Raw genomic sequence first — 55019 nt, 5'->3', positions numbered from 1 at the left:
GAAATGAATCTCGTCCAATCGATGTCCCGCAGAGGCAACTGCTGGGACAATGCATGCATCGAAAGCTTCTTCGGCAAGTTGAAGACAGAGATGCCGGGTTTCTCTACTCCAGAGACCCAGGACGAGATGATCCAAGCCGTCACAGATTACATTGCCTATTATAACGGAATTCGGCCCCAATTGAAATTCAAGATGAGTCCGATTGCATATCGGCTGGCGCAAGCTGCCTGAGCGGATGAACGGGTGGTACTAGCTGGCGACTTTACTTGGAGAGGCAGGCATGATAGCCTTGGCGGGCCGAACCAGCCTCCGGAGCTGGTTTCCTGGTTCGGGAAGCATGCCTGTAGAGGCTCCGAGTCAAGTCGCAAATAGATGTATTAAGAAACGGAAAAGGTCTGGCAACAAAATGAATTGAGCGGTTTATAGAGTGTCTCCTTGACAGGGTGTAAGTCAGGACATACGAGCGGTTGCCGGGCTTTTACGAGTGGTAGCCCAGGACATACGAGCGGTTGCCGGACTTTTACGAGTAGTTCCCCGGTATATACGAGCTCTCTTGCCAATCAATTGAGCACACCGGCAACAGATACAAGCAGCCATCCGGTAAAAACGGGCATCTTCTAAGCAGGCGTTGAATCAATAGTTTTGATAAAATAGGTATATCGTATAAATGAAAACATTGGGGGTTGTATCGTGAGCGAAGAAGTGATGACTACAGGCTGGGATGCGATTGATCACGCGGTAGCAGCGATTTATGGAGATCAGGAACCGAAGCATTATGGGACGCTTATTTCGTATGCGCTTGGCGGATCGGATCCGCTTGATGGAATTAGTGTGTATAAGGCGGTTGAACCGGTGCCGCATTGGCATTTTGTGACGTATGGCTTTTCGGAACTCTATGAGAAAGAAACGGAAAATCCGGACGAAAGCGGGTATGGTTTTGAATTGACGTTTCGTCTTGTCCGGGAAGAGGAGGAGGAAGAGCCGCCGGCATGGGCGTTAAATTTACTGCAAAATATGGGGCGGTATGTCTTTAACAGTGGCAATGTGTTTCAGGCGGGAGACTATATGGATGCGAACGGTCCAATATGCCTGGGGGCAGACACCCAATTAACTGCCTTGGCATTTGTGAAGGATCCGGAGCTGGAGTCAATGGATACGCCGAATGGACACGTTGAATTTCTTCAAATGGTTGGCATTACGCATGATGAATTGGAAGCGATGCAAACGTGGAACACATTAGGTGTCCTCGCTGCCGGTCTGCCCCGTATCCCTAGTTATGTAACGGATTTAGAGCGTGACACGCTGCTGGCGGATCATTCGGTTGCAGAAATTGTGCACGAAGGGATGGAGAAAGAGGGTTCCAATACGGGCTTTTTATTTGTGGATCAACTCGATTGGAGTGCTGGAAAGAAAGGGTGGCTCCGTCAAACGCCGTCCGTACTGACAATTGGTGCAAAACAGGCAGAGATTATTGGAAAGCTGCTCCGCGGCCGGTTGCTCAAAGGAAAAGAATTGACGCTATCAGGTGCGGGCATCCGCGTTGCGTTTAAATCAGGACAGCAGAACGCATATGAACATTCGGAAGACTTTATTCAAATTACGCTGAATGATGAAACTGTTGAGGATATGAGCCACAAGCTGCTGCCAAAACAGAGCGAGTTTGAAGTCTCGATGAAAGAAAAAATGAACATTCATATTGCGAAGACCACCATTACAGATCAGGAAGGCAATATTGTCAGAACGATCGGCTGAAAAATCTAAGAAGCATCTCGATGGACGAGGCATGAACTGGTGTATATCATGGAGTTATGCTTATCCGAGGAGGAACCAAAGTGAAAGAGATTACAACAAATGATCTGCAAGAACAAATGGAACAAGGAGAGTCCTTCCATCTGATCGATGTTCGGGAAGATGATGAAGTGGCACAAGGCATGATTCCAACGGCTATTCATATTCCGCTTGGTGAAATTCCGGAGCGTCTGGAGGAAATGGATAAAGACAAGTCGTATATCATCATTTGCCGGTCAGGCGGCCGCAGTGGACGTGCTTGTGAATTTCTTGAAGCCCGAGGCTATGATGTAACGAATATGGTCGGCGGCATGCTGGCTTGGCAAGGCGAAGTTGAATAAAGATCATACCGTCTCATTCTTCATTTCCATGAAGGATGAGATTTTTTTATTGTCGATCTGAAGTGTAAAAAGAGCCCGCCCGGTTTATGCCGAAGGGCTCTTTTCGCGAATAAAAGCAAAAATGTTGCTGCCTCATTCAGTATTCATATTTATTCGGCTTGTGCAGGATTTACTTCCAAGTCGATTGTGATCTTAATATCTTTTCCTACCAAAACTCCGCCTGTTTCGAGGGCGGCATTCCAAGTCAAACCAAATTCTTCCCGGTTTAATTTGGTTTCAGCTTCAAATCCATAAACTTCAACGCCCCACGGGTTCGTTCCTTTTCCGTTGTATTCGACTTCAAACGTAACAGGTTTTGTTACGTCTTTAATTGTCAGATCACCTGTCACTTTGTACTCGTCATCGTCCTCTTTCACGATGTTTGTCGATTGAAATGAAATAGCAGGGTATTCTTCGACGTTGAAAAAGTCAGCGGAACGAAGATGATTATCACGGTCCTCCGATTTTGTATTGATCGAAGCAGTTTGAATATCAAAAGTGATGGAAGCTGTCGTCAAGTCCGTCAGGTCATCGGCTGTTACCGTGGCGGAATAATCTTCAAATACACCTTTCACCTTTGATACCATCATATGTTTTACGGAAAAACCGATACTGGAATGCGAGTTGTCTACTGTCCAATTTGCCATGCAAAATCTCTCCTGTCATTTAAAATTTATCTCGAATTCGAGATATCTTGAATTAAGGATAGTTGATTTTGAGAAAACCGTCAATGGGAAAGACTTCAAAAATTTTGGAGGTGAAATGAAAAGAGGATCCTGCCGGGCTATAGAGCTCATTATGGATAGAGGTTTGTCTTACGAGAGAAATTAGCCAGGGAGTGGGATGGACCAATATTGCCTCTCAGAGAAATACAAGCTATGCATATCCCACTCGTTCGCCGCGTATAGTGTGGAAAAAGGCGGTGTCGAGATGAAGCGATGGCTCATTATCGGATTATTATTTGTCTGTTCATTAGGTGTGGTGCTGTATGGCGTGAAGGCGTCCGACCGTGGCTTTTTTTTGCCGGAAAAATTAGCCGGTGTGAAAATCGTGGTGGATCCGGGTCATGGAGGGATGGATGGAGGTGCTTCGGTGGATGAAGTAATTGAAAGTAACATCACGTTATCCATTTCTCATGAGTTAAAGAAGAAGCTTGAAAAAAAGGGTGCCATTGTTGTGATGACGCGTGAAAAAAATGGGGACGCTATTGCGGAGCATGCACCGAGTGAGAAGTTTGGGACGAATCGGGAACGGAAATTTGCCGATTTAAAGCTTCGGGAGAGCATTGTGATTGAGGAAGATCCGGATTTATTTGTCAGCGTTCATGTCAACGCAATCCCGGACTCCAAATGGAGGGGCGCCCAAGTGTTTTACCATCCAGACGGTAACCCATCCGGAGAAGTGTTGGCCAATTCCATTCAAATGTCGATCCGAAATACGTTGAAAAACACAGATCGGGAGGCTCTCTCGATTAAAGGGGTCTATTTATTGAAAAAAGTCCCTATGCCTTCTGTGCTGGTTGAAACAGGCTTCATCTCCAATCCGGAAGAGCGCGGATTGCTCGTCGACCCGGCATACCAAGCTAAAGTGGCCGACTCCATTGTAGAAGGAATCATTCAATATTATGATTTAGAAGAGAGATAAAGCAGATACCCGCTTTGAATGAGTTGCACTATGGTATACTTAGAGGAGAAAATTAGCCTCTAAGGAGTGTTTTATCGTGTTGACTGAACAGAACGTCCGTGACATTGTCGGCGAATTACAAGATCCGTTTCTACATAGACCGTTATCCGAGACTGGCGGAATTGTAAATGTGTCCGTAAAAGAGGAAAAAGCGCACGTTAGTGTGAAGCTTGCCATAGCCAAAATTAATACGGCGGAACAAATGGCTTTGCAAATGAAAGTAGTTGAAGTATTAAAAGCGGCAGGAGCCGATTCAGTTGGAATTCGCTTTGAAGAACTGCCAGCCGAAACACTTGAGAAATTCAGAGGAACCGCAACGGAAGCAGAGACGCAAGACCTGCTCTCTCCTTTAAATGATATTACCTTCATTTCGATTGCTTCGGGCAAAGGCGGTGTTGGTAAGTCTACGGTATCTGTCAACCTGGCAGTCGCCCTTGCCAGACTGGGCAAAAAGGTCGGTTTAATTGATGCGGATATTTATGGATTCAGCATTCCAGATATGATGGGGATCACTGATTTGCCGATCGTTCGCGGCGACCGGATCATCCCGGTCGACCGATTTGGCGTCAAGGTCATTTCCATGGGATTCTTCGTTGAAGATAATGCGCCTGTCGTTTGGCGCGGGCCGATGCTAGGCAAGGTGCTGGACCAATTCTTCCGAGATGTAGAATGGGGTCCTCTTGATTATCTTATCTTGGACTTGCCGCCGGGCACAGGGGATGTGGCGCTTGATATCCACCAGATGATTCCGTCATCCAAGGAGATAGTTGTAACCACTCCGCATCCTACTGCTGCATTCGTCGCTGCGCGAGCAGGTGCTATGGCGCTTCAGACAGAGCATGAGATTTTAGGTGTTATTGAAAACATGGCTTGGTTCGAATCGAAGGTAACGGGAGAGAAAGAGTACGTCTTCGGTTCAGGAGGCGGCCCGAAACTTGCTGAAGAGCTGCGCACAGAATTGTTAGGGCAGATTCCATTGGGACAGCCCGATTGGAATGAAAGTGACTTCGCTCCATCCGTCTATGCGGAAGATCATCCAATTGGCTCGATTTACAAGCAGATCGCTTCAGAAGTAATTGAAAAGACGAAATAAAAAAAGGCGGGGAAGGCTCATTGGCCTCCTCCGCCTTTTCCTCCTCCTCCGCCACCTTGGCCGCCCCCGCCTTTTTCCTCGCCTTTAGTTGGTGTAACTTCTCCGGCTTTTAAAATCAATTCCTGCCACTTGGCTTGCATGAGTGGATTGTTGATCGTATCCTCAACGGATTTTTCCATTTGTTTTTTCAACTCGGATGACTTTAAAATCGTTTCCATTTGCTTCTGCATATCCGGTTGAGCAAAGAAATCCTGCATTTCCTTCTGGAATGATGAATCATTCATGAGTTGTGTCATAATGTCTTGTTGTTGTTTTTTCATACTTTTGGCAATAGCTTCTGTGAATTTCGGATCTTCAAACGCATGTTTCCAGAAATCCTCGCCCTTTTTTGACAGCAGTGTATCTTCAATGGACTTTTTCACTTCCGGCTGCTCCAACACAATCAGTTCCCGAAATTCAGGGTCACTTAATGTTTTCCGGAGTGCTTTTTTCCCATCTTCAGTTTGCAGTGCATCGGTCATCATCTTTTTCATTTCGTCATAATTCGGATTCTGCTGCTGCTGAGTACAGCCCATCAGCAGAAACGCGCAAGCGACGATAAAGATCCACTTCTTTCTCATGGATATCAAATTCCCTTCCAGCTGCTTTTTCAATTATTGTTCACAATATGGTGCGTAATATGCATAGATCGCACAATGAAATAGATTTTTTGCAAAAACGTTGATACACTTATGGAAGCAATTGAAAAGGGGAACGATGTAGTGACAATACGAAATTGGGTAAAGTTCTTTTTTAATGCATTGTTGATTGGAGGAGGGATCACGGCAATCGTAGGGTTGATTGTCCGGTGGGAATTCTTCTCGCAATATGTGGCGTCCGGAGAATATCTGGAATTTATCGGCGCTTTTTTATGGATGATCTTTCTCGGTTTTACGATGAGTGTTGTGGCACAAATGGGCTTTTTTGCTTATTTGACAGTGCACCAATTCGGTGTAAACATGTTCCGCTCGTTAACATTATGGAATTGGGTCCAGCTGCTAATCATCGCGGTTGTCCTGTTTGATCTTATCTTCTTCAGATTTGAACTGACGTCTGGAAATACGGGACGCACGGTATTATATTTAGTGTTGCTGTTCACACTATTGGCTACTTCCATTGTCACAGCTTATTACAAAGCGAAGTGGACAAAAAAACATGCCCTTATCTCCGCCTTGTTTTTCATGATTGTCATTACGACACTTGAATGGCTGCCTGCGTTGATGGTTCGCTCCGGCAATATTGATTCATGGGTGACGATCTTATTATTCCCATTGCTTGCGGTTAATGCATATCAATTATTAATGCTGCCGAAGTATAATCGGAAATCTGACGAGGACAAAGCCAAATTGGAGGAGCGCCGAAAAGCGCGGAAATTGGCGAAATCATAATAACATGAAAAAGGCGGTTGGATCTTTAGATTCCAAGCCGCCTTTTGTATAGAGGTTCTTTCCGAGGTGCAAGGAGCATCTACGCTATTTCGGTATTTTCTTCAATTTTACTGACATGGCAAACAGTACATCTTCCAATGGGTGAAATTCCCTGCTATCCATTAAATTCTTCAAATCTCCGAACGATACTCGGACATCACGATGCAGCGGCACAGATAGAATTTCCCCCTCGATGACAGGTGGAACTTCTCCGCCAGTGTAAATGGCAGAAGAGCCAAGTGCATTGACTTCCGCTTCCCATAATGCAGTGCGAAGTGGATAAGGAAAGTCCTCATCCGCCGTTCGGAACCAGAGCGGTTGTGCACCGAAAACTTTTTCAAACCGTTCCAATTGGCCGATCAGTAATTCAGTATTTTGGTGATACGCTTCCCCGGGATGTCCTAATAGAGCCACCGGAATGTTTTTCTCTTTGATCAACTCCACAGTCTCCGGAAAGCGATCGACCCAGTCCATATCGAGAAACAAGAGCGGATAGGGGGCCTTTAAATTTGCGATCCAATTTTCGACATCCACGTCTCCAAATGAAATATTGACAGTTAAAGCCGAACCGGATGATCCGCGCACGATAATATGTTCCGGCTCCTCCGTCAGCTTGAAGACGGACAGTAATGCGGGTTTGTTTGTGAACGGGACAAGCAATACAATCCCGCATATGAGGATAGTTAGAATAATGATTTTCTTCATAGTAGAACCCCTTTGAAGTACGATATTAAAATACTTTATGAAATAGGCTTGACCAATATGAATCCCCGTGATAATATAAAAAAGTCGTTAAGGCAACCACATAAAAAGTGTTGAAAAAAGCAAGAAATGTGGTATACTACATTTTGTGGTAAATACATAATATTCCGCAGTAGCTCAGTGGTAGAGCAATCGGCTGTTAACCGATCGGTCGTAGGTTCGAGTCCTACCTGCGGAGCCATTTTTATTTTACAGGCTGCCACTTGCTGAAGTGGTTTTTTATTGCCAAATTAAATAAAAAATATTTCAATAACTATTGACTTTTAAAATGACCGACCTTACAATAGGTTTTGTGCCTAGGAGAGAAGAATACTCTCAATGGACAACTCTGCTTCCATAGCTCAGCAGGTAGAGTGCTTCCATGGTAAGGAAGAGGTCGCCGGTTCGAGCCCGGCTGGAAGCTCCATTCTTAAAAAAAGCTCGTTATTTATGCGAAAGCAGATGGAGCGATAATGCGAAGCTTATCGCAATTTTAAAAACGGTGGGGTAGCGAAGTGGCTAAACGCGGCGGACTGTAAATCCGCTCCCTCCGGGTTCGGCGGTTCGAATCCGTCCCCCACCACCATTTTATTTGTACGGCCCCTTGGTCAAGCGGTTAAGACACCGCCCTTTCACGGCGGTAACACGGGTTCGAATCCCGTAGGGGTCACCATTTTTTATTTTGATGTATGAAATTTGTCAAATGGTCCATAGTAAGAAAGTGGATGAACAAGATTTCATTATTGGGGTATAGCCAAGCGGTAAGGCAACGGACTTTGACTCCGTCATTCGTTGGTTCGAATCCAGCTACCCCAGCCAACCTTTACATTTCTAATACTGAGATAAATGAAGGTCCTTCCTTATTAGGAAGGGCTTTTTTGCGTCTTTAGGCTATTCTATCGGCGCTCTGTAGCATTTCTTATGAAAAATGCACGAATCATGATCTGATTACACGAATTCGACACAAATTGATTAAATTTATCAAGATGTTTAAAGCCTTTCCGTCATTTATGTAGTATATTGTAGGTATTAAGTCCTCGTCTTAGCATATGAAAAGACGTGAATAGCTCTTGTAGGAAGAGGTAGTTGTATGCAGGATTATGTGAAGATGTTGCAAAGCATTATTGGCGAAGAAAGTTTACAATGTCCAGTGGAAATGCTGGCGGATATCGCATATGCACTCGATCAATCTGCGATTGTTGCGATTACCGATCGTGCTGGCAAGATTACATATGTCAATGACTTGTTCTGTGAAATCTCTCAGTATACAGCAGAGGAATTAATCGGCTCCACTCACCGTAAGGTTAATTCCGGATACCATTCCCCTTCTTTTTTCCGGGATATGTGGTCGACCATTACGCGCGGAGACATATGGCAAGGGGAAATTCGCAATCGCGCAAAAGATGGCACGCATTACTGGGTGGATACAAAAATAATTCCAATTACTAGAGAAACTGGCTCCTCGCCAGTACAATATATTGCTTTTCGTTATGATATTACGGAGAGAAAGACAATGGAACAGAGCATGTTGGATAATGCAGAACTATACCGTTTAATTACTGAGAATGCATCCGATTTTATTGCTGTTATCGATCAGCATGGCCGCTTTCAATATGTGTCGCCATCATTCGATAAGTTGCTGGGGTATCCGCTTTCCCTCCATGAAGATACATTGTATTCGTTTGTGCAGAAAAAGGATCATGGTCTCATCGAGCGTCTTCTTGAAATGTTGGCAGAGGATACCCAGCCGGATGAGACGGAATTGCAGATTTCAGGGCGTGGTGATTGCTCTCTCGTCATGAAAGTGTCGGTTAACCCGATCCGAGAACCAGGCCGCTATTTCCAGCACTGGGTTGTCGCTATGCAAGATGTGACAAAGCGAAAAGAAACCGAGAATCTTATTCAGAGTCTGGAGCATACGGACCAATTGACTTCGTTATACAACCGAATTTCTTTCCGGCAACAGTTATTGAATAAGGTAGAGACTTGCAAAAAAACGGGATCGACTTTCAGTTTGGTCCATTTGAATATTGACCGTCTACGGTATGTCAATGAATCCTTCGGCCATGAAAAAGGGGACTATGTATTGTCCGTCATAGCTAAAAGGCTGCAGCAGCACGTAGGAGCAGAGAATCTGCTGGGACGGATCTCTGGTGACGAGTTTGCTTTTACCCTGACAGGTTCTGTTAACCAAGCGGAAGAGATGACTCATCGGATTAAAGAAGTTGTGGAGGCGCCAATTCATATTGACAATCGTACCTATTCCCTTTCGACGAGCTACGGGATTGCCTCTTTTCCAGAACACGCTGGAAATGCGTCTGAGCTCGTAAAAAACGCTGAAAAAGCCCTTCACTTTGTTAAGGAGATGGGGGGAAGCGCTTTAAAAGTATATGAATCTGGCACGGAAACAAAAACGCTGGAACGTATTTTGTTGGAGAGTGAACTTCGTAAGAGTGTGCAGCGTGGCTACTTCACATTGGAATATCAGCCAAAGATGAATTTGGAAAGAGGTGAATTGATAGGAGTGGAGGCGCTTGTCCGCTGGGATCATCCGGAGCTCGGACGAATTTCTCCCGATCGTTTTATCCCTCTTGCTGAAGAGAGCCGGTTAATCATCCCGCTTGGCGAATGGATTTTACAGGAGGCATGCAAGCAAGCGAAAGCCTGGCAGGAAGCGGGCTATCCACCCGTGCGTGTTGCCATTAATATGTCGACTGTTCAGCTGGAAGATCCGGAAACGGTGGATCGGATTAAAAAAGTGCTTCGCGAAACCGGGGTTGAACCGGAATTAATTGAAATTGAAGTGACGGAGAGTTCATTTGCCGACAAAATATTCATGAAAGAGACATTGCAAGCGATACGGTCTCTTGGTATTACTGTGGCAATCGATGATTTCGGAACGGGGTACAGTAACTTCAGCTATATACAGGAATTGCCGGCTGACACAATTAAGATTGACATGTCTTTCATTCGGGATATCGATGTGAATGAAAATAACCGTGCCATCGTGAAAGCGATTGTGACGATTGCTGAAACAGCGGGTCTGCGTGTAATTGCGGAAGGAATTGAAACGGAAGAACAGGCAAGAATCCTATTGGAGCTGGGGTGCCAAGAAGGGCAAGGCTATTTTTACAGCCGGCCGCTTCCTGCAGAAGATTGTTCATTAATGATGAGTCTGTAACGCATAAATATTCGAGAAAATGTCGAGTTGAGCCATTATTCAGAAGGTCTTACAATGTTGTTATGTAGAAAGGGAGGATTTTAGATGAAGCACCTTAACATATCAATCATTGGAGTACCGTTAGATTTAGGGCAAAATAGACGAGGAGTCGACATGGGGCCGAGTGCTATGCGTTATGCTAACGCGGTTGGCAGGCTGGAGGCCATTGGGCATGAAGTGAAAGACGAAGGCGATGTGCAAGTGAGCGCTGTCGAAAAAAAGGAACCAGTGGACGAGCGTTTAAAAAACTTGGATGAAGTAATCCAAGCGAATTCAGAACTTGCTTCCCGAGTGTCGCAAGTATTGAAAAATGGCCGTTTCCCCCTTGTATTTGGCGGAGATCACAGTATTGCCATCGGCACCATCGCAGGCTTGGCAGATGCATATAAGAACCTTGGCGTAATTTGGTACGATGCCCATGCGGATATGAATACAGCCGAAACTTCTCCGTCCGGCAATATTCATGGCATGCCGCTCGCTGTCAATATGGGACTTGGGCATGAACGTCTCATCAATCTTCATCGGGAAGGCCAAAAAGTGAAGCCGGAAAATATCGTGATCATCGGGGCTCGCTCTGTTGACCCCGGCGAACGGAAACTCATCAAAGAGTTAGGCATTAAGGTGTTCACTATGCATGAGATTGATAAATTCGGCATGACAGCCGTCATGGAGGAAGCTATCGCATACTTGCAATCCCGTGAAGTGGATGGTGTCCATCTATCATTAGATTTGGACGGTTTGGATCCACTTTACACACCAGGCGTAGGTACTCCGGTGCCAGGTGGCATCAGCTATCGAGAAAGCCATCTTGCTATGGAGATGCTGGAGGATTCTGGAATGATCACTTCCGCTGAATTTGTGGAAGTCAATCCAATCCTCGACGAAAAGAACAAAACAGCTGAAGTGGCTGTTGCCTTAATGGGATCCCTTTTCGGAGAAAAATTGATTTAATTACTGAACCCGCCTCTTTTGGCGGGTTTTTTGCATAGCTGGTTTACAATGTGATAAAATGCGTGGGAATAGGATTGGTACATATTGTCTATAGTGGCGGGATAACAAGGGTTATGCGTCGAATTAGCCATGCGTCAAAAGTTTTTCTGTTAGGTCCTGCTAGAAAAGTAGAATATATTCGATAAAAGGAAGAAAAATTCCTTCCTCTTTGCTAAAATAAAAGTATCGAAAAAAATGAAACCTGTTGATACCTTCATTCGTATAGAAGGCACAGCCGCATGGAGCGGAGGATGAAAGTCATTGGATGAATTGGTCAATAAACGAATAAATGAAGTGTTAAAAGGCAACCATGAAGCATTCGAAGAGATCGTCACCATGTTTCAGCATCGGCTTTACCAGGTTTGCTATCGGATGCTCGGCAATCGCCAGGAAGCGGAGGATATTGCCCAGGAAGCCTTTGTACGCGCATACGTGAACATCCATACGTATGATCAAAAGAGAAAGTTCTCTACTTGGCTGTTTCGTATCGCAACTAACTTGTGCATCGATCGGATCCGGAAAAAAAAGCCGGATTATTATCTGGATGCGGAAGTACCTGGAACGGAAGGGCTCAATATGTACTCACAAATTGCGGCCGCCGGTGATTTGCCGGAAGAAGAAGTGGAGAAGATGGAGACACAGGAACGGATCCAATACGAAATTGGCAGACTTCCTGATAAATATCGTTCTGTCATCATACTTCGTTATATGGAAGAGCTGCCGTTGCAAGAGATCAGTGATATTTTAGAATTGCCGCTAGGGACCGTTAAGACCCGCGTACATCGCGGAAGGGAAGCACTTCGGAAACAGATGGGTAATATGTAGGAGGGAAAAAAGGATGAATACGTGTCGTGAGTCAATGATCCACTATATGCACGCGTATTTAGACGGAGATATCAGTCGGGATGAAGAGCGTGAACTGAAAGAGCATTTAGCGGTGTGTCCATCTTGTAAAGAGATGATGGATGAACTGCAGTCCGCTGTTTCTTTTCTGCAATTTGCCGAGCCTGTTAAAGCGCCTGAGGGTTTCGTTTCAGGTGTTATGGACCGTCTGCCGAAAGAGAAGCCAAAGGCCGGTATTCATCGTTTGCTCCGCAGGCACCCGTTAATTGCGGCGGCAGCCATGTTTATCATACTAATGAGCGCCACACTCTTTTCGAGCTATAACAATCAGCAATTCTCGGTAACGAAACAACCGAACCTTGTCATTGAAGGCGAGACCGTTGTCGTTCCAGCAGGGGAAACCGTCAAAGGGGATATCGTCGTGAAGAACGGCAATATCCGGATTGAAGGTGAGGTTGACGGAAATGTGACTGTTATCAATGGATCTAAATATATGGCTTCCACAGCCATTGTCACAGGGAAGAGTGAAGAAATTGACAAAGCTTTCGATTGGCTCTGGTATAAAATCAAATCGACGGTGAAAGGTCTACTTCCAACTTCCGATAATGGCAAGGATGGAGATTCACATACCGATAATGAATAAACGACCGGGGAGGCTCTTGGGCCCCTCCGATCGTTTTTTTATTGCGGCTGTGGGAGCATGCTTAGTGGCAAAGCAGTTAAACTAGAAGGAATAGATGCAGAAATATATCCTTATCCTTTTACTGCCTGATGAGTGAATCTTACGCAACTGTAATCAATCTGTAAGGGGCGGCGTAACTATCTGTATGCTATAATTAAAAAATAAGAAATTGGAAATGAAGGTAGGGGAGCACATGCCTATTTGGGAATCATTAACGAATTCAAGTCCGGCTGAAATACTGAAAAACATTGTGGATGTGCTTCTTGTATGGTTCGTCTTCTATAAATTGTTCACTATCATTCGAGGAACAAAGGCGGTCCAACTGCTGAAAGGAATTTTTGTCATCCTCATTGTCCGCATCCTAACGGAATTTCTAGGACTGGATACGTTAAGGTGGATGATGGAGCAAGTACTCCGATTTGGATTTCTCGCTATTATCATTTTGTTCCAGCCTGAATTGCGTCGTGCACTTGAACAATTGGGAAGAGGCCGTCTGTTCTCACGTTCAGCCTTGCAAGAGGCGGAAGAGCGTGACCGCCTGATTGAAGCCTTCAGCAAGTCGGTGAGCTATATGGCGAAACGTAGAATTGGTGCGCTCATTTCGATTGAAAGGGAAACGGGATTAAGTGATTATATCGAGACAGGCATCCCGATGAATTCGAATGTATCGTCCGAGTTGCTCATCAATATTTTTATACCGAATACTCCGTTGCATGATGGCGCTGTCATTATCCAGAGAAATCGGATTGCTGCGGCTGCCTGCTATTTGCCGTTGTCTGAAAACCCGTTCATATCCAAGGAATTAGGAACCCGTCATCGGGCCGCGTTAGGTATCAGTGAAGTGACAGACGCGATAACTATTGTAGTTTCGGAGGAAACGGGAGCTGTCAGTATAACTGTCAACGGGGACATTAACCGGAACCTATCCATGGAGGAATTTGAGAACCAATTGCGGACTGTCTGGTTCGGACCGGAAATAGAACAGGCAACTACTTCTTTCTGGAAATGGGGGAAGCGAAAAAATGGATAACTTGTTTGATCGCCCGTGGTTTCTTCGCTTCACAGCATTGGCTTTGGCTGTTTTCTTCTTTTTCACCGTTCAGGCAGAAGAGGAAAATAAATCGAGTATGATGATCGGTGATACCCTGGACATCCTTCGCGATGTCCCCGTGGAAGTGTATTATGATACCGAAAACCTAGTTGTTACTGGGGTGCCGGAAACGGTAAATATGAAGATAGAAGGCCCGGCCAATATCGTTCAGTCGACAAAATTGCTGAGGGACTTTTCATTGAAAGTAGATTTGAGAGATCGGACAATTGGTGAGCATAAGGTTCAAATTCAAACAGAAAACCTTTCAGACAAGCTGAAAGTAACACTTGATCCTGCAACGGTTGATGTGAAAATTGAAGAAAAGATTACACAATCATTCCGGGTCGATCCAGAATTGAACGAGCGATTGCTTGCAGAGGATTATAATGTTGTTAAAATGGAAGTGGAGCCTTCGAGCATTGAAGTGACAGGTGCGAAAAGTGTCATTGAATCGATCAGTTTCGTTAAGGTTTCAGCTACAAAAGAAAAGGGAATTGATAAATCGTTTGAGCAAAAAGCAAGAGTGCGAGTGCTTGATCGAGAGCTTAATAAGTTAAATGTGACCATGTCCCCTGAGGAAGTGACCGTGAAAGTTCAAATAGAACAAAACCATAAAGAAGTCCCAATCGTATTGAAGCAGAAAGGGACCCCTGCGGATGGTATCACCATTAATTCCATAACGAGCGATGCCAAAGAAGTGAAGCTATACGGCCCTCGTGCTGCCCTGGAACCGATTAAGGAGCTGGCAGTCAATGTGGATGTGGCGGATATTAAAGAGTCGGGAACTTATGAGGTCACCTTGCCAAAGCCGAAAGGGGTCAAAAACGTTTCATCTGAAAAGATAAAAGTAACGATTAACGTGACGAAAGACGCAAATTCGGATGAATCGCCTCCGGAAGCTTCAGTTGAACCGGAAGCTGAACCAGAAACAGAAACGACCGTGCAAATGAAAGTAACCAAAAAATTTTCAAATGTACCTATAGAAATAAGAGGGCTTCAACAACAATATAAAAGCACATTCAGCAAACCCCTAAATGGGCTTGTCGATGTGACGGTAACTGCTGATCAGGATGTCATCAATTCACTAAAGACGTCCGATTTCAACCTCTTCATCGATACATCGAAAGTGAATGCGGAAGGGGAGCAGACGTTTCCCATACAGGCAGAAATGCCGGATGCCATCGCATGGAAGCTTTCTGATGAAGAAGTGACATTGGAAATCGTGTTAGCTTGATAAAAGACAGAATGCATAGCGTTGAAAGGGAGAATCATTATGACAAAGTATTTCGGAACCGATGGTGTTCGTGGGATTGCAAATAAAGAATTGACACCTGAACTGGCATTTAAATTAGGCAGACTGGGCGGATATGTACTGACCAAAGACTTGACAGATAAAGCGCAAGTATTAGTCGGAAGAGATACCCGGATATCGGGCGAAATGCTGGAGAGTGCACTGATTGCAGGTCTCATGTCGACTGGAATCGAAGTCATGCGTCTTGGCGTCGTCAGCACACCCGGAGTTGCGTATTTAACCCGAGCGATGAACGCACAGGCGGGTGTCATGATATCAGCTTCCCATAACCCGGTTGCCGACAATGGCATTAAGTTTTTTGGGGCGGATGGCTTCAAATTAACGGACGAGCAGGAAGAAGAAATTGAAAAGCTCCTGAACGAGGAGCAAGACCAGCTCCCACGGCCAATCGGGGCAGATGTCGGGACGGTAACGGATTACTTCGAAGGCGGCCACAAATATATTCAATACTTGAAGCAGACGGTGGACGAGGATTTCACGGATATTCATGTTGCGCTTGATTGTGCACATGGAGCAACCTCGACTTTGGCTACTCATCTGTTTGCAGATCTGGACGCAGATTTATCCACAATGGGTGCATCACCAAATGGGTTGAATATTAATGACGGCGTCGGTTCCACTCATCCGGAAGGGTTAAGCAAGCTTGTCGTGGAAAAAAGCGCGGACATTGGCTTGGCGTTTGACGGGGACGGGGATCGCCTCATTGCGGTCGATGAATTAGGACGTATTGTCGATGGCGACCAGATCATGTTCATCCTCGGCAGACACCTTCAATCAAAAGGGCGTCTGAAGTCGGATACGATTGTTTCCACAATCATGAGCAACCTAGGATTCTACAAGGCGTTAGACCTTCATGGTATGAAGAGTGTTAAAACGGCAGTAGGTGACCGTTACGTTGTAGAAGAGATGAAAAAAGGCAACTACAATTTGGGTGGAGAGCAATCCGGCCATATTATTATGCTTGATTACAATACAACAGGTGATGGATTGCTGACTGCACTCCAGCTTGTCAATGTCATGAAGCGCACAGGCCGGAAACTATCGGAATTGGCTAGTGAGATGACAGTCTATCCACAGGAACTGATTAATGTTCGCGTGACAGATAAAAATGCCGTCACAGAAAATGAAACTGTGAAAAAGACAATTCAAGACGTGGAAGCTGAAATGGCAGGAAACGGACGCGTGCTCGTAAGACCTTCAGGAACCGAACCGCTCGTTCGTGTCATGGTAGAAGCGCCGGATCAGCACGACTGCTCTCGTTATGTACAACGAATTGCAGACGTAGTACGATCTGAAATGGGAACGGAAGAATAAGAGAAAAGCTGGAAGGACTCCGAGAGTTCTTGCCAGCTTTTTTTCTTGGAATAGAAAGCAAAAAAACCGTCGTTTGACGGTTTTTTAGTAGCTTTTCTGGAATTTATTCCTAATGATGATCGCGGATGAATTAAGCACGAACAAGGTAATGAGCAAGACGATAATCGTGGCCGATGCCAAGTTTGCATATTCCGCTACGAGAGACGAGTCGAGTGTCCAGTAGTAGATTTGCATCGGTAGCACTGTGAATCGATCAAGAATGCCGCCCGGGAAAGGAATGAGCAAGGCGGGTATTCCAATGACGACAAGAGGAGCAGTTTCCCCGATTGCTCTTGATAGGGAAAGAATCGCGCCTGTCAAAATACCAGGAAGGGCGGCTGGCAAGATGATCCGCTGAATCGTCTGCCACTTGGTGGCGCCGAGACCGTAGGAACCTTCGCTCATTTGGCTTGGAATGGCACGAATTGCTTCTTGGCTTGCCACAATGACGATTGGCAGGATGAGTAATGCCATCGTAAGTCCGCCTGCGAGTACGACATTTCCTAAATCGAGCATCCGCACGAAAACGGTCAGTCCTAAAATACCATACACAATAGAGGGAACCCCTGCCAGATTAGCAATGTTCGTTTGAATCAAACCGACTAGGCGGCCTTTCTTCGCATACATTTCCAAGAAGATGGCTGTGCCGACCCCGAGAAACATTGTAACAGGGGCAACGACAAGCATGAGCCAAAACGTTCCGAGAATGGCACCCATAATACCGGCGCGTTCCGGTTGAGTTGAAAGTTTACCGGTAAGGAATTGCCAATTGATAAATTGAATTCCTTGAGAGAACACTTGATAAAACAAAACGGCGAGTACGCCTAATCCGAAAAAAGCGGATAGCATGAAGAGAAGCTTGGCGAATTTATTCGCTCCAATACGGTATTTCATCTTTTTCATCATCACTGTTTGATTGCTAAGTTGCATATTAGTATTCCTCCCTGAATTTCCTTGAGACATAGCGAGCTAACAAGTTCATAAGAAGGGTGAATGCGAACAGTGTCATGGCAACAGCATACAGACTGTAGTACACAGTCGATCCGGCAGGCGCATCGCCGCCTGTCACTTCAACGATATAAGCAGTCATTGTCTGCATGGATTGAGTCACGTCAAATGTGAAGTTCTTTGTGCTGCCGCTTGCGATTGTCACGATCATCGTTTCCCCGATAGCGCGCGAAATTCCTAAAACAAAAGAGGCGATAATACCGGATAGAGCTGCTGGAATAACAACTTTCCTTGTCACTTCAAGCTTAGTGGAGCCTAACCCTAAGGCACCTTCCCGCATGCTTTGCGGTACGGAACTCATGGCATCCTCTGAAAGGGAAGCGATCATCGGGATGATCATGACACCCATCACAATGCCGGGACTTAGTATATTTGTCGATTCTAATGAAGGAATTAAGTTCTTTAATGCAGGCGTGACAAATGTGAAAGCAAAGAAACCGTAAACGATGGTTGGAATGCCTGCGAGTAGTTCCAGCATTGGTTTAAGAACTTTCCGTACACGGGCTGATGCATATTCGCTTAAATAAATGGCCGCCATTAATCCGATTGGCGCCGCCACCAGCATGGCGATAAGAGATGAAATAACCGTACCCGTTAAAAGAGGGAGCACGCCGAACTCAGGATTTTGGCTGAGTGGTTTTAAGACGGTTCCTGTAAAAAAGTCCGCAATCGGAACCCGTTTGAAAAATTCAACGGTCTCAGATAATAAGGTGAACACAATGCCGATTGTCGTAATGACGGAGACCGATGCGATTAAAAAGAGAACGACGGGAATCCCCTTTTCGACCTTGCGTTTGATGTGCTGGGTTTTGCGGTTATGATCAATAACTTCACGGATGCTAACATCTTTTTTAGAGAAACCGCCATTTACCATAATGATAGTACTCCTTCCAAATTGCTATTTTGATAAGAAATGAGAGCTGATAGCAGCTCTCATTCTTGAATCGATTATTTTAGGCCTTCAAGGAAACTTACATTATCTTTCACTTCAGCTTCCGGAATCGGTGCAAATCCGGTTTCTCCGGCAAACTGGTTGATGTTGTTCATAACATAGATGGCATAATCCAAGACTTGTGGCTTTTCTTTCGCATGGTTCACGTTCAAGTATGTGAATACAGGACGTGTGAAGTCTGCGTAATCGCCATCTTCTGCAATCGTTTCAAGAGCCGGCTCGACAGGTCCGTTGCCAAAGTCAACGTTCACTGCTTGCAATTTATCCTTGTTATTGACGTAGTAGCCAAAACCGAAGAACGCAATTCCGTTTTTATCTTCCGAAACTAGTTTTACAAGCGTCGAATACTCTTGTTGCAAGTTTACAGAGCTGTTCATATCTTGTTTGTCCAAAATCTTTTCATAGAAGAACTCATAGGTTCCGTGGTTTTCATTTGGTCCCATTGCATTAATTTTCTCATCCGGCCATTCCGGATTAATATCCGACCATTTCTCTACGCCGCCATCAGCAAGGAAAATGCTGATCAGCTGCTCAGGCGTCATTTCCTTCGCCCAGTCATTGTCTTTATTAATAACGAATGTTAAACCGTCTAATGCCACTTTCAATTCTTTCACTTCAATGCCAAGCTTCTCTGCTTCTGCCGCTTCTTCGTCTTTAATTTGGCGAGATGCGTCATTGAAGTCCGTTCCATTATCCACTAGGAATTTCTTGAAGCCTGCGCTCGTTCCCGCGCGGCTGACTTCGACAGAAACGCCTTCTTGTTCGTTTGTCATATATTCTTCAGCAATGCGTGCCATCAGCGGATATACAGTACCCGACCCGTCAATCACGACACTTCCTTCAAGTGTTGCCGCTTTTTCCTGATCCTCTTTACCTGTGGCCTCTGCCGAGGAGTTGTTGTCTGATGAGGAGCTCTCTTCCTCTTTTTCTTTGTCTGTTCCGCATGCCGCCATGATGACAGCAAATGCAGCAATGATCATGAATAAAAGAACTTTGTTGAACTTCATTCGAATTGTCCTCCCTAAATGGCTTTTGTCTTAAAGGCATCGCCTTCAATTCATAGTATAGGGGCCGTTTGTAAAGCGAGTATGGGAAACTTGTAAAGGTTTCGTAAAGGGTTTCTAGTAGTGATAAATTCGAAAACACCAGATAGAAGTATCACAGCGGCAACAGTTTTTACTAAGGTAAACTTTCTAGAAACAATAAAAAACATCCGCTGATTCGCGGATGCTGTGGTTTAGCCAAATCGGCCGTTAATATAGTCATCAGTTAGCTTGTCTGATGGGTTTGTAAAAATGGTGGATGTTCGATCACACTCAATGATTTCTCCGTTTAGGAAGAACGCAGTGCGATCAGAAATGCGGGCAGCTTGCTGCATATTGTGCGTAACAATTGCGATAGTTACATCATTCTTAATAGATTTGATCAGTTCTTCAATCTTATGAGTCGAGACCGGATCCAAAGCGGACGTCGGTTCGTCCATGAGAATCACTTCTGGATCGACGGCAAGGCATCGTGCAATACAAAGCCGCTGCTGCTGGCCGCCCGATAATCCGTATGCACTTTTGTGAAGACGATCCTTCACTTCATCCCACAAAGCAGCCTTTTTCAAGCTGTCTTCTACAATCATATCGAGCATTGCTTTGTTTCGGATGCCGTGAACGCGAGGGCCAAATGCGACATTTTCATAGATGGATTTAGGAAAAGGATTAGGCTTCTGGAACACCATGCCCACTTTCGCGCGAAGCAGCTCAACAGGCATCGCATTGCCCAGAATATTATTCCCTTTGAATGTGACACTGCCGGAAATATTCACATCTGCCACGATTTCCACCATACGATTCAACGTCTTTAAATACGTGGACTTTCCGCAACCGGACGGCCCGATAATGGCTGTCACTTCTTTTTCATTTATATTCATCTCTATATTTTTCAAGGCGTGTGATGTGCCATACCATAAATTCAAACCATGCGTTTCATAAATCGGTTTCTTCCATGTCTCGTTGTTCACGACACTGAATGGCGCTTCTTTAATCCGTTCTTTAACTACCATTTTTGAATGGCCTCCCATATTATTGAGGTTTGTTTACTCATTGTACCCGCGGATTGTTGAGCTTGTATGAAGGCATTGTTAAGAGTTTGTAAATGGTGCTCTTTTTTGATGTTGAGATAGGTGGGGCGGTGGTAAGAGGGGGAGAGTCGGTGGTAAAGAGTTGAGAAACGGTGGTAAAGGGTTGAGAGTCGGTGGTAAAGTGGCGCAGGTCGGTGGTAAAAGGTTGAGAGCCGGTGGTAAAGGAGCGTAGGTCGGTGGTAAAAGGGAGAGTCGGTGGTAAAGTGGCGCAGGTCGGTGGTAAAGGGTTGAGAGTCGGTGGTAAAGTGGTGCAGGTCGGTGGTAAAAGGGAGAATCGGTGGTAAAGTGGCGCAGGTCGGTGGTAAAAGGTTGAGAGCCGGTGGTAATGGAGTGCAAGTCGGTGGTAAAGGGTTGAGAGTCGGTGGTAAAGTGGCGCAGGTCGGTGGTAAAAGGTTGAGAGCCGGTGGTAATGGAGTGCAAGTCGGTGGTAAAAGGGAGAATCGGTGGTAAAGTTGCTCAAGTTGGTGGTAAAAGGTTGAGAGCCGGTGGTAAAGTGGCGCAGGTCGGTGGTAAAAGGTTGAGAGTTGGTGGTAAAGGAGTGCAGGTCGGTGGTAAAAGGAGACTTGGTGGTAAAGGTGTCCAAGCCGGTGTAAAGGAATTTCAATTAACCTCTCGCCCGATCTAAATAGAAGGAGGCCAGGCAACTCGATGCCAGGCCTCCAATAACAACATCAATCAAAAATATAATGCAATGCTTTCACGGCTTGATCGACAGTTTCCACTGTCACGTGGGCTTTGCGGGAAAGCTCTTTCAACGGATGGTGCAATTGTTCTGGACGGACTAAAATGAGCGGCTTGCCTAGAACGATGGCGCTGCTGGCGTCCATGGCGGTGTTCCATTGTTTGTATTGTTCGCCGAATAGGGCGATGACGAGGTCGGCCTTTTTCAAGAGAATTTCAGTCCGCAGGTTGTTGAAGCTGGATGCGGCGGCGTCCTTGAAGACAGCGTCAGGCTGTTTGCCGAGAATTTCTTCACCGATGTTGTCCGAGCGGTCGTGATCTTCCATCGGGCCGACGAAGTCGATGGGGAGCTGGAGTGCCATTACTTTTTGTTTGATTTCCTCCCGCCAGGATGTGTGGATTTCTCCTGCCAAGTACACGGTAATTCGCATGATACGATCCCTCCCAAGTATGATGCTTTCATTATAGCACTGGTCTAAAAGGATTGCCGGATGTTGCATGAAAGTTTAGAATAAAGGGAGAAGAGGGGGATCCAAAATGAAGACAATTTGGCATAATGGAACGCTGTACACAATGAATCGAGAAGGCGAAACCGTGGAAGCATTGCTGACGGAAAATGGGAAGATTACAGCAGTCGGCACGTATGACGAACTGGCGCCGCAAGCGGATGCCGAAGTGGATCTCCAAGGAGCCGTGCTCTATCCAGGCTTTATTGACAATCATATGCACATGATCGGACACGGGGAGAGGCTGCTCCGGCTTGATTTATCGAAAGCTACATCCGCAGATGACATGCTGGATCTATTGAACAATGCCTACCCTGATATACAAGAGGATGAATGGTTCATTGGTGAGGGTTGGAATGAAAACAATTTTGCTGACCGCCGGATTTTAACGCGGCAGGAATTGGATGAAGTGACAAGCTCGCCGATGGTCTTGAAAAGAACGTGCAGACACGCGGCGCTTGCCAATTCCAAAGCGCTGGCGTTAGCTGGAATCACGAAAGATACGCCAGACCCGGTGGATGGAGTAATTGAGCGTGATGCAAATGGGGAGCCGACTGGTTTCTTGAAGGAAGGACCGATGGACCGGCTGCTCCGTTTAGTGCCGGAGCCGACAGAGCAGTCTTTGACAAAGGCGCTTGAGAAGTCGGTGGATGACCTCCATTCCTTAGGGATTACGGGAGCGGTTACGGATGACTTAGGGTATTACGGAGACTATCGAAATCCGCTCAACGCATTCAAAAATGTCATCGGGAATGACAAGAAGAAATTTAGAGCGCATTTGTTGCGCCGTTCTACTGTGTTTGAGCAATTAATGAAGGATGAAGCGGCATATGATGAGCCATGGATCCACCCGGGTGAAATGAAGTTCTTCGTCGATGGCGCATTGGGAGGCAGTACGGCTTTGCTCAGTCAACCTTACGCGGATGATCCTTCGAATTCCGGAACGGCTGTACTGACAGATGAAGAAATTGATGCTCATGTGGCATTGGCCAGGAAGTACGGGGAAGCAGTCGCCATTCATTTAATTGGGGACGCGGCTGTAGATAAAGCGCTTGATGCGATAGAGAAGCATCCGGTTCCAGAAGGGAAACGCGACCGCCTTATTCATGTCAATGTATTGCGCGATGACTTGGTAGAGCGTATGAAAAAGCTGCCTGTCGTTCTCGATATCCAGCCGGTATTCGTTTCTTCTGATTTTCCATGGGTAATGGAACGACTTGGCGAAGACCGTTTGGACTGGGCCTACGCTTGGAAAAGGCTGCTTGAGGAAGGCTTTATTTGTGGAGCGGGATCAGATGCACCGATAGAAGAAGTCGATCCATTGCTCGGCATTTACGCGGCTATCGCTCGCAAGAAACCGGGCGCTGCGCATGAAGGTTACTTGATGAAGGAAGCATTAACTCCTTTTGAAGCGGTTGGTTTATTCACAACAGGCAGTGCGGCAACGATTGGGAAGTCTGAATCTCGCGGCAAGCTTGCACCAAAATTTGATGCGGACTTTACAGTATTGAATGCAGACCTGTTCTCTATTCCGACAGAAGACATCCCGAATACGGATGTTGTCATGACGGTCGTGGCAGGCGACATCGTATATAAAAAATGAAAGAAGCACCCGATCGCATTAGGATCGGGTGCTATTTAAGGTGTTTATTATCCTCGGTACGGCCACCAGACGCCGCGTCCGAACGACACCGTAATGGCTGGAATGAGCAACGGCAAGATAATCAAACCATACAGCAATAATCCGGTGATGACGATTGTTGCAATCTGGACAAGGCTGAGTACGCCGGACGGCATCATGGCACCGAATGTGCCCGCCAAAATGACGGCGGCCGTAATGATGACCGTTCCCATTTTCGCCATGGAGGTTACCAGGGCATCCCGGACGTTCTTTCCGTTAATGCTCTCTTCGCGGAACCGATCGAGCAGGAAGATCGAATAGTCCACGCCGAGCGCGATCAACATGATGAACCCGAAGAATGGCACGGCCCAGCTGATACCGTCATAGCCAAGGCCGTTCACGAAGATCAGCTCCGTAATCGATACGGACGTGTAATACGTCAGCAGGAGCGAGCCGATCATATAGGCCGGCATGATCGCGGAACGGAAGAGAATGAACAAGACGACAAACAAACCAACGAGCATAATGGTTACGGTACGGGTAAAGTCTTTCGTCGAGATATCGTTCAAGTCTGCGTTCATGACTGAGATTCCGCTTAACGCGACATCCGCATTTTCAAAAGGTGTTCCGATGACAGAACGCTCCATCGTTTCTTTTATATCATGAACAGTCGAAATAGCTTCCCTTGAATACGGATCCTGCTCCAGAATGACTTCAAGAATTATCCCGGTTTTATTATCAATCGTATAGCGGTCTAATACTTGTTTGAAGTCATTATTATCGAGCGTACCTTCAGGAATGAACAATCCGGTATCCCGGACACTCTTGGAATCACCCATGTCATGGAGCATGGCAGATAAATCCGAAAGGCCTGAATGGATTTCACCAAGACCTCCATTTGCAGCTTCCACCCCTTTAGCCAGCTCCGTCAATCCGCCGGAAAGGGCGCCAATCTGTCCAGTTGAGCCATCCAGCTGGTTGGCGGCGCCATACAAACTGTTGCTTACTTTTTTCAGTTCACCGCTCAATGCTTTCAATCCGCCGGCTGCTTGATCAGCCGGCATTCCTTGTTCCAGCCCGCCTGCAATTTGACCAAGCTGTTCATTTATTTTCCCGATGCCGCCCGCGGCTTGACGCAATCCGGCACCACCTGAAGAGGCAGCTGATCCGGCAGGCAATTGACCTGTTACTTCATTCAAACCACCTTGTACTTGCTTGAGTCCTTTTTGTACCTCCGCTAGACCAGCAACGGCATCATCCAACCCATCTGCCATCAATGTAAGTTGATGATCTACATACAGGTCCTCGAGCAATTCGCCAGTCGGCCGCGTGATCGTCCGTACGCTCTTAACCCCATCCACTTTCTCGAGATCTTTACTGATGGATTCGAGATACGTAACATCTTTTTCAATCACAATCGGTTCATTCTTTTTCAGAATGACCTGGACAGGCAATGAATCGCCCTCTCCGAAAGCTTCCGATATCCGGTTCAATCCCATGACCGACTCCTTGCTGTCATCGATTTCATCAACTGTGTTGAATGAAAGATCGTTATCATACGTCAGCAATAGTGGAATCGAGATAATCGCCACAATGAGCATCGACAGAAGGGGACGGGAGACCGACACTTTACTAAATGCAATCCAGATTTTACTGTCTTTATGGGAGGCGGCCCCTTTGGATGGCCAGAACAACTTATCCTTCAATAAAACCATGAACAACGGAACGACCGTGTACAAGATGACAAGCAATACGGCGATACCGACGGCTACCGCGACAGCCGATTTGAATATCGGGAAATCAGCAAAACCGATTGCCGCAAAGCCAATAAATACGGCTGTCGCGCTAATGAATAATGTCCGGCCGGCTGTTTTATACGTGTTAAGAATGGACTCTTCCACTTCATGGCCCGCGAGCAACTCTTCCTTATAGCGACTGAGCAAGAGGATGCAGTAGTCAGTGCCAAGGCCAAATAAAATGGCCACTAAGAAAATTTGGGTATAGTTCGACACAGGAAAGCCGAACCAATCAATGAAGAAGGCCACGAGTGATTGGCTTAGCAAGTAGGAAATCCCGACCGCCAGCAATGGAACGAATGGTGTCACGATCGAGCGGAAAACAATGAGCAACAGGCCGAAAATGAGGATGACTGTAATCAATTCCGTCTTTTTTAAGCCTTCTTGTGCACTGACATTCACGTCATTGTTTATAATGGCTTCGCCCGTTAGATAGACAGTTTCGTCTTTCGGCAAGATGTCAGCATGGATTTTATCCGCCAGTTCAATGATTTCTTCATGGGAACCATCTACTGTGACGGGGACGAGAATAGTCTTCTTGTCTTCAGACACAAGCTGTGCTTCTAGTTCTTCATTTTCGAAAGGATTTAGAACAGCCTTGACTGGTTTGCCGAGTGATTCGATTTTCTTGGCAACAGCAGAGACATCTTGCCTGCGTGCGTCATCGACTGGTGTATCAAGAGCATAAACGAGAGATATCGTTTCTTCAGAAGCGCCAGCCTTCTCCAGAATATCAGCTGCTTTTTGTGAATCTGCTGTATCCGGCAACTGAAATGAGCCTGCATTTTCCGCTTGCTTGGCAAGATCGGGAGATAGAATGAAAAGCGCTGCTGTTAGGGCGAGTAAACCGATAAAAATCGGCCACTTGAATTTTAAAACGAGTTTCATAGTTACATTCCTTTCATCTGTAAAATATCTTTTAGTTTACGGAACGTTTTTACGAACGTATCAATTTCTTCTTCAATGATTTGGTCTTTAAATAACTTCTCAATACTCTCGTAAACAGCTTCATCCGATTGCTTGAGAATTTCAGCTCCAGAGGAAGTCAGTTCAATCACTTTTGTACGCTGGTCATTGAGATCCTTGGATGAAGAGACCAATCCTTTTTCCTCTAGCTTCCTTAAACGGGTCGAGACGGCGCTTTTATGGACCCCTTGGATTTCAGCTAATTTTCCATTTGAAAGCGGTCCTTGTGTCGAAAGTATTTTAAGCACCTGAATCTGCTCAGGCGAATACTCATTCCAAATATCAACATCGACAGATTTGATAACATGCTCCGTGCCGTAAATCATAACTTCTTCAAATAATTCAATGGCTTCTTTTAATTTCTCTTTCAAACTAGTAGACCCCCTCAACTAATAAATATAGTTTAGGGGGTCTACTACTATTCGTCAATCTTTCAACATGGCGGTTCTTATAATAAAAGTGAACGGGTTGCGGCCGAGTGGGGTTTTTATTGATTGTGGCAATTTAGTGACAGCCGTTCGTCCAATAGAAGCAAATAGAAAAGACTGCTGCAAAGCCATCTGGCAAGCAGCAGTCTTCCGCGTATTACTCTTTTTCAGTCAACGGAACTTTCCATTGTTTTTCAACTGGGTAATAGCTTCGTTTTGTGACGAGATAAAGCGTCAATTCCTCCGGTACTTCGTGTAAACCTTCCAACACCAAATCTAGTTTTGCCTTATGGCGTCCGTTTTTATCTTTCTCATCCAAAATGGAACCATTGAAGTTGCCTGGATAGCTATTTCCTTGATCGTCTACAGCAATCCAGCTGCCGAAATCATCATCAAGCGAGTCCATGCCGCCTTCCATTTTGATGACAACGGAGTTATCTTCGCTAAAAAGAGGCTTTTTCACGCTTTTGATCGTTAAATGGCTTCCTTTATAGCTGAATGAAACAGGATCTTTTTTAATGTCTTTCGGTTTAAATGCAAGAGAAAGGTCAGTAGGCTCCGTTTTATAGACTCCATCCAATACAAAGGTCAGTTGTTCTTCACCTTTAGGGACGAATGAATCAATCCAAGCGGTGCCTCCTGTGATGTCGATATCCTCTCCGTTTCCTTGCCGCATGCCGGTTTCCTCACCGGTGGAACGACCGGCGGAGTAGATGACGTCACCTTTTGCATTTTCAATATGATAGGCAATCGAGGTGTTGTTTCCGAAGACAAGCGAATCTAAGCTATCTTTACCGAACATGTCCTCAAACTTCCGTTTAGCCTCTTCGGAGTTCTTGCGTTCCTCTTTCGTGAAAACAGTCTCGTACGATAAATCTATTGAGGAAGGTGCGATTTGCAGCTTTTTCAGATCGATTTGGACCCCATGATGGACACCAGTGGCATTCTTCAAATCCATCCTCTTTGTCAGTTTGCGGTTCTCATGCAAATCGACAGGGACTTCCAGCTGCCAGTTGCCTTTTATTCCATTAAGTTCATCGAGATTAAAACGAACCGTTATGCGCTCCACATCGCCATGACTACGCAAGGAGAATTCGATGTTGCCGTAATCGCTTCCTTCTTGCCAGCCGGTACCCCATTCTTCCAGCGGCTGGCCGTTTTGATCTGTTGCTGTGACCGTATTGCCCGATTCGTAAAATCGTAGATCGGTATCCAAAGCCTTGCCGTCTTTATTCAACACTTTGTATGAAAGCGAGACTCTGGACGAATCGGCAATGATGTCTTCTACAACAAACGTCAGCCCCTGATCCTCGGTTTGTAAATTCACTCGCTGAGCCAAACCTGCATCCGCTGCTATTTTTAATCCGTTGTCGACTTGGTCAGTGGAGAACAAGCCACCAATGAATTGCGCAAAGCTAGGGTTAAGACTGGCACCGATGCCGACAGCCAATAGAATTCCGGCAGCTGCCGCGGAAACCTGTTTCCAAGCGCTGAATCGCCGCTTTGTTACAGGTTGTTCGTAAGGCTCTACTTGATCCAATACCATGTCTGCGAAGTTATCAGGCAACATCGGTGTCTTCAAAGTCTCTTCCAGGAAGGCCTGTTCTTCTTGGTAAGCAGAAACAACAGTTTGACAGGATCTGCATGTCTCTACATGTCTCTTGATTTCTGCATGCTCCTCGCTTGGCAGCAATGAATCAACATATTGTGAAAGTTTATCCCCCGTTGGACAATTCATGAAAATAACCTCCTTCACGTTTCACGGTGTCTCTCATCTTTTTCTTCGCCCGATGCAGTTTATTCCGAACGGTAGACAAAGGCACGCCCAGTAGTTCAGAAATCTCTTCATAACTGATTTCGTTTACATAGCGGAGAAGAATGATGAGTCGTTCGTCTTCCGGCAAAGTGGAGATCAGTCGCTCCAATTGACGGCTTTTCTCTCTTTTTAAAAATACGATTTCAGGATGATTTGGGTTGATGATCGCTTCTTCTTCCAATTGCACCTGCACAGTGGAATACCGCTTTTTTCGAAACTCATCCATGCAATGATTGATGGCCACCCGGTAGAGCCATCCGGAAAAAGCGCCGCCTCCATCATATTTGTGCAGATTGCGGTACACTTTAATAAAAGCATCTTGTACAAGATCTTGAGCGTCCTGCGGATTTTTAGTCATCCGCAAAATGGTCGCATACAATGGGTTTTTATATTTATTAATAATGTTAGCGAACGCTTGCTTATCGCCTGCCAATACTTGGCGTATCCAAAGCTGCTCTTCTTCCATGGTGACCTCCTTGCTTGAAACGGACATGCGCATGTCTTTCTTTGTTTCATTCAGTATAACGGGTCGAGTGGTGAAAAAATTTCATTTAGATGAAAATTAGTTTGAACGGCAGAAGCCAGGGCTGAATAACAGAAACTAGAGATAAAAGTAAGAATCCGGATGCCAATGCCAGAAAAACTGGGACGCCAGATAATCAAGTCGAACGCCAGAAACCGTAGCCGAACGCCAGATAATCAAGTTGAACGCCAGAAACCGTGACCGAACGCCAGATAATCAAATCGAACGCCAGAAACCGTAGGTGAACGCCAGATAATCGAGTTGAACGCCAGAAACCACGGCTGAACCCCAGATAATCGAGTTGAACGCCAGAACCCGTGGCCGAACGCCAGATAATCAAATTGAACGCCAGAACCCGTGGCCGAACGCCAGAACATCAAGTTGAACGCCAATAACTCGAAACGAACGCCAATAACTCGAGCTGAACGCCAATAACTCGAGCTGAACGCCAATAACTCGAGCTGAACGCCAATAACTCAAGCTGAACGCCAATAACTCCGGCTGAATGCCAATAACCCAAGCTGAACGCCAATAACTGGAGTTGAACGCCAATAACTCAAAATGAACGCCAATATCTCCAGTCGAACGCCCCAAAAAACCTTACTAATCGTAGGAGTAAGGAAACCATAAACAGTGGGCTTCCGTGCTACACTAAAAGAAATGCAGATGGAAGGGACGAATGTTCGATGAATCCATGGCACGAACGTTTCGATACAGAGGAATATGTTTATGGAAAAGAGCCGAATCAGTTCGTCATCGAGGCGGCGAAGCAGTTACAGAGAGGCAAAGTGCTATGCATCGCGGAAGGGGAGGGGCGGAATGCCGTTTATTTGGCGACGCTTGGCTTTGATGTGACGGCATGGGATTATGCCCAGTCGGGTCTGGACAAGACACAGAGATTGGCAAGGGAAAAAGGAGTGGCTGTCAAGACGGAGCTGCATGATTTGGCAGATGTGGAGTGGGGATTCGAACAGTGGGATGCCATTGTTCACATCTTTGGCCATTTTCCCGAAAAGGTGATGAAACGAACAATAGAGGGAATTGAGCAGTCACTGCGACCGGGTGGCTCTTACATCAGTGAGCTCTACACGAAAGATCAACTGCGCTATGGAACAGGCGGGCCGCGTGACGAGGCATTGTTAATTAAACCGGTAAACCTGCTGCAAAGCTTTGAAGGCTTTTTCATTAAACATTTTCATATAGGAGAAGTATTTCGCGAGGAAGGACAGCTCCACACAGGGAAAGCCCATGTGGTACAATGCATATTTCAAAAAAGAAGGAGAGACGCATAATGGACGGACGGAATAGAAGTGACGTAAAGCCCGGGCTGCGAGTGAATGTCATCTTAAAAAAGGATCAGCGGTCTGGTACAAAAACGGAAGGCGTCGTCAAAGATTTGTTGACGAATTCCAGCTATCATCCGCATGGCATTAAAGTACGCCTGGCTGATGGTCAAATCGGCAGGGTATGTGACATTTTGGAATAAAAGCATAAAAAGAGTGCAGACACAATCCGTGTTTGCACTCTTTTCTCTTATTCGATTGATTGAGGTTCAGCTTTCTCCTTTTTAGCGACAGGAATAATCAGGTTTAATAAAACCGTAGCCAGCGCGCCTACTGTGATGCCGGATGACAGGATATAGTTGGCCCAGTCCGGAACGTTTGCCAATACTTCTTTCGGAAGTACTGTGACGGCAATTGTCAAAAGGATTGGAATGCCGATGACCATCATATTGCGGTCGTCAATCACAATCGGTTGAATGACTTTCATGCCGTTCGTAACAATGGCTACACAGACAATACCGAAAATCCCGTTGATGACAGGTTCAGGAATGCACGTAATGGCAGTCGACAGTTTAGGAACTAGGCCAAGACAGACGAGAATCCCCCCGCTGACCATGATGACGGTCCGGCTGGCAACACCTGTAATTGCAAGAAGTCCGGCATTGGAAGAATAGCCGGTCATCGGTGTACTGCCGACGAGCGAACCCGCCAGACAGCCGAGCCCTTCTCCAAACGAAGCGCGGTTTAACCGCTTCTCGTCTAGTTCTTCTCCAGTTACTGTCGAGACGACAAACCAGGTGCCAGTCGTTTCAATCAAGATAATTAAATAGACGAAGATCATAGATATGATAGCTCCGGTATTAAAGACCGGTTTACCAAATGGCAATAGCGATGGCAAGGAGAACCAGGCTGCATCCCGGACAGGAGAGAAATCAACGGTTCCCAGAATGCTTGCCGTAATGGTGCCGCCAACGATTGCGAGAATGACAGAGACCAGGCGGAAGAAGGTACCAATGCCGCCAAGTCTCCGGCCGAGCAGCATACAAACAATCACAATGACAGCTGAAACGGAAGCTACTATAATATTCGTGCCAATGCTGCCTTCGGCAAGGAAAATATTATTCAGGCCGATCGGCATGAGCGCAATTCCTACGATGATAATAACCGTTCCGCCAACGAGCGGGGGTATCGTTTTGCGAACCGCTTTCGCAAACCATTTCAGAGGATAGCCAAGTAGGGCGATAAAAATAGCACCGGGAATCAAACTCCCTGCAATAGCGCCAAGTCCCAATTTACTGCCGATTGCCGCAATGGCGCCAACCGGAACATAGGACGGCCCTTGCACGACAGGGAGCTTGATGCCGGCACCGGTTTGAATCAATGTGGCAATGCCTGTTGCGAAGAAACACATTTGGATAAAGAAAGACGTATTTTCTACTGTTAAAGAAAGAAGTCCTGCAATGATGATCGGGGCGATATATAAGTCCATCGCGAGTACGTGCTGTAATCCGAGAACCAAGGCTTTTGGGGCGCTTACTTTTTCATTGACGCCAATAATGATGCCATCCGGTTTCTTTTCCATAGTTGCTAACCTCTCTTTTTGGCTTATTACGAACTTTTCAAGTGAATTATATAGTTTTTATTCGGTTTTGTATATAAAAAACGAACAAAAAAATATATGCATTAATTATAGTTCGTGTTTAGGGTTGACGTGCTATAGAATTTTCCCGTACTATGTAGGTAGATTGATTAACCGCAAAGGTCAAAAAACACGCAAAACAACCAAAGAGCAAAGCAGACAGAAGGAGCGATAAAAATGATTGATGATCAAGTGGTTCTCGAAGATTGGCTAGTTGCATGCCGTTCAGAAGACGTCAAGGAGTCGCCGATCCAAGTCGTATTAATGGGAGAACGTCTGGCGATTTTCCGCAACAGCAAAGGGGTTCACGCCTTCAAGGATCTTTGTATCCATAGAGGGGCAGCCCTCTCGCTAGGAGAAGTGAAAAATGACTGTCTCGTCTGTCCGTATCATGCATGGGAGTATGACGATGAAGGGGCATGCGTCCATATTCCACAGCTTCCGGAAGGGCGGGCGATTCCGAAAAAAGCGAAGGCCACATCGTATGCATGCGCAGAAAAGTATGGATTGATCTGGGTGAACCTTGCGGGTAATGATCCTGAGCTGTTTGAATATAAGCCAATGAACGATGAAACCTACCATCATGTCATTTGGGGTCCTCAAGAAGTGGTTGCAAAGCCGCCGCGCATTATCGAGAACTTTCTCGATGTCGGCCATCTTGCGGTCGTTCATGTTGGAGCACTGGGTACGGAGTCACACCGGGAAGTGCATGATTACAAGGTGCACAAGGACGGAGATCGTATTTTCTCCGATGAAATCGCGATTTATCAGCCGGATCCGGATGGCTCGGGTATTCCGAAATATGTGTACTACACCTATGAAATCCATCGACCATTCACGGTCAGCTTTACGAAGAGAGACAAGGAAAACAATACACTGATGACCATCCTGCTGACAGTTCGCCCAATCGACGAGGATCGTTCCATGGCGTATGGCATCCTGTCATTTAATTACGATACAGGTCTCAGTGATGAAGCATTGATTCAATTCCAAGATGAAATTTTCGCACAAGATAAGCCGGTCGTGGAAAATCAAAAACCTGAAGAATTGCCACTCGATTTGCAGGTAGAACTGTCGCTTGTCTGTGATCGCATGAGTATCGCCTATCGTCAGTATTTAAAAGAACTCGGCGTGAAAATGGGAACTGCATGAGTAGGAAGAAGGCACCGGAGAAATCCGGTGTTTTTTTATTTTTCCAATAGATTTACTGTATACTAGTGCTTTAAGTGATTGTTAAACGGGGGATGGGAATGGAAGTTGTTCTGGAAGTTTCTAATGTTGGAAAAGAAGTAGCCGGGCGCACGTTATTTCAACGTGTTTCGTTTTCTTGTACACGGGATACCATTTTATTCGTTCAGGGGGGGAATGGCTCGGGGAAGAGTACGTTGTTGAAGATTCTGGCCGGTATTTATGAACCGACCGATGGGGACGTACGATGGAACACAAACAAAATTGGCTATGTCCCTGAGCATTTTCCAGAAGGGCTGCGCTTTAAAGTGAAAGAATATTTATTATTGACAGCTTCCTTCCATACTTCTGCGAAGGAGAGTGAGTTGCTCCTTACGAAGTACATGGATCTTTTCGGATTAAGTTCATTTCAGAATACCCCTCTCGCCAATTGCTCCAAAGGGACAAAGCAGAAGGTCGGTATTATTCAGGCTCTCCTCATGCAGCCTGATCTCCTTCTATTGGATGAACCCCTTACTGGATTAGATCAAGACGCGCAAAAAGCATTTGTCAGCCTGTTGCATGAATTACGAGGGCAGATCCCAATTATTTTCACCGCACACGAGGATGGCCCAATTACACAGGTTGCGACAGAGACGTTACAAATAGAAACTGGAAAAATGAGCGTCTATCAGCCACAATGGCATAGGAAACCGCAAAGACTGATCCGCGTGAAGTTCCAAGACGAACGGGATTTGGCGTTCGTGCCATCTGACCGCATACACTTTGACGGAAAAACGGCGGTCATTACGGTGGAAGAGGATAAGAGTGACAACCTGTTACGAAAACTGCTCGGAGTGGATTGCTCCATATTGGAAGTGAAGGTGAAATCATGATTCAGCCGGGTTTTATTCAATATCAAATGAAAAGCTACCTCCGTTCTTTGACTTTCATACCGCCTGTCACTCTTTTCGGAGCTTGGGTCATTATTTTTTATACATACAGTGGCGTTCCGATTATGAGCAGCTATGTCATAACAAGTGTTTCGATGTATTTAGTCATGACATGGGTAGCAATGAATGTTTTTTCATTGGAAGAGGAAACCGAGAAAAACTTATTGATTGTCCAGCTGAAAGGCAAGCGTGCATTTTTGATCGGGAAATGGGTCGTCTGTTTCCTAGTTGCTGCTGTCCTGGGGTCTTTCGCTCTCGTATACCCGCTCGTTTTTTCAATATTTAAGGAGCCGATTCAACCAGTCCAACTCATGGCGGCCATTTACGGTCATCTAGTATGCGCGTCCTTCGGAATATTGGTCGGTTCCTTCTTCTCGACCTTGAACATAGAGTCTAAACGATTTGCCTGGCTTTCCGCCATGTTTGTCATCGTTATTTCATTGGCAGCAGAAGGGATTGTCGAAAAGGCGTCCTTCTTCAAATGGCTGTTGCTGCCGTTTCCGGCTATTTATCAAGTTATCCTTCACTTTACGGATGACACGCCCTATGTGGTTGGTGATAGTTTTTGGCTGGATACGCTATGGGTAATGGTTTATGTGGCGGCAGGCTTATTCCTGACTATGAAATTATTTCTAAAGAGAGAATAAACTCCCTATATGACGGTTGTCTAGGGAGATGGGTAAGAGTTGAGAAAGTAAAGCTTTAGTGAAATCGTAGAGAAGTCTGGCTACCTACCTGTAGGGGAATGAAGAAACGATGAAGAAAAGAAATACTATTATCTTGTCTATTTTTATACCGCTCCTTATATTCGCCGTAGTTCTCTCGATTATTTGGTATCAATTCTTTTACAACACGCAACGGCTGCCAGAAGGGGTCTTTTTAACAGAGTCGGTCTCGCCCGGTGGTGATTATACGGTAAAAGCGTACTTGGTCGATGGGGGAGCAACCGTTTCTTATGCGGTGCGGGCTGAAGTGGTTTATCATAGAAAGAAAGATAAAAAGAAAAATATTTATTGGCAATATCGGGAGGAAGAAGCTTCAATTGAGTGGCTGGATAGCCATACAGTGCGCATCAACGGCAAGGTGTTGGATGTCAGGCGAGATGTGTATGACTGGAGAAAAGACTAGGAGGGGATGGATTGTGGCGGTTGTGCTTTGGCAGGCAGCATTGATCATATCAATTCTATTGTTCTTTTTTGGTTTGTTGACGAGGCAGAAGCGAGCATTGCTTTTATGTGCTGTTATGTTTTTGCCAATCTCGTATTATTTTTGGGGAGTCAACCATGCAGTTAAATGGATAGCATTATTTCCTTTACTACCTCTGCTGCTACTATTTCTTATCTACCGAGGAGAAGGGAGAGTGCATGAATGAAACTGTTGGAACTGTTAGGTATTGAGCATCCGATCATCCAAGCTCCGATGGCGGGTGTGACGACGCCTGAATTCGTGGCGGCATCATCGAACTTTGGCGTGCTCGGTTCGATTGGGGCGGGCTATTTGTCTGCAGATGAAACGCGGGAGTTTATTCAAGCAGTAAAGAAGCGGACGAAGAGGCCGTTTGCGGTGAATTTGTTTGTTCCAGAAGAAGTGCAAATGGAACAAGAGCTGTACGAGGAAGCATATGAGGCATTGCAGCTAATCGGTGCAAAGCTGGGGATGCCATTATGGGACGTGACGCTTTCTGTTTCTCAATTTGAACAGCAACTGGAAGTAATTATTCAAGAAGAAGTGGATGTCTGTTCGTTTACATTCGGATTGCCAAAGCCAGGTGACATAAAAATCTTGAAAGAAGCGGGTGTCCAATTGATCGGCACGGCAACTTCGGTCGAAGAAGCGCTTGCTGTCGAGAAAGCGGGGCTGGATGCTGTTGTCGTGCAAGGCAGTGAGGCAGGCGGGCATCGAGGTTCCTTTATTGGGTTACCTTTGATTCCTTTGCAAACATTGCTGCAAGATGTGTCCAAGGCTGTATCCATACCAGTCATCGCAGCAGGCGGAATTGCGGATGTGGCACGGATGAACCAAATGCTGACCTATGGAGCGCAAGCTGTGCAAATCGGGACCGCCTTGCTCGCCGCCCGAGAAAGCGGGGCGCATCCTCTGTATAAACAGGCAGTATTGCGGGCTCAAGCGGGAAGTACCGTACTAACTGATACCTTCTCCGGAAAAATGGCGAGGGGCATTCAGAATGAATTTATCGAAATGATGCAGAACGCACCGATCGCGCCGTATCCAGTCCAAAACGATTTAACGAAAAAGATACGCAGCGAAGCGGGGAAACAAGGGAAGCCGGAATTCATGTCTATGTGGGCGGGTGAACAGGTGCATGCCACAACAGAAGGAACCGTCGAGGAAATTTTACAGAAGTTCATCAGCTGACGACGAAGCATTTCAATGCCTATTGTGCATTGGAATGCTTTTTTATGTATTCACGATAGAATCCTAAGTTTTTGTTATACATTTACAGTACGAAGTGAGGCGGTAAGGTTAACCATAATATGGAATCTGATGTCCAGTCTATTTTCTCTTTGCTCATCATGTACATGTTTTCGCCATAAATGAATCAAAAGGTCTAAAATTGCAAGGATACTTGTGACTTTTTGGAAATAAATACTTATATTTCGAGTCGGGATGGCGAAGTGTTATGTGGTGAAAATTGGAGAATATGACCAAGACCTCATTACCCTTTTCCTATCCGGCAATTACGCGTTTTTAAAGTTTTTTGACAATGAATTTAAGGATGTGTTATTGATTACAGTAAGTACCTATCTTTTTCATAGATTCATAGTTGAAATATCTGTCGTGGGTTATGTGATTCCACGCAGTTATTTTATAAAAAATTTTTTGAATGGAGAGATGAAGCATGTCAGGAATTATTCGCGTCACACCCGCAGAACTATCGGCAATGGCAAACCGTTATAACCACGAGTCTGGAGAGGTCGCTTCTCAAATCGGACGTCTTGATGGGATGATCGGTGAATTGCAATCGGTCTGGGAAGGTGCTTCCAGCGTTGCGTTTGCTGAACAGTATGAGCGTCTTAAGCCGCACTTCAATGAAATGAGAGAGTTATTGAGCGAGATTGGAATCCAGTTGAATCGCGCAGGAGAAGCTCTTCAAGACGCGGATCAACAAGTTGCAAGTCAAATTCGCGGCTGAATGCATTCCATATGTTACGTATTCGGAAGCGTCTTTCTGTTAAGTGGAAGGCGCTTCTTTGCTTGGAGGGAGAAGTCTCGTGTATGTAGAAGTGACAATTGATGTGAAGCGGTATGGAGCCGAGGAATTCGACCTTCGCTTATCCGATTTGCATAGCTTGAAGAAGTTAATCGATATCGCCTGGCAGGTCCGTTCCATTTCGGAAAAGCAGCGGGAAGGGCATTGGATTCGAGTTGTCAATAAAAATAAGGCGTATCCGGGGTACCTGACGCTGGCCGAGTGCGGCATTACGACGGGTGACCGGGTGGAAGTCATGTGAGGGGAATTGGGATGTCGAAACAGAAAAGCTCCTATTTCGAAAGTTTAATCGATACGGAAGTGCGCCGGGAAGAAAATCAAATCACCTTGTCATTTCAACGGGAACGGATTGGTCTCAAAAGCCCGTCGGTCGTCCAATTCCTAAGCGAAGTCGAACCGGAAATCCCAAAAGCGATTACGACGACAGATGATGAATTGATTATAACGGCAAGCATTCCGGAATTGCATCAGCCATTTGAGGCGTTGCGCCAAGAGAATATGAAAACGAGATGGATCTTTGCCCACCAATTAATTGAGAAGGTGGAAAAGCATCCTTATGATCGCATTACGCTGGCGGTCTGTCCTGAAAATATCGTGTACAACACAGGAATGACACCTTATTTCATACATTACGGAATGATCGATGCCCTGCCGCCGATGGAAAAGAATCCAGACCGCGTCTGGGTCGAAACAAAAGCTGCGGTCGCTGCGGCGGTAAGCAACTCTAGAACGTTTGACGACTATATCAAATACCAAGATGCTCTGCCGTTAAACGCAGTGGAGCAATCGATCCTGTCTGCGAAAGATCCGGAAGAGTTGAGGGTGTTTTGCAAGAAACAGATTCAGCTGATTGAGGAGAATGAAAAACGTTATATCAAGCTGCCGAAGAAGAAATGGAAGTCATGGAAAATTACAGCCATCAGTCTAGGTGCCCTGCTAGTCCCTGCACTTATTTTCGTATGTTATTACTTTATCTATACTAAACCGACGACAGATGCCTATATGACGAGCCACCATTTATTTTTGGCGCATTGGTACAGTGAAGTAGTTACGACGCTGGAACCTCTTCAGGTGAACAAAATGCCTTATGTCGTTCTATACGAAGCCGCCCTTTCTTACGTCACGAATGAACGGCTGGATGAGGAACAGAAAAAGAATGTTCTTTCTAATATTACCTTGCAGACCGATGAGGATTATTTGAAGTACTGGATCTATATCGGGAGAGCGGAAGCGGAAGAAGCGGTGGATTTGGCCCGGTCCATGGAGGACGGGGAATTAATCGTCTACGGGCTGTTAAAAAGACGGGAGGAAATCCAAGCAGATCGGGATTTGACCGGGGAAGAAAAACAGCAACTGCTGCAAGATATCGACCATGAAGTAGAAGAGTATGAAAAGTTAATGGTAGAAGAAGAGGACGAAGAATAAAAGAAACCGCCATTGGAAAGTAGGTGAGGATAATGTTGGAACTCTGGCTGTTCTATGATCGGCATTACCAACGGGTGCCGATCAATGAATACGATTTTGACCGCATGACGATCGGGTCTTCCGTTGATGATGATATTACCATGCTGGATTTTCCATTTCCGCAAGGTTCGATTGTCATTGAGGAAGTGAAGGATGGATTTGCGATACGGGAATCCGGAAAGAGACTCGGCATTTTATCAATGGAAGACGGTGTTTCCGTTTCACGGAAAGGGCGATTGCTGACGTTACGCTTAACGAAAGCGTTATCGAAAGAAAAGGCGTATTTTATCGGAGATGAAAAAGAAATAACCGTCGGGATGGGTGGAGATGCGGTGATCAGCAGCATTCAATCAGAGCATCCACTCGGAAAGCCGTCAGGCGGTTTTTCACTGTTGAAACTATCAACAGGCTGGCGAATCGAGATGGAAAAGAACTGTCCTCTATACATAAACGGAGAAAAACAGGAAGGGAGTCCGGCGCTCGCTTGCGGGGATATCCTCCAGTGGGGTGGGATGGAGCTTCGTTTACTGGAAGAGGATGTGCTCGCAATCCGTTCGATTACGCTAGTGCAAACTGTACTTCCGGAAATGGAGCTGCCTGCTTCAGAAATGGCTGCTCTCTATCCTGAATACCGCAGGACCCCCCGTATGATTTACGATTTGCCGGATGAACGAGTGACAATCACATTTCCAACGCAGGAAAGTGAGTATACAGGAAGAGGGTTGTGGCTCATTGTTGCTCCGCCTCTTGCTATGCTCATCGTGCTTGGGCTTGTGGCGATTCTCATTCCACGGGGAATTTTCATTATCATTTCGGTCACCATGTTCACCGTGACGCTCATAACTTCCACAATTCAATATTTCAATGATAAGAAAAGAAGAAAACAGAGTAACGAAAAAAGGAAGCGGGTCTATACCGCATATTTACGCAATATGCGCGAAGAGCTTTATACATTAGCTAAAAAACAGAAGGATGTGCTCGCTTTCCACTTTCCTTCTTTCGAGCAAATGAAACATATGACGAACCAACTATCCGGCCGGATTTGGGAGAAGACACTGGATAGCCATGATGCGTTCGAATTCCGCCTTGGAACCGGCAGTGTGCCGTCCAGTTACGGAATCACGATGTCGACATCAGAGCTTGCCAACCGGGATACAGATGATTTGCTGGAACAGTCCCGGATGATGGAGGAAGCGTTCAAGGAAATCCAGGACGCACCCATTACGGCAGGACTCGCTTCCGGAATGGTCGGCCTGATCGGGAAGGATTCGATTATCCGAAAAGAGTTGAATCAAATTCTCGGCCAGCTTGCATTTTTCCATAGCTATCATGATGTGCGGTTTATCTACATTTGCAAGCACGCCGATTATCCAAAGGTGAAATGGATGAAATGGCTTCCGCATTTCACGCTTCCCCATATGCATGCGAAAGGATTCATTCATAACGAGCAGACGCGTGATCAGCTGTTGTCTTCACTGTATGAAATTATCAGGGAGCGGGATGTGGATGAAAACAAAGGAAAGGTGATTTATTCTCCTCATCTGGTATTTATCATCTCTGATTATCAATTAATTGCTGAACATATGATTTTGGAGTATTTGGAAGGCAATCAATTGGAGGAACTCGGAATTTCCGTTATTTTTACAGCATCCGCCCAGGAATGGATACCTGAGAACGCGAAAACGCTAGTCCGGTATTTAAATGAGCGGGAAGGCGAAATCGTCATGAATAAAAAACGGGCTGTCCGGATTCCCTTTCGCCTGGATACGGTGGAGGACCGAACGAATGAAACGTTTGCCCGGATGTTGAAGACGCTGAACCACCAAGTCGGCATGGTCAGTTCCATACCGAAAATGGTCGGCTTTCTTGAAATGTATGGCGTGAAAGAAGTGGAACAGCTGCCGATCCATGAGTTCTGGTTATCTAATGAATCGGCGAAATCACTTGCCGTCCCGATCGGTATGAAAGGGAATTCGGAGCTTGTTGAATTGAATCTACATGAAAAGGCGCACGGACCTCATGGATTGTTAGCCGGAACGACCGGTTCAGGGAAGAGTGAATTCCTTCAGACATTGATCTTATCGCTCGCCGTGAATTTTCATCCTCACGAAGTCGCCTTTCTATTAATTGACTACAAAGGCGGCGGAATGGCACAGCCTTTCCGGAAAATCCCGCATTTGCTAGGGACAATTACGAATATCGAGGGGAGCAAAAACTTCAGTATGCGGGCGCTGACCTCGATCAAGAGTGAGCTGAAACGCAGGCAAATCCTATTTGACCGGTTCAGCGTGTCCCACATTGATGATTACACAGCGCTCTATAAAGAAGGGGTCGCTGAAGAGCCGATGCCGCATTTATTGCTTATTTCAGATGAATTCGCCGAGCTGAAAAGTGAAGAACCGGAGTTCATCCGGGAACTTGTCAGTACGGCGCGTATCGGGCGGAGCTTAGGTGTCCATCTCATACTGGCGACACAGAAGCCAGGTGGTGTCATCGATGAGCAAATCTGGAGTAATGCCCGTTTCCGCGTCGCATTGAAGGTGCAGGATGAATCCGATAGTAAGGAAATCTTGAAGAATAATGACGCGGCTTCCATTACTGTAACCGGCCGAGGCTATATGCAAGTCGGCAACAATGAAGTGTACGAACTTTTCCAATCCGCGTATAGCCGGTCTCCGTATTTAGAGGAAACATTCGAAGGGGAGGATGAGATCGCCATCGTGACCGATCTCGGCCTGTATCCACTATCCGGCATCCGGACACGTTCCGATAAAGGCAAAGCGAAAATTACTGAAATTGAAGTGGTAACGGAGAAAATTGTATCTGTGCAACACGATATGGGTATCCGCAAGCTGAGAAGTCCATGGCTGCCACCTCTTGCTATGCGGATCGAAAAACCGGCTTTGATTGAAAAGGATACGGCAGCCGTGCCGATCGGCATGATTGATGAAGCAGAGAAACAGAGTCAAACCCAGATCGGCTATCAGCTAATGGAAGATGGAAATGTCGGCGTATTTGGCTCTCCGGGCTACGGCAAATCCTATACACTTCTAACGATGCTGTTAGGCATCTGTGAGAAGCTGTCGCCGGAGCAGGCGCATGCTTATATTTTGGATTACGGTAATGGCTCGCTTCTGCCATTGAGGCAGCTTCCGCACACTGCGGATTATCTGACCCTTGGGGAAGATTTGAAGCGTACGAAACTGATCAAGCGGATCACAGAAGAGATGACAAAGCGAAAGCGGGCATTCCAGCAGGCCGAAGTAAATACGATTCGGATGTATAACGAAGTGGCCGACGAACCATTCCCGTTATGGTTCATCGTCATCGATAACTACGATATTGTCAGAGAGGAAATGGAAGAGACCGAGCTTGCGATCAATCAGTTCGGCAGAGACGGGCAGGCGCTCGGGATTTATTTATTTGTCAGTACGACAAGGGCGCAATCCATTCGCCAGTCCCTCATGAATAATTTGAAGACGAAGATCGTTCATTACTTAATGGATTCGTCAGAGGCATTCGGTGTTGTTGGGCGACTGCCGTTTGATCTGGAACCTTTCCCGGGAAGAGCCGCAATCAAAAAGGAAGAGTCCTATTTTGCCCAGCTTTACTTGCCGGCACCTGGTGCAAATGATTGGGAAGTACTCGATTCCATGAAAGAAACGGTTCGTTCGTTGAAATCAAAGTACGAAGGATGCCGAACGCCGAAGCCGATTCCAATGCTGCCGCTTGAATTGACAACAAACAATTTCTATGACTATATGGATCGCCGCCTGAAAGCAGGACAGCTACCAATTGGATTGGACGAAAATACCGTTCAGCCGATCGTCCTTGATTTTACAAAAACAAACCATTGCTTGATCATCGGACAGCCGCAAAGAGGAAAGACCAACTTGTTGAAATTGCTCCTCCAACAATTGAACGAGCAAGAAAAAGGATTCATCGGCATTTTCGATTCGTTCGACAGAGGCTTGGCCGAATTCGGGAAGGGACATGAAGTGGACTATTTGGAAACGAAGGAGCGGCTTACAGATTGGCTGCAAGTAGTGGAGCTTTACTTTGAGCGGACGGAGCAAGTCTATTTGGAGAATCTCCAAAAAGGGAAACAGACTCCGATCCTGCCTTCCTATTTCATTATCGATGGATATACAAGATTCTTGCAGACAGTCGATGCCGGCATCCAAGACCGCTTGGCGAAGCTGATGAAGAAATATACACATTTAGGCTTCAATATCATCGTCTCCATCAGCAATGCGGAAGTGACCAAAGGATACGATGTATTGACGAATGAGCTGAAACTGGTCCGACAGGCTGTCCTGTTCATGAGGAAATCAGAGCAGACCTTATATACAATCCCTTACGAGCGCAAAGAGCCGGAGTTGCCGATGGGCTATGCCCACTACATTCTTAACGGCCAGGATTGGAAACTACTTACGCCCTTATGCCAGCTGGAGAGGAAGATAGCGCAATGAATAGCAGCAAACGAAAAAAAATACAATTGATCGCCGGTTTGTTAGTGATACTCGCCGTCCCCGTCCTGTTCTTTCAGTTGATGGGCGGCAGTCTATTGCATATGAACGGCCATCAGAAGCGGATCATCGCGATTGTTAACGAAGATCTTGGCGTTGCGAGAGATGGTGAACCGGTCGAGATGGGCAAGGAGGTCGTCTCCATCCTATCCGACAATTCCGAGTACGAATGGAAAGTGATGGGGCGAGGAACGGCGACAAACGGCTTGAAATCCAACCAGTACGATGCCATCGTCTATATCCCATCCGACTTTTCAAATCGCGTCATGTCTTACGATGAGCAAAGTCCTGAAAAAGCGGAATTCACGTATCAAGTGCAAAGGCAAAAGGACGGATTGCAAAAGGAAAGAGTTCTGCGTGAGATAGATGAAGCCTCTAATCGGGTGAATGAAAAAATATCTACACTTTATTGGAGCTATGTCGCCAATGAAATGGATCATATCAAAAAAGAATTCGATAAGATCCTGACGAAGGAGACCGAATTCCTCGACGCCATGTCAGCCTACTACATGCCGGGCTCCGAACAATTGGCGGAAAAGATGAGACAGCAGAAGGAGCAGGTGGAAGGGCTCCGGTCCCTGATCGGCAATGCAGGCGAAGCCCACGCATCTCATATTCAAAGCACAGAAGCTTTCAGTTCCGAACTGTCGGAGTTCATTTCATACGTTGAAAAGTATAAGTACTATCAGGCGGAACAAAAGGAACTGCTCCTCCATATGCAGAGCAGCAGCCTGGAGAAAATTAAACAGGCAGCCGCTGTGCAGACGGAGCGTTACAACGAGTCCTTGCAAACTTTGGAGGAGAATAACGAAGAGTTGAATTCCCGCATCACGGAAGTGAATGAAGCGATCGATGCCAATAAAGAGCGGCTCCTCGCTTTGGCGGAAATGCGGCAGCAGCAAGTATCCCGTCAAGTGGAAGAGTTGCTGACGGTGCAAGGAACAGCAATTGACCGGTATGCCTATCGATTATTCAATCGAGTCGGCCAAGAAGTGGAGGCCGGGAAAAAAGGCGAGCTGTCGACGGGTTCCGGGCAGATTGACGGACTCCCTTATGTAAAAGACTGGGCCGCTATTAAAGAACAGCTGGCGGCGAAGACAACAGAAAAAGCCGGCCGGACAACTCCGAATCTGGCGGAGGAACAACAGGAAATGCAGGCAATTCTAGCAGGCTTATCTACGCTGAAATCCCAATTGGGAGAAGATGAAGCAAGCCAGCAGCTGGGTGCTAGTATTAGCCAGTTGGAATCTGACATGCAAACGTTGAACGAAGCCATCATGGCGAAGGCCCAAACACTTAACGAGATGGTTAGCACAGACACGGGTGACTACAGAACCGCGTCCTCGGAGTTCAATGAATTGCAGGCTTCATTTGAGATGCTGGCCGAAAAATATGAGAGCCTGCAAACGATTCTGGAAAACAATACACCGGATCAGGCCGCCATCCGATATGCCATTGAATTGAAAGAACAGGAGTTGCTGAAAAATCCGGCATTATCAGCTGTAGAAAAAGAGCAGCTCGGTAATGTCTTCAAGCAAAATAATGCACATGTGAACTTTGACTCGCTTCTAGCCTATTTTGCGAAGTTAGATCAATACGAATTCATGCTGGAAGAGCGTCAAGGAGGAACAACAAAGCAAGAGCTGCTGCAGGATGACAGGACGAAGGAGATGCTGGAAGAGGTTGTGGAGCTCAATGTGGAGGAATTGGAAAGCTGGAAAGCTCTCGGCACCAGCATTCCGGAAACTGAACTCAGCATGGAGAATGTCAGCACCTCATTTGCCGCAATCATGTCCGGTTATGAAAAATCAATGGAAGAGCAGCATACTGAGCTGCAGAACGACCTGAATACGCTCGACGAGCAGGCATCCGCCCTATTGGCACAGCTGCAATCGACGGAAGGGGAACCTGCTCAAAATGTATCTGAAGGGCAAGTCATGGGCGGCCAACAAAATGTCAGTTCACAGCTTGCTTCCTTAAGCAGTCAGATGGTTTCACTATCCGAGCGGCAAAACGGCTTGGTCAACTATGCTTCAGATCTTTATGGAAAAGCGAATGATATAAAAGAGAGCTCATTAGCGTTCGGAAATAAATGGCAGAAAAATCTAACAGAGATGTCAGCATTCAAAGATGACATTCAAAGTTATTTGGCGAACACCTACGTGGATGGGCAAGAAAACGGGTATGTCTTCAACTATTTAGTGAACCCATTGGAAGTGAAAGGAGAGGCAGTCGTGGCAGATGAGATGGCCAAAGTGCCGCCACTTATCCTCTTCATCATCTTGCTGCTCAGCAGTCTTGCGATCGGCTTTTTCGCCCATCGAATTAAAGGGGCTTCCGTTTTATGGGATCTTGGAATGATTACGATTCTTTCATTGCTAGTAGGCTTGATCATCAGCTTATATAGCGTGAACATGTATATTCTGCGCGACGACCGTGCCATCCAGTGGACCATTTTCACCATTCTGTTACTGCTCGCTGGATCAGCTATTATCAAAACGGCACTCGATATAAGCCTGGGACTCGGGTGGCTTGCGTCCATCGTATTGATGGGACTATATATTATGCCGTTACTCGTGCTTGGCGTACCGGAAATCAAAATTCCTGATTTGGTTTCAAAAGTGTTTATCTCCATTAAATATGATCCTGAAACACTCTTTGGCTGGGGAACTGCCATTGTAGCGACAATAGCGGTTTGCATGTTAGCTATTTCATATTTTGTGAACCGGCCAAAAAATGGGGAACCGCCAGTAGTGGAGGAGATATGAAAGCAGCGAAATCCATCGTCGTGATGGTACTACTGTGCAGCGTCATCTTCAGTATGCAGGCTAGAGGATCTGCCGCTGCAGATGGCTCGATCGAAGATTTGGAGCCGGTCCTCTATGAGAAATTGAGGTTTAACAAGAACACGGATTACTTACATGACGCAGGTAAGATCGAAATGAAAAATACACTCCCCGAAAAGCAATTCAACCTGCATTTCGACGGGAGTCGCCGGTTGCCTGCACGTGGCGACAGTTCCTATCTATTCAGGACCGATGTGCGTGGGGAGAGAAGCACCGTCGCGGCAAGGTCGAAGGAAATTGGCCTGTTTACCAAGACAGCCGTCCGAAAGAATGAGGCAACTGTCAGTTCGTATATCCCCGTGGAGCAACAACGTGACAGCAACGGCCGAACCTTGCTATTCGTTTTGTTGATCGTGATCGGAACGGTCATACTCTTCACCGTATTCATTCCAAAAACCATACAGGAATCCCCTGTCAGGGAGAGGAAAAGGAGGAAAACAGTTTGATAGGTTTCTATATTACCTTGAAGGCGAAATTAATGAACGATGTGGCCAGGCTGAAGGCATGCAAAGGGGAACTTTCCGGCAAGCAGAGCGAGTTTCACGACAACGAAAAGAAGTGCATGGAGCCTGAACTGACCCTAACCACATGGCATGGCAAGCACGCCGATGAATTTGATGAGATACGGGAAGCGGATATTCATGCCTCCTATGTGGAGCTTTCCGGAGATCAATTTACGAAAGTGTACGATGCAATCGATGCGAAAATTGCAGAACTGAATGCCGAGATCGCAAGCATCCAGGCAACGATTGACCGTTTGTTAGCAGAGCAGGCGGCAAAGGAAGCAGCGGCCAAGGAAACCGCCAAGCAAGGAAGTAAATAAACGGGGTTCGTGTCAATCTCCGTTTACAAAGATGAAGCAAGATGAACGTTCTACAGAGGAGGCTTTCTCATGACGGAAATGAAAATTGTCTATGAAGAGGTTGAAAGCAAACTGGGTGAAATCCAAGGGGCGACTGACGGGCTGGATCCTACAGCCGTGCCTGCCATCTCTCAAAACCAACTGGATGTCGTAACAAAACTAACTGAATTGCAAACGAAATTGGAGGCACTCTTGACCAATTACCAAACGCTGCTGCTGAAAAATGTAGAAACAACGGAGAACTCAGTTCAATTCCTGCAGGCCGCCGACGAAACAATTGGGAAGGGAATTTCCGCGGCAGGAAGTGCAATGGGTCTGAAGGGAGCGATCGAATGAAAATCCTCAAGGTCAGCACCTTTTCAGAAGGGCTTGAAAACAATAAGGAAATGCTCGATCGTCTCGAAGGGGAAATGAAGAAAATAGATGAGACGATCCAAAAACTTGTAGGGCTGGAGGAAGAGTTAAAAGGGAAGGGTGGCAGTGCAATCCGATCCTTTTACAAGGAATGTCATCTGCCGTTCCTTCAGTTCATGCAACTATTCAAAAGCAATTTCTATAGCGTCCTTTCCCAAATAAAAGGTGCACTCGAAGCGCTTGAACCGAATCCGGACGGCTATATTCAAGAAAGCTTTTTGTTGGGAGAGGTGGAAGAGGGACTGTCTGAAATTTCAAGGGTGATTGCGAGTCTGACAGAGGAAGCGAATGCAATTATTGCGAAGGTCTCTGACATTGTCGCCTTACCCAAATTAAATGACAGCGATGTCCAGACAGGCATCGGAAATTCGAAGAAGCGAAGAGACCAGACAATCGCAGACTTGAATACCTTTGATAGGATACAAACCGAATCGTTAACGAGTGTTGAATCCGATTTGCTGACAATGGAACTTTGGTTGGCGGATATTCAAGGCTTAATGGAAGAGAACTTAACAGATGTGTCCTTCCCGACAGAACAGTGGGCTAAATATGCCTCCACGACACCCTTGCAAACCGTTATGGATCATAGAACAACTCCGGTCGGAGGGAAACTGGCCAGTGGAGAAACGAAGGAACAAGTAGGCAATGGCTATTTCAAGCTAGAAGACTTAAAAGAAATGCTGAAGGTGTCGGACCGTTCGTCCATCGAAGAACGAATGGCAGTAACGGATAAACCGTTGGAAGAGCTGGCAGAAGGAAATATTATTTGGAAACGAGAACATGGAAATCATGTCGTCAGTAAAGGAGCGCCAATTAATTACGATTCGCTTGGCGTGCGGCCAGACAAACTGGATCTTTACGGACATGATGTCAACTATATGGTGAAAGATGGAAAGCTCATCATTTTCAAAGACAATCCGGATTTACAGTATTATACACAGGGAGCCGAGATGGGACGCTTCAATTACTACTCTGCTAAATCCGCAGAAGCAGTAGCTAATTTCTATGGAACGGCAGGTATATTCAAAGTGTTAGGGAAAATACCCGGCTCGACTAAAGCCGCTGATCTCTTTAATAAGAAAGTGCCATTACCTCACGCGGGATCAATCGGCAAAGGGGTCGCATCCTACGAAATCCAAAAGAAAGTGCCAGTATGGGGAGAAATTATTGGCACGACGGTACCTTCAATCGGGACGAAAGAGGTCATTTTATATCTTAGTGAAGATGAAGGAAAGAATTGGCCACATCGGGTTCGCTTTGTCATAACCCCGGATGGAGAAGTCACTACCAAAAAGTTCAAAGGGTAACAAACAGTTTCCAGTAGGAGGCGGAGAATGGGTCCGATTCAACTAACATTAGTCATCGCAGCAGTAGTCATCCTCAACAATTATGTGTGGGAAAAGGACAAAAAGACAAAGTGGCACGTAACCGCAATCCAAATTATTGCGATTGTCACCATCATCCTTCTGTTGGAGTACTTTATTCCATTCTTTAAATAAACCAAATAGCAGGATGCCTAGGCATCCTGTCAGCCTGTTGACAAACGCTTTCATACGTTGTTGCTCGGCTCGCTCGTCCTCTCATGAACTTTAGTTCTATTCGAGTCTTCGCTCGCCTTCGCGGGCCTGCATGGATGCAGGTCTGCAGTCGTCGCGACAGGACGTCGCGCTCTGAGACTGCCTTCTTCAATGGCAAGCGTTTTCAAGCCAGGCTGAGGTGTGTGCTAATTAGTCGAAAAAGCAATTACAAAAGTGTAGACAAAGTTAAAATCGACTTTGTCTACACTCTGGCAGGATGCCTCGGCATTCTGTTTTTTTAGAAGTACAGATGGAAATACAAGTAATTTATTGAAACGCCTGGAGGGTGTGAGAAGGGGTTTCCGTGATGAAATAGGGGTGAGGGAAAAGTGAAAATACTGGCAGTCCAACCGTTTCAAGAAGGATTGCGAAATATGCTGAGTGCGTTGAATCGGCTCGAAACTGAAATAACAGCAATCGAAACAACAATCGAGACATTTGTAGCGTTAGATGAAGTATTTAAAGGAGAAGGCGGCCAAGCCATTCGTTCGTTCTATGATGAAGTGCATTTGCCGTTCATCCAGCTCTTCCATATGATGCAGAGTGACTTCGTGAATGTACTGGAACGAATGACAGCTGCATTAACTACATTGGAACCACATCCTTCAGGATGGATCCAAGAGAGCTTTCTAGAAGGGGAAGTGGAGCAGGGCCTGGATGAAATAGCCCGAATCACCGCAAGTCTGACAGACGAAGCGAATCAAATCATGAACAAAGTGGCCGACATCGTTGCCTTGCCGCATCTGGACGACAGCAATGTACAGGACGGCATTTACACAGCGAAGCGAAAACGCGATAATACAGTCACGGAGCTAAATACATTTGATTCAGAGCAAACCAATGCACTAATAGCCATCGACAACCATCTACAAGTGATGGAACGCTGGATTGCGGACGCATCCAGCCTATTTACAGAAAACACGTCCGATATTCACTACGACACGGGGCAATGGGCCGAGCTGCTCGCCAAAAACCTCCTACAGACGGACATGGCTTACAGAGGCACTGTGCTGGCCAGTGTCATGACTGGATCAAAGTCGAAGGAACAGCTAGGAAAAGACCTCGAAGCGACAATCAACGAGATGGAAAAAGTCCGTGACAAAGAGGAGCTGGAGAAGCTTTACGCTGAAATGGCCAAGTATTCTCCATCAGAAAATGTAGGACTGAACCGGCAAGCCTATGCGACAGACGGTGATCCCGTAATGGACTTTCGCGCCGTCAAAGGTCCAGTGGAGCCTATGTTCGGTGGGGGGATGATACCACCTGGGTTTGGCGGATTCGTGCTAGGTGCAGTTAAAGGTGCCCTTGACTTCTGGTTCCTTGAAGATGTTGAAACCATCATAGACAAGGATACAACATTCACGCAAAAAGCGACCGCTGTCTTTTTCCTGACTCCCCACGGAAAGATCCTCAAGGGTAGCCAAAAAACTTATAAATTGAGCAGGAAAGCAATGGGCGGGAAGATTAAGAAGGTTGAAAAGGTGGAGGAGCCGAAAAAGACTGGTGGGTTGGAAGGGACTAAGGATATAGAAAATGGAAATTTAAAACCATTTAATTTATTGAGGGAATTATCGGAAAGTGGAGTTAAACATAATCCTGCTGATGTATTGGCTGTAACTAAAACTTCTAATGGTAAATTAGTATGGCTTGAAAAAGGAAACTCAAAAGCAGGTTTTTATCATGTAATGAGACACGCAGATGAATTTGCAGCAAAGGGAATAAAAACTAATGATATACCAGATTTGTTAATGAAAGCATTAAGTGAGGGTAAAGTTGTTGGATATCAAGGTCGGGGACAAGGGAGACCAATATACGAAGTGGTATTCAATGGCCAAAAACAAAGAGTCGCTATTACTGTAGGGAATAATGGGTTTATTGTGGGTGCTAATCCAACATCATTACCATAAGGAGTTTGAAAATGAAAAAAATCAAAATATTTTTAGAATACAAATGTTTTCCGATGTGGGTGTATAACGAAAATGATGAATTGGTAGAAAATGATTTAGTTGAGGAACTTAAAAATGATGCTGAGATTGATAATATGTTTGTAGAAATACAAAGTATATATGATGGATTGTATGAAGATGATGCTATTAACTTTGAGTTTAAAGGGTTTACTAACGAAATAGAAAAAAATGAGTTTATTCTTAAAATTAAAAATGCGACAACCCTAGTTAGAGAGAAAGTTGGAAATAAATATATAATCGAAAAAAAATTAAACTTTTAAAATAAATTATAGACCTTGATTGGTTTGATGCCTTTCAAGGTTTCTTTTTTGTTTCATTCTGAGTTACTAGGTGCCATGGGATTAATCTCTGTAATAGCTATTCTATAATCAAATAAAAGAAGAATCTGGATAGTAAGGAAGGAATTATATATTAGAGTTTGGTGACGAAAACAATCAAAAGAAAGTTGTATTTAAGTTTGAAGATGGCGTATTAGCCTATAGAAATATAGATGAAGGCTCCTTGTTAAAAAGGCTAAATTATTTGGATCAACATTACGGTGGAGATTTTTACAACGGATGTCATTTGTTTAAAGTTACAAACTCTGAATTTATGAATTGGTTTCTTGATGAATGTTCGGGTATTTATGAGCCGAACCAAGTTAGACATTATGTGTTTTTACACCAAATGATGTAATCGAAATACTAACAACAGTTGTAATAAAGTAAATGCAGTTTTGGAATACTACTCGTTAAATAATTTGAAGAAAATGCTCTCAACTTTGAGTACAAAGAATTAAGGAGAAAAACATGGAAAAAGTAATTTCATATGAAAAATTAAACTTAGATATTGAGTTTATTGAAGAGCTCAAGGGTGGTAACAGAGATTTTGTGATTTATTTCTCTAACACTGAAAACAATAAATTTAAATTACAATTTAAAGATGTATTGGATATAAGATATTCGGTTGAGAATGGTTTTATTGATAGGATTTCTACTATACCAGTGGATGTTCTCCGAAATAATAGAATATTCATGGTGACTGACTCAAGTTATTTAAATAACTTTATATTCCAAATTTCTGGAACGATGCCTACGAAAAACATAAAACATTATCTTGTGTTTGATAGAGTTGACACTGGTATAGAGTTGCTAACAACAAATGAACCGACTTTAACAAAGTTATGAAGGTATTAGATGCTAAAGCCGTAATTTAGTTACTACTACACCAGGGGTGATAAAATGAAACTAATCGGAAGCAAACAGGAACAGGATTTCAGAAAGGAGTTAGAAGGTTCGAACATTGTTTTGGCTCGAGATGGTAAAGCAGAAGCAATATTGAATGTGTTAAGAACTACTTTTGGAGAAGTAAAAAGCGCATATATTTTAAATTGGACACCAGACCAGAGCGAAGATATATTCACTATTTTAGTGGATCTTGATAGAATAGAAAAAATTGAGATTAGTAGAGTCCATCATTCAGAATTACCTATAATTGAAACTTTTAATCTGAAGGATTTTCAAAGAGGTTTGAGTAAAATTTTTCGAATTAAATTAGCCGTAGCGATTGATTTAGCAAAAAAGGAACATCAAAACGGTTAAATCAGTATTGTGGAACTTTGATTGGCTTTCAAGGTTTCTTTTTTTGACGGGGCTGCCCAGCGACGAAATGTGGGATTGGCTTTAGACAAAGATAAAATGGGTTGTGGTGTTATAGTAAGCATTATGTTAGAACATGAAAAGAATAAATTAGAAGAAGCGTTGAAATAAATAAAAGTATATAAAATAATTGAACCTTGATTGGCTAATATGCCTTTCAAGGTTTAATATGTGGTGAAGATAGTAAAGGCAAGAATTAAGAGATGCGATACATTTCTATTTTAAAAAGTAGGTGAGAGAAAGTGTTGGCTGCAAGCTTCCAAGATATTATTAAAAATTTTGACATTATGGATAGCGTGGTTACTGAAGTGAGAGATGGTCTGACAACCTAATGGATCTGATGGTTAATGTTGATTATTATTGGGATATTCAAGATAGGCATGATACTACAAGAATATTGAAGATTATTTTTGAAGGTTGCCAAAAAGTTGATTTTCAAAATTAGCGTTGAAATTCCCTTATGCTCCGATTCAGTAAACAAAGAAAGTCTCTTTACGATTGTTCTTTTTAAAGAACTGACAGGGAGTTCAGTCGAGCAACAACATTTAGGGATTTTTACCACCGATTATTCGAAACCGTGGTTTTCAGTAGTATGTACCAATGTAAAATTGGAGGAATAGGACTGTATATAGATCTTGAATGCTTACTGTCTTCAAGGTTTTTTGATAAATCCTTACAAGTTTTGCTACAAAAATAACGAAAGATGAGGTTATATAATGGTTGAAAGGTTGACAACGTCAATAGTACTGTATGGTGAAATTGATTCCTCAAATTCCGATAAATGGTTATACTTTTATAACTATGTATTAAATTTTATTAAGTCAATAAATTTGTCCCCGAATTATATGGCTGTTTCTAATGAATCAATTAAAAGTAGCAAAATTTCTCCTATAAAAAGAGTAGAAAAGAACTTATTGAGTGCAATAGAAAATAAAGAAGAAATTTCATCGTTATCTATATATAGTCTTCCGGATAAATTTGAAACAGCGGCTTTTGATTACAATGCATATATATGTAGGACAAATAGATTAAAATATTCACACATAATAATTACGTTACCTATCGAGATATATAAAAAAATTGACTATAAACAATTAATAGCGGGGTTGGAAAATTTCATAGAATTACAATCTGGTGAAATATTCAATATGTCAAATTTGGAAAGTCCTCAATTATATGCTTCTAAAGCAAATGCACCATCAACATTTAAAACTTTAGATGTGACTGCAAATTTTTAAAACTATTGTATATTGATTGGTTACCCTTTCAAGGTCTCTTTATTGTCTTACGCCACATCAACACTACGGTGTAGAGCGAATGGACTTTGTTTAAAGTTACAAACTCTGAATAAATAAATTGGTTTCTTCAAGAAAGTTCTGGTATTTATGAGCCAAACCAAGCTGGACATTGTGTGTTTATTACACCAAATGATGTAATAGAAACTAACGACATACACTCCAAGCGTTATAATAAGGTAAAAGTTGTTTTGGAATACTACTCCCCCTTTTAATAAATCAAGGGGGTTTTTATTTTATGTTTCAATAATTTCACAATTAGAAAAATCCTATAAACTATTGATATTCAAATAGCTTATTCATTAGAGTCGAATAAACGGCTTTTTATTTATTGACGGCGGCATGATCCCGCCTGGGTTTGGCGGAGTCGTGCTAGGTGCAGTTAAAGGTGCCCTTGACTTCTTGTTCCTTGAAGATGTTAAAACCATCATAGACAATGACACAATGTTCGCGCAAAAAGCGACCGCTGCCTTTTTCTTGACCCCGTTTGGAAAAGGTCCCAAGGCAGCTCAAAAAACCTACAAGTTGAGCAGAATGGAATGGGCGGGAAGATTAAGAAGGTTGAAAAGGTAGAGGAGCCGAAGAAGACTGGTGGGTTGGGGACTAAGGGTAGGGATAATGGTGTACCTTCTTATGGTAAGAATTCAGTACCTATCGGACCTTATAGAGAAGTCAATGGGTTCCCAGTTAAAGTAAAGCCAGGTGCTCAAGAAATTGCAAATGGAAAAAATAAGAGTATTTTCTATGGTGATAATAAAACAGCACAAGAACTGCTTGATAAGTTTGCGGGGAAAGGTCAACTACTACCGAACGGTAAAAAAGAAAGAGTAGACTTTGGTAAACCAATTGGGAAATACTATGATCGCGATACAGGTAAATACCTTGAGACTACTAAAGGAATAATACATTATGGAAAAGACGGTGCTCATATAGTACCATCAAGACCATAAAAAAAAAGAAAAGAGGATGCATATGTGGTATGACTCTTTAATAGAAACAATAATAAATTATGAAGATCGTGACATGATTCTAGAATGGGAAAATGGATTAAGGATTATTGGCGAGTTAGATACAGTTTTCGAAAC

53 protein-coding genes, 5 tRNA genes and 1 pseudogene are annotated in these 55019 nt (G+C 45.0%); 44 read left to right on the top strand and 15 right to left on the bottom strand.

Going from position 1 to position 55019, the window contains the following annotated elements; genetic code table 11:
• From L7D49_RS18320 to L7D49_RS18310, 3 genes are all read left to right on the top strand, one after another.
• The coding region (locus L7D49_RS18320; RefSeq protein WP_238080921.1) for an IS3 family transposase at nucleotides 1-231 on the top strand (231 nt) is incomplete at its 5' end.
• A 459-nt stretch (nucleotides 232-690) separates the two neighbouring features.
• On the top strand, nucleotides 691-1752 hold the full coding sequence (locus tag L7D49_RS18315; RefSeq protein ID WP_238083621.1) for a suppressor of fused domain protein: 1062 nt from the start codon (nucleotides 691-693) through the stop codon (nucleotides 1750-1752).
• A gap of 80 nt (nucleotides 1753-1832) precedes the next feature.
• The gene (locus L7D49_RS18310; RefSeq protein ID WP_238083619.1) at nucleotides 1833-2129 is read left to right on the top strand and encodes a rhodanese-like domain-containing protein; all 297 of its coding nucleotides are present in this window, start codon (nucleotides 1833-1835) and stop codon (nucleotides 2127-2129) included.
• 149 nt (nucleotides 2130-2278) lie between these two features.
• Here the strand turns inward: L7D49_RS18310 and L7D49_RS18305 are convergent, their stop codons facing one another.
• The gene (locus tag L7D49_RS18305) at nucleotides 2279-2815 is read right to left on the bottom strand and encodes a YceI family protein (protein ID WP_238083617.1); all 537 of its coding nucleotides are present in this window, start codon (nucleotides 2813-2815) and stop codon (nucleotides 2279-2281) included.
• 283 nt (nucleotides 2816-3098) lie between these two features.
• On the opposite strand from L7D49_RS18305, the gene L7D49_RS18300 reads away from it, so the two are divergent.
• Together L7D49_RS18300 and L7D49_RS18295 are read left to right on the top strand one after the other, a co-directional pair.
• Nucleotides 3099-3812, top strand: a complete 714-nt coding sequence (locus L7D49_RS18300) for an N-acetylmuramoyl-L-alanine amidase (protein WP_238083616.1) — start codon at nucleotides 3099-3101, stop codon at nucleotides 3810-3812.
• Between the two features lie 76 nt (nucleotides 3813-3888).
• Nucleotides 3889-4944, top strand: a complete 1056-nt coding sequence (locus tag L7D49_RS18295; protein WP_238083614.1) for an Mrp/NBP35 family ATP-binding protein — start codon at nucleotides 3889-3891, stop codon at nucleotides 4942-4944.
• Between the two features lie 17 nt (nucleotides 4945-4961).
• Here L7D49_RS18295 and gerD read toward each other — a convergent pair whose 3' ends face one another.
• Nucleotides 4962-5564, bottom strand: a complete 603-nt coding sequence (gene gerD / locus L7D49_RS18290) for a spore germination lipoprotein GerD (RefSeq protein WP_238083612.1) — start codon at nucleotides 5562-5564, stop codon at nucleotides 4962-4964.
• Nucleotides 5565-5705: 141 nt separating this feature from the next.
• Between gerD and L7D49_RS18285 the strand changes: the two genes are divergently transcribed.
• Nucleotides 5706-6371, top strand: coding sequence for a KinB-signaling pathway activation protein (locus L7D49_RS18285; protein ID WP_238083610.1), 666 nt, complete (start codon nucleotides 5706-5708; stop codon nucleotides 6369-6371).
• An 84-nt stretch (nucleotides 6372-6455) separates the two neighbouring features.
• Here L7D49_RS18285 and L7D49_RS18280 read toward each other — a convergent pair whose 3' ends face one another.
• Nucleotides 6456-7115 (bottom strand): polysaccharide deacetylase family protein, encoded by a 660-nt coding sequence (locus L7D49_RS18280; protein WP_238083608.1) that lies wholly within the window; start codon nucleotides 7113-7115, stop codon nucleotides 6456-6458.
• 163 nt (nucleotides 7116-7278) lie between these two features.
• On the opposite strand from L7D49_RS18280, the gene L7D49_RS18275 reads away from it, so the two are divergent.
• From L7D49_RS18275 to glmM, 12 genes are all read left to right on the top strand, one after another.
• Nucleotides 7279-7353: transfer RNA gene (locus L7D49_RS18275), tRNA-Asn, on the top strand.
• A 149-nt stretch (nucleotides 7354-7502) separates the two neighbouring features.
• Nucleotides 7503-7578, top strand: a tRNA-Thr gene (locus L7D49_RS18270).
• A gap of 74 nt (nucleotides 7579-7652) precedes the next feature.
• A tRNA-Tyr gene (locus tag L7D49_RS18265) sits at nucleotides 7653-7737 on the top strand.
• A gap of 12 nt (nucleotides 7738-7749) precedes the next feature.
• Nucleotides 7750-7824, top strand: a tRNA-Glu gene (locus L7D49_RS18260).
• A gap of 71 nt (nucleotides 7825-7895) precedes the next feature.
• Nucleotides 7896-7970, top strand: a tRNA-Gln gene (locus L7D49_RS18255).
• 271 nt (nucleotides 7971-8241) lie between these two features.
• Nucleotides 8242-10332 (top strand): sensor domain-containing protein, encoded by a 2091-nt coding sequence (locus L7D49_RS18250; protein WP_238083606.1) that lies wholly within the window; start codon nucleotides 8242-8244, stop codon nucleotides 10330-10332.
• A gap of 84 nt (nucleotides 10333-10416) precedes the next feature.
• Complete coding sequence (gene rocF / locus L7D49_RS18245; protein ID WP_238083604.1) at nucleotides 10417-11322, top strand: arginase; 906 nt, start codon at nucleotides 10417-10419, stop codon at nucleotides 11320-11322.
• 300 nt (nucleotides 11323-11622) lie between these two features.
• Nucleotides 11623-12186: an RNA polymerase sigma factor SigW gene (sigW, locus tag L7D49_RS18240; RefSeq protein WP_238083602.1), complete on the top strand. Its 564-nt coding sequence runs from the start codon at nucleotides 11623-11625 to the stop codon at nucleotides 12184-12186.
• A gap of 13 nt (nucleotides 12187-12199) precedes the next feature.
• Entirely contained in the window at nucleotides 12200-12847 is a 648-nt protein-coding gene (locus L7D49_RS18235) for an anti-sigma factor family protein (RefSeq protein ID WP_238083600.1), read from the top strand.
• A gap of 232 nt (nucleotides 12848-13079) precedes the next feature.
• A complete protein-coding gene (gene cdaA, locus L7D49_RS18230; RefSeq protein ID WP_238083598.1) occupies nucleotides 13080-13916 on the top strand; it encodes a diadenylate cyclase CdaA in 837 nt (278 codons plus the stop codon).
• A complete protein-coding gene (locus L7D49_RS18225) occupies nucleotides 13909-15210 on the top strand; it encodes a CdaR family protein (protein WP_238083596.1) in 1302 nt (433 codons plus the stop codon). The genes cdaA and L7D49_RS18225 overlap by 8 nt, the downstream gene beginning before the upstream one ends.
• 39 nt (nucleotides 15211-15249) lie before the next feature.
• On the top strand, nucleotides 15250-16602 hold the full coding sequence (glmM, locus tag L7D49_RS18220) for a phosphoglucosamine mutase (RefSeq protein ID WP_238083594.1): 1353 nt from the start codon (nucleotides 15250-15252) through the stop codon (nucleotides 16600-16602).
• Between the two features lie 84 nt (nucleotides 16603-16686).
• On the opposite strand, the gene pstA is transcribed toward glmM, so the two are convergent.
• From pstA to pstB, 4 genes are all read right to left on the bottom strand, one after another.
• Nucleotides 16687-17571: a phosphate ABC transporter permease PstA gene (pstA, locus tag L7D49_RS18215; RefSeq protein WP_238083592.1), complete on the bottom strand. Its 885-nt coding sequence runs from the start codon at nucleotides 17569-17571 to the stop codon at nucleotides 16687-16689.
• 1 nt (nucleotide 17572) lies between these two features.
• The gene (gene pstC, locus L7D49_RS18210) at nucleotides 17573-18523 is read right to left on the bottom strand and encodes a phosphate ABC transporter permease subunit PstC (protein WP_238083590.1); all 951 of its coding nucleotides are present in this window, start codon (nucleotides 18521-18523) and stop codon (nucleotides 17573-17575) included.
• 74 nt (nucleotides 18524-18597) lie between these two features.
• Nucleotides 18598-19608 carry a PstS family phosphate ABC transporter substrate-binding protein gene (locus L7D49_RS18205; protein ID WP_238083588.1) on the bottom strand — a complete coding sequence of 337 codons (1011 nt, stop codon included), beginning with the start codon at nucleotides 19606-19608 and terminating at the stop codon, nucleotides 18598-18600.
• A 230-nt stretch (nucleotides 19609-19838) separates the two neighbouring features.
• Nucleotides 19839-20654 carry a phosphate ABC transporter ATP-binding protein PstB gene (gene pstB, locus L7D49_RS18200; protein WP_207959088.1) on the bottom strand — a complete coding sequence of 272 codons (816 nt, stop codon included), beginning with the start codon at nucleotides 20652-20654 and terminating at the stop codon, nucleotides 19839-19841.
• A 336-nt stretch (nucleotides 20655-20990) separates the two neighbouring features.
• Here pstB and L7D49_RS18195 point away from each other — a divergent pair, with 336 nt between their 5' ends.
• Nucleotides 20991-21182, top strand: a complete 192-nt coding sequence (locus L7D49_RS18195) for a hypothetical protein (protein ID WP_238083586.1) — start codon at nucleotides 20991-20993, stop codon at nucleotides 21180-21182.
• Nucleotides 21157-21357: a hypothetical protein gene (locus tag L7D49_RS18190; protein WP_238083584.1), complete on the top strand. Its 201-nt coding sequence runs from the start codon at nucleotides 21157-21159 to the stop codon at nucleotides 21355-21357. The genes L7D49_RS18195 and L7D49_RS18190 overlap by 26 nt, the downstream gene beginning before the upstream one ends.
• Nucleotides 21358-21403: 46 nt before the next feature.
• Here L7D49_RS18190 and L7D49_RS18185 read toward each other — a convergent pair whose 3' ends face one another.
• Nucleotides 21404-21844: a YtoQ family protein gene (locus L7D49_RS18185; RefSeq protein ID WP_238083582.1), complete on the bottom strand. Its 441-nt coding sequence runs from the start codon at nucleotides 21842-21844 to the stop codon at nucleotides 21404-21406.
• A 106-nt stretch (nucleotides 21845-21950) separates the two neighbouring features.
• On the opposite strand from L7D49_RS18185, the gene L7D49_RS18180 reads away from it, so the two are divergent.
• Nucleotides 21951-23522, top strand: a complete 1572-nt coding sequence (locus L7D49_RS18180; RefSeq protein WP_238083580.1) for an amidohydrolase — start codon at nucleotides 21951-21953, stop codon at nucleotides 23520-23522.
• Nucleotides 23523-23569: 47 nt separating this feature from the next.
• Here L7D49_RS18180 and L7D49_RS18175 read toward each other — a convergent pair whose 3' ends face one another.
• The 6 genes from L7D49_RS18175 to L7D49_RS18150 form a co-directional block, all read right to left on the bottom strand.
• Nucleotides 23570-26224: an MMPL family transporter gene (locus tag L7D49_RS18175; protein ID WP_238083578.1), complete on the bottom strand. Its 2655-nt coding sequence runs from the start codon at nucleotides 26222-26224 to the stop codon at nucleotides 23570-23572.
• A gap of 2 nt (nucleotides 26225-26226) precedes the next feature.
• Nucleotides 26227-26673: a MarR family winged helix-turn-helix transcriptional regulator gene (locus L7D49_RS18170; RefSeq protein ID WP_238083577.1), complete on the bottom strand. Its 447-nt coding sequence runs from the start codon at nucleotides 26671-26673 to the stop codon at nucleotides 26227-26229.
• Nucleotides 26674-26887: 214 nt separating this feature from the next.
• Nucleotides 26888-28468: a DUF4179 domain-containing protein gene (locus L7D49_RS18165; protein ID WP_238083575.1), complete on the bottom strand. Its 1581-nt coding sequence runs from the start codon at nucleotides 28466-28468 to the stop codon at nucleotides 26888-26890.
• The gene (locus tag L7D49_RS18160; RefSeq protein WP_238083573.1) at nucleotides 28446-29012 is read right to left on the bottom strand and encodes an RNA polymerase sigma factor; all 567 of its coding nucleotides are present in this window, start codon (nucleotides 29010-29012) and stop codon (nucleotides 28446-28448) included. Before L7D49_RS18160 ends, L7D49_RS18165 begins: the two co-directional genes overlap by 23 nt.
• A gap of 193 nt (nucleotides 29013-29205) precedes the next feature.
• Nucleotides 29206-29409 (bottom strand): hypothetical protein, encoded by a 204-nt coding sequence (locus tag L7D49_RS18155; RefSeq protein ID WP_238083571.1) that lies wholly within the window; start codon nucleotides 29407-29409, stop codon nucleotides 29206-29208.
• Nucleotides 29406-29663, bottom strand: coding sequence for a hypothetical protein (locus L7D49_RS18150; RefSeq protein ID WP_238083569.1), 258 nt, complete (start codon nucleotides 29661-29663; stop codon nucleotides 29406-29408). The genes L7D49_RS18155 and L7D49_RS18150 overlap by 4 nt, the downstream gene beginning before the upstream one ends.
• A 92-nt stretch (nucleotides 29664-29755) precedes the next feature.
• On the opposite strand from L7D49_RS18150, the gene L7D49_RS18145 reads away from it, so the two are divergent.
• Together L7D49_RS18145 and L7D49_RS18140 are read left to right on the top strand one after the other, a co-directional pair.
• The gene (locus L7D49_RS18145; RefSeq protein ID WP_238083567.1) at nucleotides 29756-30361 is read left to right on the top strand and encodes a class I SAM-dependent methyltransferase; all 606 of its coding nucleotides are present in this window, start codon (nucleotides 29756-29758) and stop codon (nucleotides 30359-30361) included.
• On the top strand, nucleotides 30361-30555 hold the full coding sequence (locus L7D49_RS18140; protein ID WP_238083565.1) for a YwbE family protein: 195 nt from the start codon (nucleotides 30361-30363) through the stop codon (nucleotides 30553-30555). Before L7D49_RS18145 ends, L7D49_RS18140 begins: the two co-directional genes overlap by 1 nt.
• A gap of 47 nt (nucleotides 30556-30602) precedes the next feature.
• On the opposite strand, the gene L7D49_RS18135 is transcribed toward L7D49_RS18140, so the two are convergent.
• Nucleotides 30603-31934 carry a uracil-xanthine permease family protein gene (locus L7D49_RS18135; protein ID WP_238083563.1) on the bottom strand — a complete coding sequence of 444 codons (1332 nt, stop codon included), beginning with the start codon at nucleotides 31932-31934 and terminating at the stop codon, nucleotides 30603-30605.
• Nucleotides 31935-32168: 234 nt separating this feature from the next.
• Between L7D49_RS18135 and L7D49_RS18130 the strand changes: the two genes are divergently transcribed.
• The 21 genes and pseudogenes from L7D49_RS18130 to L7D49_RS18030 all read left to right on the top strand — a co-directional run.
• A complete protein-coding gene (locus L7D49_RS18130) occupies nucleotides 32169-33143 on the top strand; it encodes an aromatic ring-hydroxylating oxygenase subunit alpha (RefSeq protein WP_238083561.1) in 975 nt (324 codons plus the stop codon).
• A 98-nt stretch (nucleotides 33144-33241) separates the two neighbouring features.
• Complete coding sequence (locus L7D49_RS18125; protein WP_238083559.1) at nucleotides 33242-34054, top strand: ABC transporter ATP-binding protein; 813 nt, start codon at nucleotides 33242-33244, stop codon at nucleotides 34052-34054.
• Nucleotides 34051-34758, top strand: coding sequence for a hypothetical protein (locus tag L7D49_RS18120; RefSeq protein ID WP_238083557.1), 708 nt, complete (start codon nucleotides 34051-34053; stop codon nucleotides 34756-34758). Before L7D49_RS18125 ends, L7D49_RS18120 begins: the two co-directional genes overlap by 4 nt.
• A 109-nt stretch (nucleotides 34759-34867) precedes the next feature.
• The gene (locus L7D49_RS18115) at nucleotides 34868-35239 is read left to right on the top strand and encodes a DUF5412 domain-containing protein (protein ID WP_238083555.1); all 372 of its coding nucleotides are present in this window, start codon (nucleotides 34868-34870) and stop codon (nucleotides 35237-35239) included.
• Between the two features lie 240 nt (nucleotides 35240-35479).
• On the top strand, nucleotides 35480-36487 hold the full coding sequence (locus L7D49_RS18110; protein ID WP_238083553.1) for an NAD(P)H-dependent flavin oxidoreductase: 1008 nt from the start codon (nucleotides 35480-35482) through the stop codon (nucleotides 36485-36487).
• Nucleotides 36488-36971: 484 nt separating this feature from the next.
• Nucleotides 36972-37265, top strand: a complete 294-nt coding sequence (locus tag L7D49_RS18105; protein ID WP_207959066.1) for a WXG100 family type VII secretion target — start codon at nucleotides 36972-36974, stop codon at nucleotides 37263-37265.
• 79 nt (nucleotides 37266-37344) lie between these two features.
• Nucleotides 37345-37584: an ESX secretion system protein YukD gene (gene yukD, locus L7D49_RS18100; RefSeq protein WP_238083624.1), complete on the top strand. Its 240-nt coding sequence runs from the start codon at nucleotides 37345-37347 to the stop codon at nucleotides 37582-37584.
• Nucleotides 37585-37595: 11 nt separating this feature from the next.
• Nucleotides 37596-38768 (top strand): type VII secretion protein EssB, encoded by a 1173-nt coding sequence (gene essB / locus L7D49_RS18095; RefSeq protein WP_238083551.1) that lies wholly within the window; start codon nucleotides 37596-37598, stop codon nucleotides 38766-38768.
• Between the two features lie 32 nt (nucleotides 38769-38800).
• Nucleotides 38801-43279, top strand: a complete 4479-nt coding sequence (essC, locus tag L7D49_RS18090; RefSeq protein WP_238083549.1) for a type VII secretion protein EssC — start codon at nucleotides 38801-38803, stop codon at nucleotides 43277-43279.
• Nucleotides 43276-46104 carry a type VII secretion protein EsaA gene (esaA, locus tag L7D49_RS18085; RefSeq protein ID WP_238083547.1) on the top strand — a complete coding sequence of 943 codons (2829 nt, stop codon included), beginning with the start codon at nucleotides 43276-43278 and terminating at the stop codon, nucleotides 46102-46104. Before essC ends, esaA begins: the two co-directional genes overlap by 4 nt.
• Complete coding sequence (locus L7D49_RS18080; RefSeq protein WP_238083545.1) at nucleotides 46101-46628, top strand: type VII secretion EssA family protein; 528 nt, start codon at nucleotides 46101-46103, stop codon at nucleotides 46626-46628. Before esaA ends, L7D49_RS18080 begins: the two co-directional genes overlap by 4 nt.
• Nucleotides 46625-47005: a YwqH-like family protein gene (locus L7D49_RS18075; protein WP_238083543.1), complete on the top strand. Its 381-nt coding sequence runs from the start codon at nucleotides 46625-46627 to the stop codon at nucleotides 47003-47005. The genes L7D49_RS18080 and L7D49_RS18075 overlap by 4 nt, the downstream gene beginning before the upstream one ends.
• 69 nt (nucleotides 47006-47074) lie before the next feature.
• A complete protein-coding gene (locus tag L7D49_RS18070) occupies nucleotides 47075-47380 on the top strand; it encodes a YwqI/YxiC family protein (RefSeq protein ID WP_238083541.1) in 306 nt (101 codons plus the stop codon).
• Entirely contained in the window at nucleotides 47377-48765 is a 1389-nt protein-coding gene (locus L7D49_RS18065; RefSeq protein WP_238083539.1) for a ribonuclease YeeF family protein, read from the top strand. The genes L7D49_RS18070 and L7D49_RS18065 overlap by 4 nt, the downstream gene beginning before the upstream one ends.
• A 27-nt stretch (nucleotides 48766-48792) precedes the next feature.
• A complete protein-coding gene (locus tag L7D49_RS18060; RefSeq protein WP_238083537.1) occupies nucleotides 48793-48957 on the top strand; it encodes a hypothetical protein in 165 nt (54 codons plus the stop codon).
• A gap of 407 nt (nucleotides 48958-49364) precedes the next feature.
• Entirely contained in the window at nucleotides 49365-50942 is a 1578-nt protein-coding gene (locus L7D49_RS18055) for a ribonuclease YeeF family protein (protein ID WP_238083534.1), read from the top strand.
• 11 nt (nucleotides 50943-50953) lie between these two features.
• Nucleotides 50954-51262 carry a hypothetical protein gene (locus L7D49_RS18050; protein WP_238083533.1) on the top strand — a complete coding sequence of 103 codons (309 nt, stop codon included), beginning with the start codon at nucleotides 50954-50956 and terminating at the stop codon, nucleotides 51260-51262.
• A 528-nt stretch (nucleotides 51263-51790) separates the two neighbouring features.
• Entirely contained in the window at nucleotides 51791-52168 is a 378-nt protein-coding gene (locus L7D49_RS18045) for a hypothetical protein (protein WP_238083531.1), read from the top strand.
• 54 nt (nucleotides 52169-52222) lie between these two features.
• A complete protein-coding gene (locus L7D49_RS18040; protein WP_238083529.1) occupies nucleotides 52223-52582 on the top strand; it encodes a hypothetical protein in 360 nt (119 codons plus the stop codon).
• A gap of 773 nt (nucleotides 52583-53355) precedes the next feature.
• Nucleotides 53356-53877: a hypothetical protein gene (locus L7D49_RS18035; protein ID WP_238083527.1), complete on the top strand. Its 522-nt coding sequence runs from the start codon at nucleotides 53356-53358 to the stop codon at nucleotides 53875-53877.
• A gap of 611 nt (nucleotides 53878-54488) precedes the next feature.
• A pseudogene (locus L7D49_RS18030) lies at nucleotides 54489-54884 on the top strand (polymorphic toxin type 50 domain-containing protein); the annotation flags it as partial.
• Between the last annotated feature and the right edge of the window lie 135 nt (nucleotides 54885-55019).

It is taken from the genome of Sporosarcina cyprini (assembly GCF_022048975.1).
GTDB lineage: Bacteria > Bacillota > Bacilli > Bacillales_A > Planococcaceae > Sporosarcina > Sporosarcina cyprini.
Note: the sequence above shows the minus strand (reverse complement) of the source record. Positions and strands in the feature narration are given on the sequence as shown.

Bases quoted from the DNA above. Each gene is read 5' to 3' on its own strand.
- L7D49_RS18305 (WP_238083617.1), bottom strand. From the start codon at position 2,815: ATGGCAAATTGGACAGTAGACAACTCGCATTCCAGTATCGGTTTTTCC.
- L7D49_RS18300 (WP_238083616.1), top strand. From the start codon at position 3,099: ATGAAGCGATGGCTCATTATCGGATTATTATTTGTCTGTTCATTAGGT.
- gerD (WP_238083612.1), bottom strand. From the start codon at position 5,564: ATGAGAAAGAAGTGGATCTTTATCGTCGCTTGCGCGTTTCTGCTGATG.
- L7D49_RS18280 (WP_238083608.1), bottom strand. From the start codon at position 7,115: ATGAAGAAAATCATTATTCTAACTATCCTCATATGCGGGATTGTATTG.
- L7D49_RS18250 (WP_238083606.1), top strand. From the start codon at position 8,242: ATGCAGGATTATGTGAAGATGTTGCAAAGCATTATTGGCGAAGAAAGT.
- rocF (WP_238083604.1), top strand. From the start codon at position 10,417: ATGAAGCACCTTAACATATCAATCATTGGAGTACCGTTAGATTTAGGG.
- L7D49_RS18235 (WP_238083600.1), top strand. From the start codon at position 12,200: ATGAATACGTGTCGTGAGTCAATGATCCACTATATGCACGCGTATTTA.
- cdaA (WP_238083598.1), top strand. From the start codon at position 13,080: ATGCCTATTTGGGAATCATTAACGAATTCAAGTCCGGCTGAAATACTG.
- L7D49_RS18225 (WP_238083596.1), top strand. From the start codon at position 13,909: ATGGATAACTTGTTTGATCGCCCGTGGTTTCTTCGCTTCACAGCATTG.
- glmM (WP_238083594.1), top strand. From the start codon at position 15,250: ATGACAAAGTATTTCGGAACCGATGGTGTTCGTGGGATTGCAAATAAA.
- pstA (WP_238083592.1), bottom strand. From the start codon at position 17,571: ATGCAACTTAGCAATCAAACAGTGATGATGAAAAAGATGAAATACCGT.
- pstC (WP_238083590.1), bottom strand. From the start codon at position 18,523: ATGGTAAATGGCGGTTTCTCTAAAAAAGATGTTAGCATCCGTGAAGTT.
- L7D49_RS18205 (WP_238083588.1), bottom strand. From the start codon at position 19,608: ATGAAGTTCAACAAAGTTCTTTTATTCATGATCATTGCTGCATTTGCT.
- pstB (WP_207959088.1), bottom strand. From the start codon at position 20,654: ATGGTAGTTAAAGAACGGATTAAAGAAGCGCCATTCAGTGTCGTGAAC.
- L7D49_RS18185 (WP_238083582.1), bottom strand. From the start codon at position 21,844: ATGCGAATTACCGTGTACTTGGCAGGAGAAATCCACACATCCTGGCGG.
- L7D49_RS18180 (WP_238083580.1), top strand. From the start codon at position 21,951: ATGAAGACAATTTGGCATAATGGAACGCTGTACACAATGAATCGAGAA.
- L7D49_RS18175 (WP_238083578.1), bottom strand. From the start codon at position 26,224: ATGAAACTCGTTTTAAAATTCAAGTGGCCGATTTTTATCGGTTTACTC.
- L7D49_RS18165 (WP_238083575.1), bottom strand. From the start codon at position 28,468: ATGAATTGTCCAACGGGGGATAAACTTTCACAATATGTTGATTCATTG.
- L7D49_RS18160 (WP_238083573.1), bottom strand. From the start codon at position 29,012: ATGGAAGAAGAGCAGCTTTGGATACGCCAAGTATTGGCAGGCGATAAG.
- L7D49_RS18145 (WP_238083567.1), top strand. From the start codon at position 29,756: ATGAATCCATGGCACGAACGTTTCGATACAGAGGAATATGTTTATGGA.
- L7D49_RS18140 (WP_238083565.1), top strand. From the start codon at position 30,361: ATGGACGGACGGAATAGAAGTGACGTAAAGCCCGGGCTGCGAGTGAAT.
- L7D49_RS18135 (WP_238083563.1), bottom strand. From the start codon at position 31,934: ATGGAAAAGAAACCGGATGGCATCATTATTGGCGTCAATGAAAAAGTA.
- L7D49_RS18130 (WP_238083561.1), top strand. From the start codon at position 32,169: ATGATTGATGATCAAGTGGTTCTCGAAGATTGGCTAGTTGCATGCCGT.
- L7D49_RS18125 (WP_238083559.1), top strand. From the start codon at position 33,242: ATGGAAGTTGTTCTGGAAGTTTCTAATGTTGGAAAAGAAGTAGCCGGG.
- L7D49_RS18120 (WP_238083557.1), top strand. From the start codon at position 34,051: ATGATTCAGCCGGGTTTTATTCAATATCAAATGAAAAGCTACCTCCGT.
- L7D49_RS18115 (WP_238083555.1), top strand. From the start codon at position 34,868: ATGAAGAAAAGAAATACTATTATCTTGTCTATTTTTATACCGCTCCTT.
- L7D49_RS18110 (WP_238083553.1), top strand. From the start codon at position 35,480: ATGAAACTGTTGGAACTGTTAGGTATTGAGCATCCGATCATCCAAGCT.
- L7D49_RS18105 (WP_207959066.1), top strand. From the start codon at position 36,972: ATGTCAGGAATTATTCGCGTCACACCCGCAGAACTATCGGCAATGGCA.
- essB (WP_238083551.1), top strand. From the start codon at position 37,596: ATGTCGAAACAGAAAAGCTCCTATTTCGAAAGTTTAATCGATACGGAA.
- essC (WP_238083549.1), top strand. From the start codon at position 38,801: ATGTTGGAACTCTGGCTGTTCTATGATCGGCATTACCAACGGGTGCCG.
- esaA (WP_238083547.1), top strand. From the start codon at position 43,276: ATGAATAGCAGCAAACGAAAAAAAATACAATTGATCGCCGGTTTGTTA.
- L7D49_RS18080 (WP_238083545.1), top strand. From the start codon at position 46,101: ATGAAAGCAGCGAAATCCATCGTCGTGATGGTACTACTGTGCAGCGTC.
- L7D49_RS18070 (WP_238083541.1), top strand. From the start codon at position 47,075: ATGACGGAAATGAAAATTGTCTATGAAGAGGTTGAAAGCAAACTGGGT.
- L7D49_RS18065 (WP_238083539.1), top strand. From the start codon at position 47,377: ATGAAAATCCTCAAGGTCAGCACCTTTTCAGAAGGGCTTGAAAACAAT.
- L7D49_RS18060 (WP_238083537.1), top strand. From the start codon at position 48,793: ATGGGTCCGATTCAACTAACATTAGTCATCGCAGCAGTAGTCATCCTC.
- L7D49_RS18050 (WP_238083533.1), top strand. From the start codon at position 50,954: ATGAAAAAAATCAAAATATTTTTAGAATACAAATGTTTTCCGATGTGG.
- L7D49_RS18045 (WP_238083531.1), top strand. From the start codon at position 51,791: ATGGAAAAAGTAATTTCATATGAAAAATTAAACTTAGATATTGAGTTT.
- L7D49_RS18040 (WP_238083529.1), top strand. From the start codon at position 52,223: ATGAAACTAATCGGAAGCAAACAGGAACAGGATTTCAGAAAGGAGTTA.
- L7D49_RS18035 (WP_238083527.1), top strand. From the start codon at position 53,356: ATGGTTGAAAGGTTGACAACGTCAATAGTACTGTATGGTGAAATTGAT.